The sequence below is a fragment of the Rhizobium sp. No.120 genome (genome assembly GCF_054558365.1).
This window is the reverse complement of sequence record NZ_BAAJNQ010000002.1, coordinates 1-56,350: the sequence shown is the minus strand read 5'-3', so window position 1 is coordinate 56,350 and position 56,350 is coordinate 1. Positions and strand designations below refer to the sequence as shown.

The 56,350-nt window shown below is 60.7% G+C and carries 54 protein-coding genes (1 of these 54 cut by a window edge); 38 read left to right on the top strand and 16 right to left on the bottom strand.

Annotated elements, in window-relative coordinates; translation table 11 throughout:
* From ACYJRZ_RS05940 to ACYJRZ_RS05920, 5 genes are all read left to right on the top strand, one after another.
* On the top strand, positions 1 to 239 hold the 3' portion of the coding sequence (locus ACYJRZ_RS05940; RefSeq protein WP_459457072.1) for a methylglyoxal synthase. The gene continues 142 nt to the left of window position 1, outside the view; the window shows 239 of its 381 coding nt (coding positions 143–381); its start codon lies off the left edge, out of view; its stop codon occupies positions 237 to 239.
* Between the two features lie 34 nt (positions 240 to 273).
* Positions 274 to 1,296 carry a glucokinase gene (locus ACYJRZ_RS05935; RefSeq protein WP_459457070.1) on the top strand — a complete coding sequence of 341 codons (1,023 nt, stop codon included), beginning with the start codon at positions 274 to 276 and terminating at the stop codon, positions 1,294 to 1,296.
* Between the two features lie 265 nt (positions 1,297 to 1,561).
* Positions 1,562 to 3,301: an ABC transporter ATP-binding protein gene (locus ACYJRZ_RS05930; protein WP_459458649.1), complete on the top strand. Its 1,740-nt coding sequence runs from the start codon at positions 1,562 to 1,564 to the stop codon at positions 3,299 to 3,301.
* 14 nt (positions 3,302 to 3,315) lie between these two features.
* Complete coding sequence (dapB, locus tag ACYJRZ_RS05925; RefSeq protein WP_459457068.1) at positions 3,316 to 4,140, top strand: 4-hydroxy-tetrahydrodipicolinate reductase; 825 nt, start codon at positions 3,316 to 3,318, stop codon at positions 4,138 to 4,140.
* A 25-nt stretch (positions 4,141 to 4,165) separates the two neighbouring features.
* Entirely contained in the window at positions 4,166 to 4,801 is a 636-nt protein-coding gene (locus ACYJRZ_RS05920; RefSeq protein ID WP_112341831.1) for a 2,3-bisphosphoglycerate-dependent phosphoglycerate mutase, read from the top strand.
* 114 nt (positions 4,802 to 4,915) lie between these two features.
* Here the strand turns inward: ACYJRZ_RS05920 and phnF are convergent, their stop codons facing one another.
* The gene (phnF, locus tag ACYJRZ_RS05915) at positions 4,916 to 5,650 is read right to left on the bottom strand and encodes a phosphonate metabolism transcriptional regulator PhnF (protein ID WP_459457066.1); all 735 of its coding nucleotides are present in this window, start codon (positions 5,648 to 5,650) and stop codon (positions 4,916 to 4,918) included.
* Positions 5,651 to 5,743: 93 nt separating this feature from the next.
* Here phnF and phnG point away from each other — a divergent pair, with 93 nt between their 5' ends.
* From phnG to phnN, 15 genes are all read left to right on the top strand, one after another.
* Positions 5,744 to 6,220: a phosphonate C-P lyase system protein PhnG gene (gene phnG / locus ACYJRZ_RS05910; protein WP_459457064.1), complete on the top strand. Its 477-nt coding sequence runs from the start codon at positions 5,744 to 5,746 to the stop codon at positions 6,218 to 6,220.
* Positions 6,220 to 6,846, top strand: a complete 627-nt coding sequence (gene phnH, locus ACYJRZ_RS05905; protein WP_459457061.1) for a phosphonate C-P lyase system protein PhnH — start codon at positions 6,220 to 6,222, stop codon at positions 6,844 to 6,846. The genes phnG and phnH overlap by 1 nt, the downstream gene beginning before the upstream one ends.
* A gap of 3 nt (positions 6,847 to 6,849) precedes the next feature.
* A complete protein-coding gene (locus ACYJRZ_RS05900; protein ID WP_459457059.1) occupies positions 6,850 to 7,959 on the top strand; it encodes a carbon-phosphorus lyase complex subunit in 1,110 nt (369 codons plus the stop codon).
* Positions 7,956 to 8,849, top strand: a complete 894-nt coding sequence (locus ACYJRZ_RS05895; protein ID WP_459457057.1) for an alpha-D-ribose 1-methylphosphonate 5-phosphate C-P-lyase PhnJ — start codon at positions 7,956 to 7,958, stop codon at positions 8,847 to 8,849. Before ACYJRZ_RS05900 ends, ACYJRZ_RS05895 begins: the two co-directional genes overlap by 4 nt.
* A complete protein-coding gene (phnK, locus tag ACYJRZ_RS05890; RefSeq protein WP_459457055.1) occupies positions 8,846 to 9,622 on the top strand; it encodes a phosphonate C-P lyase system protein PhnK in 777 nt (258 codons plus the stop codon). The genes ACYJRZ_RS05895 and phnK overlap by 4 nt, the downstream gene beginning before the upstream one ends.
* A 9-nt stretch (positions 9,623 to 9,631) precedes the next feature.
* Entirely contained in the window at positions 9,632 to 10,339 is a 708-nt protein-coding gene (gene phnL / locus ACYJRZ_RS05885) for a phosphonate C-P lyase system protein PhnL (RefSeq protein WP_459457053.1), read from the top strand.
* Positions 10,336 to 10,953: a DapH/DapD/GlmU-related protein gene (locus ACYJRZ_RS05880; RefSeq protein WP_459457051.1), complete on the top strand. Its 618-nt coding sequence runs from the start codon at positions 10,336 to 10,338 to the stop codon at positions 10,951 to 10,953. Before phnL ends, ACYJRZ_RS05880 begins: the two co-directional genes overlap by 4 nt.
* Positions 10,954 to 11,046: 93 nt before the next feature.
* Positions 11,047 to 11,601: a pyridoxamine 5'-phosphate oxidase family protein gene (locus ACYJRZ_RS05875; protein ID WP_459457050.1), complete on the top strand. Its 555-nt coding sequence runs from the start codon at positions 11,047 to 11,049 to the stop codon at positions 11,599 to 11,601.
* Between the two features lie 224 nt (positions 11,602 to 11,825).
* Positions 11,826 to 12,680, top strand: coding sequence for a phosphonate ABC transporter ATP-binding protein (gene phnC, locus ACYJRZ_RS05870; protein ID WP_459457049.1), 855 nt, complete (start codon positions 11,826 to 11,828; stop codon positions 12,678 to 12,680).
* 95 nt (positions 12,681 to 12,775) lie between these two features.
* On the top strand, positions 12,776 to 13,687 hold the full coding sequence (gene phnD, locus ACYJRZ_RS05865; RefSeq protein ID WP_459457048.1) for a phosphonate ABC transporter substrate-binding protein: 912 nt from the start codon (positions 12,776 to 12,778) through the stop codon (positions 13,685 to 13,687).
* 83 nt (positions 13,688 to 13,770) lie between these two features.
* Complete coding sequence (gene phnE / locus ACYJRZ_RS05860) at positions 13,771 to 14,751, top strand: phosphonate ABC transporter, permease protein PhnE (protein ID WP_459457047.1); 981 nt, start codon at positions 13,771 to 13,773, stop codon at positions 14,749 to 14,751.
* A gap of 8 nt (positions 14,752 to 14,759) precedes the next feature.
* The gene (gene phnE / locus ACYJRZ_RS05855) at positions 14,760 to 16,106 is read left to right on the top strand and encodes a phosphonate ABC transporter, permease protein PhnE (RefSeq protein WP_459457046.1); all 1,347 of its coding nucleotides are present in this window, start codon (positions 14,760 to 14,762) and stop codon (positions 16,104 to 16,106) included.
* A gap of 189 nt (positions 16,107 to 16,295) precedes the next feature.
* Positions 16,296 to 16,982 (top strand): DUF1045 domain-containing protein, encoded by a 687-nt coding sequence (locus ACYJRZ_RS05850; protein WP_459457045.1) that lies wholly within the window; start codon positions 16,296 to 16,298, stop codon positions 16,980 to 16,982.
* A 15-nt stretch (positions 16,983 to 16,997) separates the two neighbouring features.
* A complete protein-coding gene (locus ACYJRZ_RS05845) occupies positions 16,998 to 18,137 on the top strand; it encodes an alpha-D-ribose 1-methylphosphonate 5-triphosphate diphosphatase (RefSeq protein WP_459457044.1) in 1,140 nt (379 codons plus the stop codon).
* The gene (gene phnN / locus ACYJRZ_RS05840; RefSeq protein ID WP_459457043.1) at positions 18,134 to 18,739 is read left to right on the top strand and encodes a phosphonate metabolism protein/1,5-bisphosphokinase (PRPP-forming) PhnN; all 606 of its coding nucleotides are present in this window, start codon (positions 18,134 to 18,136) and stop codon (positions 18,737 to 18,739) included. Before ACYJRZ_RS05845 ends, phnN begins: the two co-directional genes overlap by 4 nt.
* 60 nt (positions 18,740 to 18,799) lie before the next feature.
* Here phnN and polA read toward each other — a convergent pair whose 3' ends face one another.
* Positions 18,800 to 21,802: a DNA polymerase I gene (gene polA, locus ACYJRZ_RS05835; protein ID WP_459457041.1), complete on the bottom strand. Its 3,003-nt coding sequence runs from the start codon at positions 21,800 to 21,802 to the stop codon at positions 18,800 to 18,802.
* 538 nt (positions 21,803 to 22,340) lie between these two features.
* Between polA and ACYJRZ_RS05830 the strand changes: the two genes are divergently transcribed.
* Complete coding sequence (locus ACYJRZ_RS05830; protein WP_459457039.1) at positions 22,341 to 22,757, top strand: MarR family winged helix-turn-helix transcriptional regulator; 417 nt, start codon at positions 22,341 to 22,343, stop codon at positions 22,755 to 22,757.
* Positions 22,758 to 22,787: 30 nt separating this feature from the next.
* Here ACYJRZ_RS05830 and ACYJRZ_RS05825 read toward each other — a convergent pair whose 3' ends face one another.
* A complete protein-coding gene (locus ACYJRZ_RS05825) occupies positions 22,788 to 25,130 on the bottom strand; it encodes a bifunctional diguanylate cyclase/phosphodiesterase (protein WP_459457037.1) in 2,343 nt (780 codons plus the stop codon).
* 199 nt (positions 25,131 to 25,329) lie between these two features.
* Between ACYJRZ_RS05825 and ACYJRZ_RS05820 the strand changes: the two genes are divergently transcribed.
* Together ACYJRZ_RS05820 and ACYJRZ_RS05815 are read left to right on the top strand one after the other, a co-directional pair.
* The gene (locus ACYJRZ_RS05820) at positions 25,330 to 26,718 is read left to right on the top strand and encodes a M20/M25/M40 family metallo-hydrolase (RefSeq protein WP_459457035.1); all 1,389 of its coding nucleotides are present in this window, start codon (positions 25,330 to 25,332) and stop codon (positions 26,716 to 26,718) included.
* A 130-nt stretch (positions 26,719 to 26,848) separates the two neighbouring features.
* Positions 26,849 to 27,772, top strand: a complete 924-nt coding sequence (locus tag ACYJRZ_RS05815) for a nucleoside hydrolase (protein ID WP_459457033.1) — start codon at positions 26,849 to 26,851, stop codon at positions 27,770 to 27,772.
* 54 nt (positions 27,773 to 27,826) lie between these two features.
* Here ACYJRZ_RS05815 and ACYJRZ_RS05810 read toward each other — a convergent pair whose 3' ends face one another.
* The 5 genes from ACYJRZ_RS05810 to ACYJRZ_RS05790 all read right to left on the bottom strand — a co-directional run bounded on the left by ACYJRZ_RS05810 (position 27,827) and on the right by ACYJRZ_RS05790 (position 34,030).
* Entirely contained in the window at positions 27,827 to 28,999 is a 1,173-nt protein-coding gene (locus ACYJRZ_RS05810; protein ID WP_459457031.1) for a M20 aminoacylase family protein, read from the bottom strand.
* Between the two features lie 185 nt (positions 29,000 to 29,184).
* Positions 29,185 to 30,240, bottom strand: coding sequence for an ABC transporter ATP-binding protein (locus ACYJRZ_RS05805; RefSeq protein ID WP_459457029.1), 1,056 nt, complete (start codon positions 30,238 to 30,240; stop codon positions 29,185 to 29,187).
* The gene (locus tag ACYJRZ_RS05800; protein ID WP_459458647.1) at positions 30,237 to 31,790 is read right to left on the bottom strand and encodes an ABC transporter permease; all 1,554 of its coding nucleotides are present in this window, start codon (positions 31,788 to 31,790) and stop codon (positions 30,237 to 30,239) included. The genes ACYJRZ_RS05805 and ACYJRZ_RS05800 overlap by 4 nt, the downstream gene beginning before the upstream one ends.
* A 217-nt stretch (positions 31,791 to 32,007) precedes the next feature.
* Positions 32,008 to 33,024, bottom strand: coding sequence for an iron ABC transporter substrate-binding protein (locus ACYJRZ_RS05795; RefSeq protein WP_459457027.1), 1,017 nt, complete (start codon positions 33,022 to 33,024; stop codon positions 32,008 to 32,010).
* 121 nt (positions 33,025 to 33,145) lie between these two features.
* A complete protein-coding gene (locus tag ACYJRZ_RS05790) occupies positions 33,146 to 34,030 on the bottom strand; it encodes a LysR family transcriptional regulator (protein ID WP_459457025.1) in 885 nt (294 codons plus the stop codon).
* 96 nt (positions 34,031 to 34,126) lie between these two features.
* Between ACYJRZ_RS05790 and ACYJRZ_RS05785 the strand changes: the two genes are divergently transcribed.
* Positions 34,127 to 34,534, top strand: a complete 408-nt coding sequence (locus ACYJRZ_RS05785) for a CidA/LrgA family protein (RefSeq protein WP_459457023.1) — start codon at positions 34,127 to 34,129, stop codon at positions 34,532 to 34,534.
* A complete protein-coding gene (locus ACYJRZ_RS05780) occupies positions 34,521 to 35,219 on the top strand; it encodes an LrgB family protein (RefSeq protein ID WP_459457021.1) in 699 nt (232 codons plus the stop codon). Before ACYJRZ_RS05785 ends, ACYJRZ_RS05780 begins: the two co-directional genes overlap by 14 nt.
* A gap of 59 nt (positions 35,220 to 35,278) precedes the next feature.
* Here ACYJRZ_RS05780 and ACYJRZ_RS05775 read toward each other — a convergent pair whose 3' ends face one another.
* Complete coding sequence (locus tag ACYJRZ_RS05775) at positions 35,279 to 36,616, bottom strand: MFS transporter (protein ID WP_459457019.1); 1,338 nt, start codon at positions 36,614 to 36,616, stop codon at positions 35,279 to 35,281.
* A 392-nt stretch (positions 36,617 to 37,008) separates the two neighbouring features.
* Between ACYJRZ_RS05775 and cyoA the strand changes: the two genes are divergently transcribed.
* From cyoA to ACYJRZ_RS05750, 5 genes are all read left to right on the top strand, one after another.
* Entirely contained in the window at positions 37,009 to 38,127 is a 1,119-nt protein-coding gene (gene cyoA, locus ACYJRZ_RS05770) for a ubiquinol oxidase subunit II (RefSeq protein ID WP_459457017.1), read from the top strand.
* Positions 38,128 to 38,174: 47 nt separating this feature from the next.
* Positions 38,175 to 40,178: a cytochrome o ubiquinol oxidase subunit I gene (gene cyoB, locus ACYJRZ_RS05765; RefSeq protein WP_459457015.1), complete on the top strand. Its 2,004-nt coding sequence runs from the start codon at positions 38,175 to 38,177 to the stop codon at positions 40,176 to 40,178.
* Between the two features lie 5 nt (positions 40,179 to 40,183).
* Positions 40,184 to 40,813 carry a cytochrome o ubiquinol oxidase subunit III gene (gene cyoC, locus ACYJRZ_RS05760; protein ID WP_459457013.1) on the top strand — a complete coding sequence of 210 codons (630 nt, stop codon included), beginning with the start codon at positions 40,184 to 40,186 and terminating at the stop codon, positions 40,811 to 40,813.
* Positions 40,810 to 41,214 (top strand): cytochrome o ubiquinol oxidase subunit IV, encoded by a 405-nt coding sequence (gene cyoD, locus ACYJRZ_RS05755; RefSeq protein ID WP_112338512.1) that lies wholly within the window; start codon positions 40,810 to 40,812, stop codon positions 41,212 to 41,214. Before cyoC ends, cyoD begins: the two co-directional genes overlap by 4 nt.
* Positions 41,215 to 41,399: 185 nt before the next feature.
* Entirely contained in the window at positions 41,400 to 42,164 is a 765-nt protein-coding gene (locus tag ACYJRZ_RS05750; RefSeq protein WP_459457011.1) for an SURF1 family protein, read from the top strand.
* Positions 42,165 to 42,254: 90 nt separating this feature from the next.
* Here ACYJRZ_RS05750 and ACYJRZ_RS05745 read toward each other — a convergent pair whose 3' ends face one another.
* On the bottom strand, positions 42,255 to 42,821 hold the full coding sequence (locus ACYJRZ_RS05745; protein ID WP_459457009.1) for a histidine phosphatase family protein: 567 nt from the start codon (positions 42,819 to 42,821) through the stop codon (positions 42,255 to 42,257).
* A gap of 243 nt (positions 42,822 to 43,064) precedes the next feature.
* On the opposite strand from ACYJRZ_RS05745, the gene ACYJRZ_RS05740 reads away from it, so the two are divergent.
* Genes ACYJRZ_RS05740 through ACYJRZ_RS05730 form a run of 3 tightly spaced genes read left to right on the top strand, consistent with a single transcriptional unit; the run spans position 43,065 to position 44,682 of the window.
* A complete protein-coding gene (locus tag ACYJRZ_RS05740; protein WP_459457007.1) occupies positions 43,065 to 43,274 on the top strand; it encodes a CbtB domain-containing protein in 210 nt (69 codons plus the stop codon).
* 12 nt (positions 43,275 to 43,286) lie between these two features.
* Positions 43,287 to 44,027, top strand: coding sequence for a CbtA family protein (locus ACYJRZ_RS05735; protein WP_459457005.1), 741 nt, complete (start codon positions 43,287 to 43,289; stop codon positions 44,025 to 44,027).
* A gap of 34 nt (positions 44,028 to 44,061) precedes the next feature.
* Positions 44,062 to 44,682 carry a hypothetical protein gene (locus ACYJRZ_RS05730; RefSeq protein ID WP_459457003.1) on the top strand — a complete coding sequence of 207 codons (621 nt, stop codon included), beginning with the start codon at positions 44,062 to 44,064 and terminating at the stop codon, positions 44,680 to 44,682.
* A gap of 71 nt (positions 44,683 to 44,753) precedes the next feature.
* On the opposite strand, the gene ACYJRZ_RS05725 is transcribed toward ACYJRZ_RS05730, so the two are convergent.
* Positions 44,754 to 45,062, bottom strand: a complete 309-nt coding sequence (locus tag ACYJRZ_RS05725; protein ID WP_459457001.1) for a GCG_CRPN prefix-to-repeats domain-containing protein — start codon at positions 45,060 to 45,062, stop codon at positions 44,754 to 44,756.
* 240 nt (positions 45,063 to 45,302) lie between these two features.
* Here ACYJRZ_RS05725 and ACYJRZ_RS05720 point away from each other — a divergent pair, with 240 nt between their 5' ends.
* Complete coding sequence (locus ACYJRZ_RS05720) at positions 45,303 to 46,910, top strand: inorganic phosphate transporter (RefSeq protein WP_459456999.1); 1,608 nt, start codon at positions 45,303 to 45,305, stop codon at positions 46,908 to 46,910.
* Positions 46,911 to 47,050: 140 nt separating this feature from the next.
* Here the strand turns inward: ACYJRZ_RS05720 and ACYJRZ_RS05715 are convergent, their stop codons facing one another.
* From ACYJRZ_RS05715 to ACYJRZ_RS05695, 5 genes are all read right to left on the bottom strand, one after another.
* On the bottom strand, positions 47,051 to 47,494 hold the full coding sequence (locus ACYJRZ_RS05715; protein WP_132721021.1) for a Ros/MucR family transcriptional regulator: 444 nt from the start codon (positions 47,492 to 47,494) through the stop codon (positions 47,051 to 47,053).
* Between the two features lie 178 nt (positions 47,495 to 47,672).
* Positions 47,673 to 48,239 carry a helix-turn-helix domain-containing protein gene (locus ACYJRZ_RS05710; protein WP_459456997.1) on the bottom strand — a complete coding sequence of 189 codons (567 nt, stop codon included), beginning with the start codon at positions 48,237 to 48,239 and terminating at the stop codon, positions 47,673 to 47,675.
* Between the two features lie 46 nt (positions 48,240 to 48,285).
* Positions 48,286 to 49,074 carry an EAL domain-containing protein gene (locus ACYJRZ_RS05705; RefSeq protein ID WP_459456995.1) on the bottom strand — a complete coding sequence of 263 codons (789 nt, stop codon included), beginning with the start codon at positions 49,072 to 49,074 and terminating at the stop codon, positions 48,286 to 48,288.
* Positions 49,075 to 49,397: 323 nt separating this feature from the next.
* On the bottom strand, positions 49,398 to 50,234 hold the full coding sequence (locus tag ACYJRZ_RS05700) for a sugar phosphate isomerase/epimerase family protein (RefSeq protein WP_459456993.1): 837 nt from the start codon (positions 50,232 to 50,234) through the stop codon (positions 49,398 to 49,400).
* A gap of 209 nt (positions 50,235 to 50,443) precedes the next feature.
* On the bottom strand, positions 50,444 to 52,330 hold the full coding sequence (locus ACYJRZ_RS05695; RefSeq protein WP_459456991.1) for an adenine deaminase: 1,887 nt from the start codon (positions 52,328 to 52,330) through the stop codon (positions 50,444 to 50,446).
* A gap of 259 nt (positions 52,331 to 52,589) precedes the next feature.
* On the opposite strand from ACYJRZ_RS05695, the gene ACYJRZ_RS05690 reads away from it, so the two are divergent.
* The 4 genes from ACYJRZ_RS05690 to ACYJRZ_RS05675 all read left to right on the top strand — a co-directional run.
* Positions 52,590 to 53,627 (top strand): ABC transporter substrate-binding protein, encoded by a 1,038-nt coding sequence (locus ACYJRZ_RS05690; protein ID WP_459456988.1) that lies wholly within the window; start codon positions 52,590 to 52,592, stop codon positions 53,625 to 53,627.
* 45 nt (positions 53,628 to 53,672) lie between these two features.
* The gene (locus tag ACYJRZ_RS05685) at positions 53,673 to 54,497 is read left to right on the top strand and encodes an ABC transporter permease (protein ID WP_459456986.1); all 825 of its coding nucleotides are present in this window, start codon (positions 53,673 to 53,675) and stop codon (positions 54,495 to 54,497) included.
* On the top strand, positions 54,497 to 55,288 hold the full coding sequence (locus ACYJRZ_RS05680; RefSeq protein WP_459458645.1) for an ABC transporter permease: 792 nt from the start codon (positions 54,497 to 54,499) through the stop codon (positions 55,286 to 55,288). The genes ACYJRZ_RS05685 and ACYJRZ_RS05680 overlap by 1 nt, the downstream gene beginning before the upstream one ends.
* A gap of 6 nt (positions 55,289 to 55,294) precedes the next feature.
* Positions 55,295 to 56,350, top strand: a 1,056-nt coding sequence (locus tag ACYJRZ_RS05675; protein WP_459456984.1) for an ABC transporter ATP-binding protein, incomplete at its 3' end; no start/stop codon positions are given.

The following is a 56,350-nucleotide window of genomic DNA, read 5'->3' as shown; positions in this document are numbered from 1 at the left end:
CCGCACCCGGTCTCAAGGTCACGCGCCTGAAAAGCGGCCCGCTCGGCGGCGATCAACAGATCGGTGCGCTCATCGCCACCGGCGAGATCGACATGCTCGTCTTCTTCATCGATCCCCTCACTCCCATGCCGCACGATGTCGACGTGAAGGCATTGACGCGGCTTGCCGTTCTCTACGACATTCCGATGGCGCTCAACGAATCCACTGCCGAGCGGCTGATCAAAACCCTGAACCATTAATCCGCCTTGCCGGCGGCAGACCACGGACCTGGCCATGCCCGAGCTCAATCACAGCGACGCCCCCCTGCCTTTCCCAATCCTGATCGGCGATATCGGCGGCACCAATGCGCGTTTCTCTATCCTCGTCGATGCGGACTCCGAACAAGAGCACTTCCCGGTCGTGCAGACGGCGAATTTCGCGACGATCGACGATGCGATCAAACTTGCCCTTGAAGACAGCAAGGTCCGGCCGCGCTCGGCAATTCTTGCCATGGCAGGCCCGGTGCAGGGCGACGAGATTCCGCTGACCAATTGCGACTGGGTGATCCGCCCGAAGACAATGATCACCAATCTCGGCCTCGAGGACGTGCTCGTCATCAACGACTTCGAGGCACAAGCGCTCGCGATCGCCGAGATTTCAGACGAACATCGCCAAACCATCGGCCAAGCATCTGGAAACATGACCGCATCTCGCGTCGTGCTTGGGCCAGGCACTGGACTTGGCGTCGGCGCCCTGGTCCATACCCAGCATCAATGGGTGCCTGTGCCGGGCGAAGGCGGGCATATCGATCTCGGGCCGCGCACGGAACGCGACCTGCAGATCTGGCCGCATCTGGAGCCGATCGAAGGCCGCATCTCGGCCGAGCAGGTGATCTGCGGCCGCGGCCTGCAGAACCTCTATCATGCGATCTGCGCGGCTGACGGCATCGAGCCGAGCTTGAAGGAGCCGGCCGACATCACCAACCACGCCCTTGCCGGCACCAACAAGCAGGCCGAGGAGACGCTGACGCTGTTCGTCACCTATCTCGGTCGCGTCGCCGGCGATTTCGCCATGGTCTTCATGGCGCGCGGCGGCGTCTATCTCTCGGGCGGTATCCCGCAGAAGATCCTGCCGGCGCTGCAGAAACCTGAATTTCGCGCCGCCTTCGAAGACAAGGCACCGCACACGGAATTGATGAAGACGATCCCGACGCACGTGGTCGTCAATCCGCTGGCAGCGCTTTCCGGCCTTGCGATCTACGCCCGTAAGCCGACAAACTTCGGCCTTGCCACGGACGGTCGTCGTTGGCGGCGTTAACCGCTCGCCAAACAGCCCATGGCGCGCCGAAACATTCGATGCGCCATGCCTTTTTGAAGGAGCCGCCTTCCTCTATAATGGATGCGGCTCCGTGATCGGCCTTAACCAGCCCGGCAGGCCATGTCTAGCCAAAGCCGTGCTAAGTCTTTAATAGAGCCGCGGAAGCACGTGCCAGATGCGGCTCGCTTGGTTCAAGACAGGAAGCCGATTATTGAAATTGCCTGACCCGAAAAGCAAAAACGTCGACAGCGAAGCCATTACCGGCATGCTGAAGCGTATTATCTCCGAGAACGGCCGCGAGCATATCTGGGGCTATTCGGTCGCAATATTTTGCCTGATCGTCGTCGCTGCATCCACGGCGACAATGGCTGCGGTCATGCGGCCGATCGTCAACGGCGCCTTCTATGAGCGCCGCGCCGAGGTCATGTGGCTGATCTGCCTTGCAATTCTCGCAGCCTTCATAGCGCGCGGTTTTGCCGGTTACTTTCAGTCGGTCATTCTGTCGAAGATTGGCAACGACATCATCGCCCGCTATCAACGGCGCCTCTATACGCATCTGATGACGCTTTCGGTCGGCTTTTTCAACGAGGCGCGGTCTTCGCAGATCGCAGCCCGGGTCAGCCAGAACGTGTCCGGTATTCGCGACGTGATGAATCTCGTTATCACTTCCACGGCGCGAGATCTTCTGTCGTTCATCTTCCTGCTCGGCAACATGGTCTATCAGGACCCGATGCTGAGCCTTATTTTCTTCGTCATCGCTCCGCCGGTCTTTCTGACCCTGCGCCACATTTCCAGACGCCTGCGCGCCGTCACGCGCGAAGCCGTCGTTCTCAACAGCCGCGTGCTTGGGGCGATGCAGGAAACCATTCAGGGAGTTTCCATCGTCAAGGCCTTCACGATGGAACGCGAACTCGAGCGCAAGGTCGACAAGCTGATTACCGCGGCGGAAAACCGCCAAAACCGTATTGCCCGTATTTCCGAGCGCAATGGCCCGCTGATCGAAACGGTCGCCGGCTTTGCCGTGGCTGGCGTCTTCGCCTATGCCGCCTATCGCTCGATCTACCAGAATGTGCCGCCGGGCGCCGTCTTCTCTTTCATCGTTTCTCTGTTGCTCGCCTACGATCCGGCGCGCCGCCTTGCAAAGCTGCAGGTGCAGCTGGAGCGCGCGGTCGTGAATGCACGGATGATCTACGAGCTGCTCGACATGGAGCCGCGCCAGCGCGACTTGCCGGATGCAAAGCCGCTCAAAGTCACCGACGCCCACATCGAGTTCCGCGACGTGCATTTCGCCTATGGCGACGAAGCCGTCCTCTCGGGTGTCAATTTCACGGCCGAAGGCGGACAGACGACGGCGCTCGTCGGCCCTTCCGGCGCCGGCAAGTCCACCGTCATCAATCTCATCCCGCGCTTCTATGATCCGAAAGCCGGCAATATCTTCATCGACGGGCAGGACATCGCGCATGTGACGAAACAGTCGCTGCGGGAACAGCTCGCCTATGTCTCGCAGCAGCCCTATCTCTTCGAGGGCACGATCCGCGACAATATCCGCTACGGCCGCCCGGAAGCGACCGATGCCGAGATCGAGGAAGCAGCGCGCCTGGCCTACGCCCACGATTTCATCGAGGCGCAACCGATGGGCTACGACACGCCCGTCGGCGAAAACGGCGTGACGCTTTCCGGCGGCCAGCGCCAGCGCCTGTCGATCGCCCGTGCGCTGGTGCGCAATGCGCCGATCCTGCTTCTCGACGAGGCGACATCGGCGCTCGACACGGAATCCGAAGCAGCTGTCCAAAAGGCGCTGGAAGAAGCGATGAGCGGCCGCACGGTCGTCGTCATCGCACACCGCCTGTCGACGGTTGTCCGCGCCGAAAAGATCGTCGTCATGCAGAACGGCCGTGTTGTCGAAGAAGGCAATCATGAGACGCTTGCGACATCAGACAATGGCCTCTACGCTCGGCTCAACAACCTGCAGCTACCGGCGATTTCAAGCAATTCCCGCAAATAGACGATAGAGACGACATGAGCGATGATGCGATGAAGCTGGTGGTGGTGGGCGCAGCGGGCCGCATGGGACAGGCTCTCATCCGCATCATTCATGCAACCGAGGGCGTAACTCTGCATGCCGCTGTTGCCCGTCCCGGCTCCGCCTTCATCGGCAAGGATGCCGGCGAGATCGCCGGGCTCGGGCCGATCGGCGTTCCCGTCACGGACGATCCGCTTGCCGCTTTTCTGCATGCCGAAGGCGTCATCGATTTCACGACCCCGGCAACCAGCGTCACCTTCGCCGGTCTCGCCGCACAGGCACGCATCGTCCACATCATCGGCACGACCGGCTGCTCGGACGAGGATGAGGCCAAATTCAAGGCCGCCGCGCGCCATGCCCGCATCGTCAAGTCGGGCAATATGGGCCTCGGCATCAATCTCCTGAGCGTGCTTGTCGAGCAGGCAGCGCGAGCGCTGCCTTCGAACGACTGGGACATCGAGGTGCTGGAGATGCATCATCGCCACAAGGTCGATGCGCCCTCGGGCACCGCACTGCTGCTCGGCCAGGCGGCGGCGAAGGGTCGCGGCATCGATCTCAACGACAATTCCGTTCGCGTGCGCGACGGCCATACGGGGGCGCGCCCTGAGGGCACGATCGGCTTTGCGACCCTGCGCGGCGGCGGCGTGGTTGGCGATCATTCAGTGATCTTCGCCAGTGAAAGCGAGCGGCTGACGCTCTCACACAATGCCGGCGACCGTTCGCTGTTCGCCCGCGGGGCGTTGCAGGCCGCACTTTGGGCGCGCGACAAGAAGCCCGGCTTCTATTCCATGCTCGATGTTCTCGGGCTCTCCACACGTTGATCCGAACCTATCAGGGAGAAATATTATGAGCGGCACTCTCGTCCTCGTTCGCCACGGGCAGAGCGACTGGAATTTGAAGAATCTCTTTACCGGCTGGAAGGACCCCGATTTGACGGCGCTCGGCATCGAAGAAGCCAAGACCGGCGGCAAGGCTCTTGCCGATTACGGCATCAAGTACGACATCGCCTTCACCTCGGCACTCACACGCGCCCAGCACACGTTGAAGATCATCCTGGATGAAATCGGCCAACCCGGCCTCGAAACGATCAAGGATCAGGCGCTGAACGAGCGCGATTATGGCGATCTATCCGGCCTCAACAAGGATGACGCCCGCGCCAAGTGGGGCGAGGAGCAGGTTCACATCTGGCGCCGCTCCTACGACGTTCCGCCGCCCGGCGGCGAAAGCCTGCGCGACACCGGCGCCCGCGTCTGGCCCTACTACCTCACCGAAATCCTGCCGCGCGTGCTCGCCGGTCAGAATGTGCTGGTCGCGGCGCACGGCAATTCGCTGCGCTCGCTCGTCATGGTTCTCGATCGCCTGAGCAAGGCGCAGATCCTCGAGCTCAACCTCGCGACCGGCGTGCCGATGGTCTACAAGCTCAAGGCCGATTCCACCGTCGCCTCGAAGGAAGTCCTCGGCGACATGTCCGGCGCGCATTGAGCGCAATCTATCGGGGTTAGAAAGCCCCTCACCCTAGCCTTCTCCCCGCCAGCGGGGGGAAAGTGGCCGCCCTTCGGCAAGCTCAGGAGGCCGGATGAGGGGCTATCCCCAACCTCAGTTCTCGACGGTGAAGCGCACCCTGTCGGCGGCGAAGCGCGAAATCGAATACTGCACCGGGACATTGTCGAGATCCGCATTGAGCGCCTGGGCGACGAGAACGATAGCGCCGGGGGATAGTTGCAGATCGGTGAGATCGCCTTCGTCGGCGTGCGTCGCGGTGATCTCGGTGATGACGCGGACGTAATCCGGAACGCCAAGCTCCTTGAATGCCTTGGTGATCGATCCGGTCGTCCGGTAGACCTCCGCGATATCGCCGAAACGATCTGCCGGAAACCAGCTGGTAGCGCGCGAGACAGGCCGATGATCCGCCTGGCCGAGCGTTTCCAGCCGGATTAGCGGCGTGCCCGTCTTGACCTTGAGCTGTTTGGCTAATTCGGCGCTGGCAGCCTCTTCGCCCGATGCAAGCAGCACGCTACGGGTCTCGCGCACCTGATCGCCGATCCCTTGCGAAAATCGCGTACGTCTTGAAATCGGAAAACTCAGCCGCTCCTTGCGCTCGATCAGCGTTCCGCGTCCCTGCACGGCCCGAACGATGCCTTCCTGGGCAAGTGCTGCCAGCGCGCTTCTGATCGTATGCCTGTTGACGCCGAACTGCAGCGCCAGCACCGTTTCCGGCGGCACCATACCCGTCTCGTCGAAGTCGCCGTGATTGATCGAGGTCCGAATCCGGTCGGCAATCTGCCGCCAGAGCGCTACCCCCGTCTGCCTCTGTATCTTCTGCCCTGCCATCTCGCCCTGTCACACGCTTGTCACGACTCACTAATAGATATAAACATATCTTGTATGGTTGTCTATATCAATAGACATTTAGAGGAAGGCGCGATGAATTCAGCACAAAGGCAGGAAGCGGCGGCACAGGAGCGTCGGGAACGCAAGCGCGTCGCCGACCTCTTGGCGCAGGCAGAACGCGACGAGCTAGAGGCAGCGTGGGAAGCATTGCCGAGCAAGCCGACGGTGCAGCCGGTACGCGGCCCCGAGACGGGACTCGTCATGGTGCGCGGCCGCATCGGTGGTGGAGGTTCCCCGTTCAATCTCGGCGAAGTCACAGTGACACGCGCTACCGTCAGGCTGGCATCCAATACAATCGGCCATGCGCACGCGCTTGGCACGGATCGGGAAAAGGTCCGGCTTTCGGCCATCTTCGATGCTCTTTGGCAGCAATCGGCCACCAAGGAGTTCGTCGAAAAGGCGATCCTGCAGCCGGTGACCGAACGTATCGAAAACTATGATCGCAAGCGCGCGGAAGAGACGGCGGCGACCCGCGTCGATTTCTTCACCATGGTTCGCGGAGAAGATTGATGAGCCTTTCCAGCACCCCAACCTTCGGCAATGAGGCCCTGACCGGCGGCTTCACCGATCCGGTTTTCGACGCCCAGAGTATCTTCAAGATGACGATGGACGCCATGGCACGCCCGGGCACCCTGCAGACCATTGCGGCCGACATTGCGCCGCCGGCTCTACTCGGCATCGCTGCCGGCGCCATTGGGCTCACCCTTTGCGATCACGATACACCGGTTTGGCTCTCCACTGGCTTCGCGCGATCGAGCCTGCCGGAATGGTTCGCCTTCCACACTGGAGCGCCCGTCATCTCGGAAAGGCTGGAAGCACATTTTGCTTTTATCGAAACCGGCATGGCGCTTTCCTCCTTCAGCCAGTTCGGCATCGGCACCCAGGAATATCCGGACCGTTCGACGACGATCGTGCTTGAGATCGAAAGCCTGGACGGCGGCAAGGACCTCGCGCTTTCCGGCCCCGGCATCAAGGACATCACGATGATTGCGCCGATCGGTTTGCCGGATGCATTGCTGCGCATCTGGAACGACAATCGCGCCCTTTTCCCACGCGGCGTCGATCTCATCCTGACCGCGGGCCGGCAATTCCTCTGCCTGCCACGCACCACCAAGATCACCGCGACGGAGTTGTGACATATGTATGTTGCCGTTAAGGGCGGCGAAGCCGCCATCGCCAATGCTCACCGGCTGCTGGCCGACCGTCGCCGCGGCGACCGTTCGCTGCCGGCTATTGGCATCGACCAGATCGTGGCGCAGCTCGCACTTGCCGTCGATCGCGTCATGGCCGAGGCCTCGCTTTATGACCGCACGCTCGCCGCACTTGCCGTTCGCCAGGCGCGCGGCGACATGATCGAGGCGATCTTCCTGCTCAGAGCCTACCGCACCACGCTGCCGCGCTTCGGCTATTCCCAGCCGCTCGACACCGCTGTCATGAAGATCGAGCGCCGCATTTCCGCGACCTACAAGGATTTGCCGGGTGGCCAGCTTCTCGGCCCGACCTTCGATTATACGCACCGTCTGCTCGACCCCAGCCTTTTGACCGACGAGCCTGTCGATGAGCCGATGCAGCGGCCAGCTGAAGATGGCCGCGTGATGCGTGTCTCGGAAATTCTCGGCCAGGAAGGACTGATCGAAGGCGACGGCACTATGCCTGTCGATCACGAGATCGGCGACCTGACGCGCGAGCCGCTGGAGTTCCCGATGACCCGCGACCTTCGCCTGCAGGCGCTCGCCCGCGGCGACGAAGGCTTCCTGCTGGCGCTCGGCTATTCGACCCAGCGCGGCTATGGCCGCACCCACCCCTTCACCGGCGAAATCCGTATCGGCGAGGTGGAAGTGGAATTCGAGGTGCAGGAACTCGGCTTTGCCGTCTCGCTCGGCCGCATCCAGGTGACCGAATGCCAGATGGTCAACCAGTTCAAGGGCTCGGCTAAGGCACCGCCACAGTTCACCCGTGGCTATGGCCTGGTCTTCGGCCAGAGCGAGCGCAAGGCCATGGCAATGTCACTGGTCGACCGCGCGCTGCGCGCCGAAGAGCTCGGCGAAGACATCGTTGCGCCGGCACAGGACGAGGAATTCGTCATTTCCCACTCCGACAACGTGCAGGCGACGGGCTTCGTCGAACATCTGAAGCTGCCGCATTATGTCGACTTCCAGGCCGAACTCGACCTGGTGCGGCGCATGCGCCGCGACTTCGAGGCCGCTCGCGATCGCGGCATGGAACCCATGACGGAGGCAGCCGAATGACCGAACTCGCCACCTACAATTTCGCCTATCTCGACGAACAGACCAAGCGGATGATCCGCCGCGCCATTCTGAAGGCGATCGCCATTCCCGGCTATCAGGTGCCTTTCGCCTCCCGCGAAATGCCGATGCCTTACGGCTGGGGCACCGGCGGCGTGCAGCTGACGGCGGCGATCATCGGCCCGCAGGACGTGCTGAAGGTCATCGACCAGGGTGCCGACGACACGACGAACGCCGTTTCCATCCGCGCCTTCTTCCAGAAGGTCGCCAATGTCGCTGTCACCACCCGCACGGAAGAGGCGACCATCATCCAGACGCGCCACCGCATTCCGGAAGCCAAGCTCGGGCCGAACCAGGTGCTGGTTTACCAGGTGCCGATCCCAGAACCCTTACGCTTCCTGGAGCCGCGTGAGACCGAGACGCGCAAGATGCATGCGCTGGAGGAATACGGCCTCATGCATGTGAAGCTCTATGAGGATATCGCCCGCAACGGCCGCATTGCCACGACCTACGCCTATCCGGTCAAGGTCGCCGGCCGCTACGTCATGGACCCATCGCCGACGCCGAAGTTCGACAATCCGAAAATGCATCTGTCGGACGCGCTGCAGCTGTTTGGCGCCGGCCGCGAGAAGCGTATTTATGCCGTGCCGCCCTATACGGAAGTGGTCAGCCTGGATTTCGAGGATCATCCATTCGAAGTGCAACGCTTCGACAAGCCCTGCGCTCTTTGCGGCGCCGAGCAGGTCTATCTCGACGAAGTGATCCTCGACGACAAGGGCGGACGCATGTTCGTCTGCTCCGATACCGATTTCTGCGAGGATCGCCGCGCCCACGGCCATGCCGGGCCTATGCTGGCGTCAAATGGGCTCGCATCCAAGGAGGCTGCCGAATGAGTGACTCACCCCTTCTCAAGGTCAAGGACGTCTCGAAATTCTACGGCAGCCGCATCGGTTGCCGCGATGTGTCCTTCGAACTCTGGCCCGGCGAAGTGTTGGCTATCGTCGGCGAATCCGGCTCCGGCAAGACGACGCTGCTCAACTGCATCTCGACACGGCTACTGCCGACGACAGGCAGCGTCGAATACCATATGCGCGACGAGACCTATCGCGATCTCTTCCGCATGAACGAGGCCGAGCGCCGCTTCCTGATGCGCACCGACTGGGGCTTCGTGCACCAGAACCCGGCCGATGGTCTGCGCATGACGGTCTCGGCCGGCGCCAATGTCGGCGAGCGGCTGATGGCGATCGGCAACCGCCACTATGGCAACATCCGCCACACAGCCATCGACTGGCTGGAGCGGGTCGAGATCGATGCCGACCGCATCGACGATCAGCCACGCGCCTTCTCCGGCGGCATGCGCCAACGCCTGCAGATTGCCCGCAATCTGGTGACTGGCCCCCGGCTGGTCTTCATGGATGAGCCAACCGGCGGTCTTGATGTATCCGTGCAGGCCCGTCTGCTCGACCTGGTCCGCGGTCTCGTCAACGATCTCGGCCTGTCGGCCATCATCGTAACCCACGATCTCGCGGTCGCCCGCCTCCTGTCGCATCGCATGATGGTGATGAAGGACGGCCAGGTGATCGAGCATGGTTTGACCGACCGCGTGCTCGACGATCCGCGCGAACCCTATACGCAACTGCTGGTCTCTTCGATCCTGCAGGTCTGAGGAAGAAACATGGCAACCCCACTCGTCGTTTCCGAAGTATTCAAGAGCTTCACCATGCATCTGCGCGACGGCATTCGCCTGCCGGTCGTTGCCGATGTCTCCTTCTCCGTCGCCGCCGGCGAATGCGTCGTGCTCGGCGGTCCGTCCGGCATCGGCAAGAGCTCGTTGCTGAAGATGATCTATGGCAACTATGCCGTCGACAGCGGCCAGATCCTGGTCACTCACCGGGACAGGATCGTCGATCTCGCCACTGCCGATCCGCGCACCGTGCTTGACGTCCGCCGCCAGACAATGGGCTATGTCAGCCAGTTCCTGCGCACCGTGCCGCGCGTCGCCGCCATCGATGTCGTTGCCGAGCCGTTGCTGGCACGCGGTGTGACCGTGAGCGAAGCCCGCGAAAGGGCAGCCGAACTGCTGGCGCAGCTGAATCTCCCGAAGGAACTCTGGCAACTGCCACCTGCCACCTTCTCGGGCGGCGAGCAGCAGCGCGTCAACATCGCCCGTGGTTTCATCACCGATCACGCCATCCTGCTGCTCGACGAACCAACGGCATCGCTCGACGCCCGCAATCGTGCCGTCGTCGTCGACATGATCGAGCAGAAGAAGGAAGCCGGCGTAGCACTGCTGGGCATTTTCCATGATGAGGAAGTGCGCGAGGCCGTCAGCAGCCGCATTCTCGACGTCTCGCAGTTCTCGCCGCGGAAGGCCGCCGCATGAGCCGCAAATTGGGCGAGACGCCCTTCATCAGCGCCTCGGCCAGCGTCAGCAATTCGACGCTCGGCCGCTATACCGAGGTCTCCGACCGCTGCCGCATCGACGAAGTCGAGATGGGCGATTATTCCTACATCATGCAGGATGGCGCGGTCTGGTGCGCGACGATCGGCAAATTCGTCAACATCGCCGCCGCCGTGCGCATCAACGCCACCAACCATCCGACATGGCGTGCGACGCTGCACCATTTCACCTATCGCGCGGCCGACTACTGGCCTGACGCCGATATGGAGACGGATTTTTTCACCTGGCGGCGCGACAACCGGGTCGTTATCGGTCACGACGTCTGGATCGGTCACGGCGCCACGATCCTGCCGGGTGTGACAGTCGGCAACGGTGCCGTCATAGGGGCCGGCGCGGTCGTCTCCAAGGATGTCGCCCCCTATACGATCGTCGGCGGCGTGCCGGCCAAGCTGATCCGCGAACGCTTCACCGCCGAAATCGGTGCGCGCATGGATAGGCTTGCCTGGTGGGATTGGGATCACGACCGGCTGCGCACGGCGCTTGCCGATTTCCGTGCCTTATCTGCGGAAGATTTCCTGGATCGCTACGCCGCCTGAGGACGCTTTTCACCCTCAGCGGGCTTGCGAGGCGGTGACAAGCGATCCAGCTTTCAGATGATCCTTGCAAGGACGGGATCGAGAGGAGTTTCTATGGCAAAACAGTTTTCCAGCGTCGACGATCGCCTGCGCGATTTCATCGCGCGGCAGCATATCTTCTTCACGGCATCTGCGACATCGGCGTCCCGGGTCAATGTTTCGCCACGCGAAACGTTGTGCCTGCGGATCATCTCCCCGAACACCGCCATCTATCTCGACCGCACTGGCAGCGGCAACGAGACCGCGGCGCATATGAAGGCCGACGGACGGCTGACGATCATGTTCTGCGCCGTCGAGGGGCCGCCGATGATCCTGCGCCTCTATGGCCGCGGCCGGATCATCCATCGCTCGACGCCCGAATATCGTGAATTGCTGCAAAATCACTATGCGGATGAAGAGCCGCTCGGTGCACGGCAGATCGTGTGGCTGGACTTCGATCTCGTGCAGACCTCCTGCGGCTTCGGTGTGCCGCTCTTTTCCTATGAAGGCGAGAGGCCGAGCCTCGACCAATGGGCCAAAGCCAAGGGTCCTGATGGCATTGAAGAATATCGGCGCGAGAAAAATAGCTTCAGCATGGACGGCCTGCCGACCGGCATGTTTGATGGCTAAATTTAACGGAAAGCCCTCAGCCGGCTAATCTTGCGAAAACGACGGGAATTGTAACAGCAGTTACATAAAACTGACATCGGAGCTTCATGAAGCGGGACTAATCGGTTGCCTTGTGATTGGCGCCGACCCCGTCGAAACTCCCTTCGAGGCAGGGGCATGCGCCCATTCTTAGCACCGGTACCGCTGAAATTTCTGCAGCCCGGCAGCCGCGAAAGGGAAGCACTATGTTCGAACTCAGGAATGTCTCGCGCCGGTTTGGAAACAAGCTCGCTGTCGATTCCGTCACTTTGGACATACCGCAGGGACAGATGGTCGGTGTCATTGGCCGCTCCGGCGCTGGCAAGTCGACGCTGCTGCGCATGATCAATCGCCTCGCCGATCCGAGCTCCGGTTCCATCCATTTCGCCGGCACCGAGGTTTCGAAGCTCAGCGGCCGTGCGCTGCGGAGCTGGCAGCGCGATTGCGCCATGATCTTCCAGCAGTTCAACCTCGTGCCGCGCCTTGACGTGCTCACCAACGTCATGCTCGGCCGCCTCAACCATCGCTCGACGGTTCTGAGCCTGCTCTCCGTCTTCACCCGCGAAGAGCGCATCGAAGCCATCGCGGCGCTTGAGCGCCTCGGCATCGAGCAGACGGCCCTGCAGATGGCCGGCACACTTTCCGGCGGTCAGCAGCAGCGCGTCGCCATCGCCCGCGCCCTGATGCAGCAGCCGAAGATGATGCTGGCCGACGAGCCAATCGCCTCGCTCGATCCCCTGAATGCCAAGATCGTCATGGATGCGCTGCGGGATATCAACGAGCGCGAAGGCATCACCGTCATCACTAACCTGCATACGCTGGACACGGCGCGCAACTACTGCGAACGCATCGTCGGCATGGCAGCCGGCAAGGTCGTCTTCGACGGCAAGCCGACCGATCTGACGGCAGCAGCCGTCAAGGAAATCTATGGCACCGACAAGGACGGCGCCGGCATCAACGAGACTATGACGTCGACATCCATCAACATAGCCGATCCGGCCGCGCAAGCCGCGGCGACTGAATCTGCCGGCCCGCAACCGCTGGCACTGGCCGGTCTCTGAGAGGGACGGCCGGGATCGAAGGCCCGCGTCAAGGGCGCATTTCTTCTATCAGACCGAAGACATCCGGGGACACCGGTTAATCAGGAGACGAACCCATGTTGAAGAAAGCACTTTTTGCCGCTACGGCGCTCGTTGCGCTCGCAGCCGGCGCTGCTGCTAATGCTGCAGACCTCAAGGAATTCCGAGTCGGCATTCTCGGCGGCGAAAACGAAGCCGACCGCCTGCGCAACTATGCCTGCCTTTCCGATCACCTGAAGAAGGAATTCGGTTTCGAGAAGGTTTCGCTCTTCCCAGCCGCAGACTATAACGGCGTTATCCAGGGCCTGCTCGGCGGCACGCTCGACTTCGCGGAACTCGGCGCTTCCGGCTACGCAGCCGTCGCCATCAAGGACCCGAAAGCCGTTACCCCGATCCTGACCACGCAGCAGACCGACGGCTCCACCGGCTATTACTCGATCGGCCTTGCCCTCAAGTCTTCCGGCATCAAGACGATCATGGACGCCAAGGGCAAGAAGCTCGGCTACGCCGATCCGGACTCCACCTCGGGCTACCTCGTTCCGCTGACGCAGATTCCGAAGACCACCGGCGTGCCGAACGACAAGTTCTTCGGCTCGACCCAGTTCAACGGCGGCCATGAGAACAATCTGCTCGCCGCTTACGACGGCAAGGTCGACGTTGCTGTCGACGATTCCTCGGGCGTTGGCGATTTCAAGGACGGCTTCACCTCCGGCACCTTCCGCAAGGAAGTCGACAAGGGCGCCGTCGACCCGAACAAGCTCGTCGAAGTCTGGCGTTCGCCGCTGATCCCGAACGGTCCACTCGTGGTTCGCAACGCTCTCGGCACCGAATGGCAGACCAAGCTGGCTGACTTCTTCATGAAGCTGCCGACGACCGACGCCAAGTGCTTCAACGCCATCGAAGGCGGCGACTTCAAGGGCTACGTCAAGGTTACTCCGGACTTCTACAACGCCGTCATCGACGTTCGTAAGGCTGCCATCGGCGGCTGATCCGCATCCCGATAATGGGGCGGCCGGCAACGGCCGCCCTTTTGCTATTCACACCCCTTTGCGATTCACAAGGGCAGGACTTTATGACGATCGCCGATACGCACCCGAACATGCAAAGCGCGCCGCAGAGCGCCAAGGAGATCGGCGATGCCTGGAGCAAGATGGTGGCCAAGCGCCGCCTCTACACTGGCATCGGTCTCGCGATCCTGCTCGTCGCCTTCATCAGCTCCGTACGCTTCGCCGACGAAAACAATGCCGGGCATTTCTTCGACCGCCTGCCGCATCTCTTCGATTTCCTGAGCTGGCTCATTCCAAAGGACTGGGCCGACGTCTACCGCGCGCTTTTCGACCTGCCGAGCCCGAACGGGGCCAACGGCGCGGGCGGCGAGGAATTCAATTTCCCGCTCGGCCGCGTCTATGTCTGGGGCGATTTCTATATCCCCGAATATTTCGAACTGATGATCATCACGATCAACGTGGCGCTGGTATCGACCATCATCGGCTTCGTCTTTGCCGTGCCTATGAGCTTCTTCGCCGCCCGCAACATGTCACCCTCCAATCCAATCCGGCTGGTGACCAAGCGCATCATGGAATTCCTGCGCGCTTTTCCCGAGATCGTCATCGCCGGGCTATTTTCGGCGATCCTGTCGATCGGCCCGATTGCCGCCATCATCGCCGTCGGCCTGCACACGATCGGTGCGCTTGGCAAACTCTTCTACGAAGTCGTCGAGAATATCGACATGAAGCCCGACGAGGGCATGCGCGCCGTCGGCGCGAGCTGGAGCGAGCGCGTGCGCTTCGCCGCGCTGCCGCAGGTGCTGCCGAACTTCATGTCCTACGCGCTGCTGCGTCTGGAGATCAACGTTCGCGCCTCCACCATCATCGGCGCCGTCGGTGGCGGCGGCATTGGCGAGGAGCTGAAGCTTGCAATTTCGCGCGGCTTTGGCGCCAAGACGTTAGCGCTGGTGTTGCTTCTCTTCCTGACGATCATCGCTGTCGATCAGTTTTCCGCATGGCTCCGCCGCCGTCTCGTTGGCGAACACGCCTTTCTTTTGCAGCATTGAGGTTGACCATGTCCGTCATCGACGCCGGCCGTATGCAGGAAATCGAAGCGCGTTATCCGGAGATCCTTCACCGGTCCTTCCACCAGCGTTTCGGCGCGCTGATGATATTCATTGGTGTCGTCCTCTATGGCATTTATGCAGTCTGGTTCTTCGATCTGCCAAAAGTCATTTCGGAAGCACATTGGGAGCGCGTCGGGATCTATCTTAGCGAATGGGTGAGCTATGACGTGCAGCCGGAGTTCCGCATCTCCGGCGACAAGATCACCATCAAGTATCCGCGCTTTTCGCCTTTAGGCGACAATCCGCATCCCGACTGGGTGAAGACCAATCCTGATGGCAGCATGATCGTTTCCGTCAGCGGAACGAGCCGTACGGTAACCGTCACCAAGACGCAGGCCATCGTGACCGCGCACGGCATTACGATTCCAATCGATATTGCCGGCAATGTGCCGAAAATCGTCGGCTCAGAGCCCGTTCCTAGCTGGATGACCGTCTATGACGACAATATCCTCGTCAATCTCGGCTTTGCCGGCGATGCCAGCATTTCCGCCGATCGCGTGAAGATCCGCAAGCGTTTCCTCGGCTGGGCCAACTTCGTCTTCGATACGCATTCGCCCTTCTTCGACAAGCCGGCGAGCGAAGTCATAAGCCTGATCGTTTCCGGGCCGCGGCTCGATCCCACACAGTCCAATCTTTCGCTTGCCTTCGACAATATCTGGAACAATGGCGCATGGCAGCATGGCGACGTCTGGACCAAGCTGTTCCAGACGATCGTCATGGCCTTTCTCGGGACGTTACTCGGTTCGCTCGCGGCCTTTCCGCTCGCCTTCCTGGCAGCGCGCAATATCACGCCGAACCGGTTGCTCAATCAGATCCTCAAACGCCTCTTCGACTTCCTGCGCTCGGTGGACATGCTGATCTGGGCGCTGTTCCTGACGCGCGCCTTCGGCCCCGGTCCGCTTGCGGGCAGCGGCGCGATCTTCCTCACGGAGACAGGCACGCTCGGCAAGCTCTACTCCGAGGGCCTGGAGAATATCGACAACAAGCCGCGCGAGGGCGTGAAGTCCACCGGTTCGCCCACCATCCTCGTGCATCGCTACGGCATTATGCCGCAGATCGTGCCCGTCTTTGTCAGCCAGACGCTCTACCAGTGGGAATCCAACGTGCGCGGCGCGACCATCATCGGTGCCGTCGGTGCGGGCGGCATAGGCCTCAAGCTCTGGGAGGCGATGCGCACCAATGCCAACTGGGAAAATGTCGCCTACATGGTGCTTTTGATCCTGATCGTCGTCTTCCTGTTCGACGCCGCATCCAACGCCTTGCGCTCGCGGCTAATGGGTACGCGAGCGAAATAAAAAAGACCGAGAAAAAATCATTTCTCATCATCATTCTGTCACGGGAATCCGGTAGCGCAGGCCGGCAAGAACTCAGCGGTCAAACCAGCTTTAGCCGGATTCGAACCGTTGCTGCCTTGCTGCTCTTGCGGTTTGAAGCAAATCACCCAACAGTGTCCCGCGCAGCCCGTTTTTCCAAGGAATGCAGCCTTGCGCTATGCTCTCTATTTCACGCCACCCAAAGACGATCCGTTGACATCGCTTGCCGCCCGCTGGCTCGGTCGCGACGCTTTTTCCGGCGAGATTTTTTCCGATAAGGCCATGGGGCCGCTGCCGGAAGGTCACGCCGAGCTGACCGCCGATCCGCGCCGCTATGGCTTTCACGCCACGCTGAAGGCACCGTTCGAGCTCGCAGCTTCGGTGACCGAACGCGACCTCCTCGAGGTCACAGCCGAATTCGCCTCGCAGACCAAGGCTTTCACCATTCCCGAACTCGTGCTCGGCCAGCTCGGTCATTTCTTTGCGCTCGTCCCCGCCTCGCTTTACCAGCCGCTACAGGATTTCGCCTCCAGTGTGGTGAAAACCTTCGAGCCGTTCCGCGCACCGCTTTCGGATCATGATATCGCCCGGCGAAAGCCGGAGGGTCTCACAGAACCAGAGCGTGCGAATCTGCTGCGCTGGGGCTATCCTTACGTCAATGACGAGTTCCGTTTCCATATGACGCTGACGGGGCGCGTCCCGGCCGAGCGGCAGGCCGAGATGCACAACATCCTGCGCGAACGTTTCGCCGAACATACCGGCAAGCCGCTCGATATTTCCGGCCTCGCCATCTTCGTCGAAGAACAGCGCGGCGCTCCCTTTACCGTCCGTTCCTGGCTGCCGCTTGCCGGCGCCTAACATGAAAGATCCGACATGACCAAAGAAACCGTCCTTTCCAACGCCCGCATCGTCCTTGAAGATAAGATCGTCGAGGGCTCCGTGCTGATCCGTGACGGGCACATTGCCGCCATTTCCGAGGGCACGTCAGATATCGGGGAGGATTTCGAGGGCGATTTTCTGATTCCCGGTCTGGTCGAGCTGCATACCGACCATCTCGAAGCGCACTATTCCCCGCGTCCGGGCGTCCGCTGGAACAAGACGGCGGCGATCCAGGCGCATGATGCGCAGATCGTCACCTCGGGCATTACGACCGTGTTCGACTGCCTGCGCATGGGCTCGGACGAGGACGGCGGTTTCGAAAAGGGCGAGATGCGCGATATGGCCGATGCTATCCAGGCCGCGCAACGCGAAGACCGCTTGCGCGCCGATCACCTGATTCACCTGCGCTGCGAAGTCTCCTCCGACAACGTGCTCGACCACTTCGAGGATTTCGAGAAGGACCCTTATGTGCGTCTGGTCTCGCTGATGGACCACGCGCCGGGCCAGCGCCAGTTCCAGACCATGGACCAGTACATCTTCTATTATCAAAAGAAGCGCGGGCTCAGCGACGAGGCCTTTGCCAAGTTCGTCGCCAAGCGCCAGGAAGAATCGGCGAAATATGCCACGCCGCATCGCGACGTGATCTCCAAGGTCTGCGCCGAACGCGGCATAACGGTCGCCAGCCATGACGATGCGACGCTCGCCCATGTCGACGAAGCCATCCATTACGGCGTTCGCCTTGCCGAATTCCCGACCAGCGTCGAAGCCGCCAAGGCTTCTCACGGTGCCGGCATGAGCGTGCTGATGGGCGCGCCGAACATCGTGCGCGGCAAGTCGCATTCCGGCAATATCGCAGCTCGCGATCTGGCCGAACTCGGCGTGCTCGACGTGCTTTCCTCCGATTACGTGCCGCTCAGCCTGTTGCATGCTCCCTTCATTCTCGCAGACGAAGTCGAGGGTATTTCGCTGCCGCAGGCGATCGCCATGGTGACGGCAACACCGGCAAGGACGGTCAGCCTGAACGATCGCGGCCGCATCGCAGAGGGCCTGCGCGCCGATCTCGTGCGTGTCCGCCGCGATCACGGCGTTCCGGTCACGCGCTCTGTCTGGCGGGAAGGACGCCGGGTGGCATGAGCCTGGACGCCAATATCAAGCCGACTAATGTCGGTCTGGCGAATGAGGCGGCGGGCACGCTCGCCGTCGTCGTCGGCCCAAGCGGCGCCGGCAAGGATACGCTGATCAATCTGGCCGCCCGGCATTTTGCCGGCCGGCCCGACGTGCACTTCGTCCGCCGCTTTATCACGCGCGACGGCGATGCCGGCAATGAGGATCACATAAGCGTCTCGGAAGCGGATTTCGATGCGATGGAGCAGACCGGCGCCTTTGCCGTCTCCTGGGAAGCGCACGGCCTGAAATACGGCATCCCGGCGGAAGTCGCCGATGAACTTGCGTGCGGCAAGCTGGTGATCGCCAACGGCTCACGCTCGGCGCTGCATCATTTCCAGGCTGCATTCCCGCGTCTGAAGATCATCAACATCACGGCTACACGTGAAGTGCTTGCCGAACGCCTCATGGCGCGTGGACGCGAGAGCCGCGACGATGTCCTGAAGCGTCTGGAAAGAAGCGTGCTGACTGTCGAGGGCAGCTACGAGGTCGTCGATATCGACAATAGCGGGACGCTCGAAGAAGCCGAACGCGCCATTATTTCTGTGCTGGAAGCGCTGGTTGGGAAATGAGCGGCTGACGCTGAAGAAGGCGCAGCATACGCGAAAGCCTATCTCCAACGCGCCCTTTGCTCAGTGTGCTTCATCCCAATTATGGGCGGCGCGCGCGTCGACCTTCAGCGGCACGACCATATCGACCGCCGGCATGGCGGCATTTTCCATGACCGAGACGATGATGGGCGTCGTGCGCTCGACATCCGCATCCTCGACTTCGAAGATCAGTTCGTCATGCACCTGCAACAGCATGCGGACGCGATCGCCGAGCCCGGCTGCCGCCAGTGCCGGCTCCATCTTGATCATGGCGCGACGGATGACGTCAGCGGCCGAACCCTGGATGGGCGCGTTGATCGAGGCACGTTCGTTGAAGGCGCGGACGGAGGGATTGGACGAGCGGATTTCGGGGAAATGGATGCGGCGCCCGAAGATCGTCTCGACATAACCCTTGTCGCGCGCTGCCTGCTTGGTGCCTTCCATATAGTCGCGGATGCCCGGAAAGCGCTCGAAATATTTCTTGATGTAGTCGCCTGCTTCCGAGCGCTCGATGGAAAGCTGGTTCGCCAGACCGAAGGCGGAAATGCCGTAGATGATGCCGAAATTGATCGCCTTGGCGCGGCGGCGCACTTCACTCGGCATGCCATCCACCGGCACGCCGAACATTTCGGACGCCGTCATCGCGTGAATGTCGACACCGTCTTCGAAAGCCTGTTTCAACTGCGGGATATCGGCGACATGCGCCAGTACGCGCAGCTCGATCTGGCTGTAGTCGGCGGAGACGAGCTTGTGGCCCGGTGTCGAAATGAAAGCCGTCCGGATCTTGCGGCCTTCCGCCGTGCGCACCGGAATATTCTGCAGGTTCGGCTCGGAGGAGGACAGGCGCCCCGTCGTGGTCGAGGCTAGCGAATAGGAGGTGTGAACGCGCTTCGTCTCGGGATGGACATAGCTCGGCAGCGCATCCGTATACGTGGATTTCAGCTTGGTGAGCTGGCGCCAGTCGACGATCTTGCGCGGCAGCTCGAAGCCGGCCGCCGCCAGATCCTCCAGCACCTGCGCCGAGGTCGACCATTGCCCGGTCTTGGTCTTGCTGCCGCCGGCCAATCCCATCTTGCCGAAAAGGATATCGCCAAGCTGCTTCGGCGAGCCGATGTTAAAGCGCTCGCCGGCGAGCGTGTAGATCTCGTCCTCCAAGGCGGCAGCTCCCTGCGCCAGCTCGCCGGAAAGGCGAGAGAGGATCTGCCGGTCAATGGTGATGCCGCGCTCCTCCATGTGGGCAAGCACTGGCACGAGGGGCCTTTCCAACCGTTCGTAGACGACCGAAAGTTTTTCTGCCGCAAGTCGTGGTTTCAGCACCTGCCAGAGGCGCAGCGTCACGTCGGCATCTTCGGCGGCATAGGCGGTGGCGCGGTCGATATCGACGAGATCGAATGTGACGTTGGACTTGCCGCTGCCGGCGACGTCCTTGTAGGCGATCGGCTTGTGGCCGAGCCAACGCTCGGAGAGGCTATCCATGCCATGCGTGGCATTGGCGCCGCCATCGAGCACGTAGGAGAGCAGCATCGTGTCGTCGAAGGACCGCGTCTCGATGCCGTAACGCTTCATCAGTAGGTAGTCGTATTTGAGGTTCTGCGCGATCTTCAGGATGGAGGCATCCTCCAGCAGATCCTTCAATCTCGGCAGCGCGTCGCGAAGCGGGATCTGATTGTCGGCCAGGCCGCCCCCCAGCAGATCGCCGACGCCGGTCTTGTGGCCGAGCGGCACATAGGCGGCGCGGATGGATGCGCCAGTCGGATCATCACGATTATCGGCAATCGCCATCGAGAAGCCGACGATTTCGGCCTGCATGGCATCGAGAGAGGTCGTTTCGGTATCGAAGGCAACGATACCGGTTTCGCGCGCATCCGCGATCCATCGGTCGAGCGTTGCGATATCGCGGATGGTCACGTATTTCGAATGATCGATCGGCGCGCTCGCGAAATTTGCGGCGCGCGCCTTGGCGAGATCCTCGGGCGCAGTGGTGCCATCCAAAGCGAGGCGCGCCTTGGCCGACGGAGCCGGGACGGATGCGCCTTCGGCTTCGACAACGCTGCCGGCGACGAGATCGACATTCTCGCCGACATCGAGATCCGGGCCGTGGGCGCCCTCGCCCCATTCGATCTTGACGACGGCGGGCTCGATTGCCGCCGCATCACAGTCGCAGGCTTCCGCCACGCGCCGCGTCAGAGTGGTGAACTCCATGGCCTTCAGGAAACCGATTAGTTTCGGGCCGTTCTGCGGCTCCAGCACCAGCGCGTCGAGCGCAAGTTCCAGCGGCACATCTGTCCTCAGCGTCACCAGCTGCCGCGAAATGCGAGCGAGTTCGGCATTGGCGATGATATTTTCGCGGCGCTTCTGCTGCTTGATCTCGCCGGCGCGGGCGAGCAGCGTGTCAAGATCGCCGAACTCCTCAAGAAGCTGTGCCGCAGTCTTCGGGCCGATGCCGGGGATGCCAGGAACGTTGTCGATGGAGTCACCGGTCATGGCCTGCAGGTCGATCATCTTGTCCGGCGGCACGCCCCATTTCTCGATGACATCGGGAATGCTGATCTGCTTGTCCTTCATGCTGTCATACATGTGGACCATGGGGGTGACGAGCTGCATCAGATCCTTGTCGGATGAGATGATCGTCACGTCGGCGCCGGCTGCCTCTGCTTGACGGGCATAGGTGGCGATGATGTCGTCGGCCTCGAAGCCGTCGGTCTCGATGCAGGGCAGATCGAAGGCACGGGTCGCCTCACGGATGAGGCCGAATTGCGGGATCAGCTCTTCCGGCGGCGCCGAGCGGTTCGCCTTGTATTCGGGGAAGATGTCCTTGCGGAAAGTCTTCGACGAATAGTCGAAGATGACGGCGAAATGCGTCGGCGTCACACCGACCGAGGTGTCGCGCGCCGAAGTCAAAAGCTTCCACAGCATGTTGCAGAAACCCGAGACGGCGCCGACGGGCAATCCGTCCGACTTGCGCGTCAGCGGCGGCAGGGCGTGAAAGGCCCGGAAAATGAAACCGGAGCCGTCGACGAGGAAGAGATGATCACCTTTTTTCATGGAAGCATGGATAGCGTGACGCACCTCCAACGTCCATATAAACTTCAGTTTTGCAGGCTGGACCTGCTTCCGCTTTTCTTCAAATCGCGCAAACGCTTTATCTTTTGTTTTTACGCAATTCCGGACGGAAAACCGCGATACACTTTTCCTGGAATTACCTTGGTGGGAAGGCCAAATCTCTCACCGAAACGTTACTAACTTTTAATCAATCTAATCTGCGCATTCCCTTGAAAAACCACATTCCAAACCTCAAATCTTACTCACCGGCGATTGATACGCCGAGGGTCTGGCAACCGGCCTGTCCCCCGCCATGTCAGACTTGGACAAAGGCCTATCCCCTCTCCGGGCCTTTGTCCCCTTTTCACGAGCCGCCATGGCGACCCCTCCAGGCCATGGCGGCTTTTCTATGTCAAAAATTCAATCTTTGGATGTGAAAAAATCCGCGTGAGTTGCTTATTTCTGAGGAGGTCTACCCAAGAATTGCTGATTGTCTTGCTCTTGAATTATGGGCATATTTGCAATCATGGGATTTAATCGGATGGACTCCGCCGCCTACCTTGCCAGCCAGATGGCGAAGGGATTCGCCCGCGCGCTACAACAACGCGCGGCGAGGCTCGGCTTTTCCCCCGGTCAGTTTCCGATCCTGCTGGAATTGTGGTCCGAGGACGGGCTGACTCAGAAGCAGCTGCTCGAGAGGATCGACATCGAACAGGCGACTATGGCCAATACGCTGTCGCGCATGGAACGAGATGGCCTGGTTGCGCGCCGCCCGCATCCTTCGGACAAGCGGGCGCAGCTGGTCTTCCTGACGAACAAGGCCGCAGCCATGCAAGTTGAAGCGATCGAGGCCGCTATGGCAGCCGATACGGATCTTCTCAAGGATTTTCGGCAATTCGAACGCGAGCTGCTGCTGGAATATATCCGGCGGGTGCTGGAGAATGCCAGGCAGCTTTAGAGCATGTCGCGCAAAAGCACGCAACGCGCCTCAGCCCTGCCCCACCGCCTTATTCAAAGCCGACTGGAACTGGCTCGGTCCGACATCGGGCTTGCCGAAGAATATCCCCTGAAGCTGGGCGCAGCCTTCCTCGATGACGATGCGGCGCTGGGTTTCCGTTTCGACACCTTCCGTGACCACAGGCATGTTCAAGCTGTGGCCGAGGCCGATGATGGCACGAACGATCGAGCGGGCTGCGGGATCATGCTCAAGCGCGCCGGTGAAGCTGCGGTCGACCTTGATCTTGTCGAAGGGGAAGGCGCGCAGATTGCTGAGCGAGGAAAAGCCGGTGCCGAAATCATCCATCACCACGCGCACGCCGAGGCGATGCAGCCGCTGCAATGTCGCTATCACAGTCGTGCGTTCGCGCATCAGCGCCGCCTCCGTGATTTCCAGCTCGAGGCGCTGCGGATCGAGACCGGTCTTGCGCAGAATCCGTTCGATCTGATCGAAGAGGGTCGGAATCATGAATTGCAGCGGCGAGAGGTTGACAGCGACGTTTGCAGGTTCACTCCAGCGCGCCGCCTCCTGGCAGGCCTGCTGCAGCACCCACTCGCCGATCGCAACGATCGATCCGCTTTCCTCGGCAATGGGAATAAACGTCTCTGGATCGATCACACCCCGATCCGGATGCGCCCAGCGTAACAGCGCCTCGTAACCGCTGACACCGTCGCTGCCGACATCATAGATCGGCTGATATTCCAGAAAGAGCTGGCGGCGCAGAATGGCCTGGCGCAGATCGTTCTCAAGCTGGCGGCGGGTGCGCACGGCCTTGTCCATTTCGGCATCGAAGAAGCAGGCGTGGCCCCGGCCCGCATGCTTGGCGCGATAAAGCGCCATATCCGCATTGGCGTAAAGCTGCTCGGTGCTCGTGCCATCGCGCGGGTAGATGGCGATGCCGATGCTGACGCCGACGGCCGTCGGATCCCGGGCAGTATCCATCTCCATGCTGAATTCCGAAAGGATGCGCTCGGCAAGACGCGTGGCCCCTTCGGGCTGCCGGCGCCTGGGCTGGATAATGGCGAATTCGTCGCCACCGAGCCTTGCCACCGTATCGCCCTCCTCGATCGCGCGCTGCAGAATGCCGGCGACCTTGCAGAGGATGCGATCGCCTTCAGCATGGCCGAAGACATCGTTGATGGCCTTGAAGCGATCGAGATCCAGGCAGAAGATAGCGACTTCCCCGCCCCTACGATTGGCCATCTGCAGCGCCTGACGCATGCGCTGGTCGAACAGCGACCGGTTGGGCAGATCCGTCAAAATGTCATGGTGCGCCAGATGCTCTATCATCTGCTGCGCCTGGCGCCGTTCCGTCAGGTCACGCACCACCAATACGCTGCATTCGTGGCCGCGATAGGTGATGGAGCGACGCACGGTTTCGACTGGGATCGCCTTGCCATCATGGCCGGACAGCGTCGTCTCCAACGGAATGGCGGCATCGCTTTGGGCATCTATGTCGATCGCCAGGAAGGTTTCTGGCGGGGCACCGACCACCTGCTGCTGCGACCATCCGGAAATGGCGAAAAATCGCTCGTTGGCATCGATCACCCGGCTGTCACGGATGATGAGCAGCCCTTCCAGCGAAGCGTTGGCAAAGCCGCGGAGGTCGGTCAGATGACGGTCGATGAAGATGGCTCCGAGCGCGATGAGGATCAAACCCGTCGCGGCAGCCATGACAATGCCTGCAAGGATGCTTCGATCCATGGCGAGGGCGACACCGGGCATCCCCACTTCAGGCGTCAGCGTCACGCCGCTCATTGCTGTGAAATGCAGGGAGCAAATCGCCAGCAATAGCAGAAGAGCACCAATGATGATGCGGCGGAAACCGCGAAGACTGCGAAATGCCAGGAAGGACAGCGATGAGAAGACGGCGCCGGCAATGATGGAAATGGCGACTCGCGGTATGTCGAAGGAGAGCTGCGCCGACGCCTCGATGGCTTGCATGCCGCTAAAATGCATGGCGGCTATTCCAAACGCCATCAGCATGCCGCCGACCGCAAAGGAGACGCGGTTGTCCCACTCGAAGGCGACGGCGATGGCAAGCCATGAACCGATAATGCCGAGAACCACCGAAAGCGCGGTCAGCGAAACGCCGTAGGAGATGGGAAGGCTGCTCTCATAAGCGAGCATGGCAATGAAATGCGTCGCCCAGATGCCGACACCGCTGGCGAAGGCCGCAGCCGCAATCCAATAACGACGCTGATGCGACTGGCATTCCTGCGCACGCGAAAAAAGAAGCATGGTGGCAAGGCTGCCTATAAGGCAGATGGCTGCCGCCACGAGAATAAGCCTGAAGTCATGAGCGTCGCGAATACATGCAATTACTGAAAACATTACGCGTCTCCAGAATACTCTTCTGGATTGACGTTATTTCTAATAATCTAAAAAACTTGTAAACTACATGCGCAACTAATCACATAAGAGCGAACCTCCATCGAAAGAGGCAAGCTACGGTAAATTTTCAGTTTTAACGCCTCGAAACCGGCTGGCCTTTGGTCTATCGTCGCTCCAAATTTCATGTAAGGAGTCGGATATGACCGATCTATCGCCCGTTCTCGACCGCGCCGATCAGAACCTTCCCTCCAGCCTCGACAACCTCTTCGAGCTGCTGCGCATCAAGTCCATTTCGACAGACCCGGACTACAAGTCCGAATGCCGCAAGGCAGCTGAATGGCTGGTCACCTATCTGAACTCGCTCGGCTTCAGGGCCTCCGTACGCGACACGCCCGGCCATCCCATGGTGGTCGCCCATCACGATGCCGGCACCGCCGATGCGCCACATGTTCTGTTCTACGGCCACTACGACGTGCAGCCCGTCGACCCGCTCGAGCTTTGGGAAAGCGATCCCTTTGCTCCCGCCATCAAGGACCTGGGCAATGGCCGCAAGGTCCTGACCGGCCGCGGCGCGTCGGACGACAAAGGGCAGCTGATGACCTTCGTGGAGGCGGTGCGCGCCTATATGGAAACGAAGGGCGCGCTGCCGGTGCGCATCACCATCCTCTTCGAAGGCGAAGAGGAATCCGGCTCGCCCTCGCTCAAGCCCTTCCTCGAAGCCAATGCCGCCGAGCTGAAGGCGGATTTCGCTCTCGTCTGTGATACCGGCATGTGGGACGGCGATACGCCGGCGATCTCTGCGGGTCTGCGCGGCCTGGTGGGCGAGGAAATCGTCATCACCGCGGCTGACCGCGACTTGCATTCGGGCCTTTTCGGCGGCGCTGCCGCCAATCCGATCCACATTCTGACCGATATTCTTGCAGGCCTGCATGACGAGACGGGGCGCATCACGCTTCCAGGCTTCTATGACGGCGTCGAGGAAACACCTGCCAACATCAAGGCCTCCTGGGAGACGCTCGGCATGACGGCTGAAAAATTCCTCGGTGAAGTCGGCCTGTCGATCCCCTCGGGCGAGAAGGGCCGGTCGGTGATGGAACTCACCTGGGCGCGGCCAACGGCGGAAGTGAACGGAATTACGGGTGGCTATACCGGCGCCGGCTTCAAGACGGTGATTGCCGCCAAGGCATCGGCGAAGGTTTCTTTCCGTCTCGTCGGCCAGCAGAATCCGGCGGCGATCCGCGAGAGTTTCCGTGCCTATGTGCTATCCAAAATCCCTGCGGATTGCTCGGTGGAGTTTCATGAGCATGGCGGCTCGCCAGCCATCCAGCTTTCCTATGATTCGCCAGTACTGACCAAGGCGAAGACGGCGCTTTCCAACGAATGGCCGAAGCCCGCCCTCATCATTGGCATGGGCGGCTCCATCCCGATCGTCGGTGATTTCCAGAAGATGCTCGGCATGGAATCGCTGCTCGTCGGTTTCGGCCTCTCCGACGACCGTATCCATTCGCCGAACGAGAAATACGAGCTGCGCTCCTATCACAAGGGCATTCGTTCCTGGATCCGCATCCTTGATGCGCTAGCCAGCTAAGCGATCCGCGGGTGCGCGCGTCCTTGTGTGCGCCCGCGGCCATTGCCACCGACGGCTAGGAATGCTGATTTCCTGATAGGGCAGCCAGACTGCCATCAAGCATTTCACACAGAGATCATTGGGACAGACTATGGGGATCTGGATCGATACCGACATGGGGTTCGATGACATCGCCGCCATCCTGGTGGTGGCGCATTCGGACCTTGTCATCGATGGCGTTTCGCTCGTCAGCGGCAATGCTCCGCTCTCGCAGGTCCAGGCCAATGCGGCGAGTGCTGCCGCCGTCTTCAACTGGAGCTTTCCGATCCATACCGGCCGCGAGCTGCCAGTGCTTTGCAGGCTGGAAACGGCGCAAGGCATTCTCGGCCAGAGCGGTATTCCCACGACAGGTAGAAGCCTGCCGCCGGCCGATCCGCTTCCCTTCAGCGACGCATTTACTGCGCTATGCGACTGGCTTTCCGACAGCGACGGGCCGAAACGCATCCTGGCGCTCGGGCCACTCACGAATATTGCCGCTTTGGCATTGGCACGACCGGATCTCGCTGTGTGCATCGACGAGCTGACCTGGATGGGCGGCGGCGTCACGGCGGGCAATCACACGGCATCGGCTGAGTTCAACGCCTTTGCCGATCCGGAGGCACTTGCGATCGTGCTCGCGCATGCCCTGCCGCTGTGCATGATCGATCTCGACATTTGCCGGCAAGTCCTGGCCTGGCCGGCGGATGTCGCCCGCATCCGTGAGAACGGCAGCGAAAAGGCGCAGCTGCTCGCTGACCTGCTTGAGGGCTATGTCAACATCGCCATCAGCCGCGGCAGGCCGGCAATGGCGATCTACGACCCGACGGCTGCCGCCATTTTCATCGAGCCTGACATCGCCACCCTTCGGCATGCCCGGATCGATGCGGAATTGCAGGGGCAGCATACGCGTGGGCGCACCGTCGTCGAAACGCGGGCCTCGCATGGGCAATTCAATGCCCATTTTGCCGCGGAGATCGATGCGGAGAAAGCGCGCCAGATCATATTCGACGCGTTGCTGCGAGAGGCTGAACGCTGAGAAGCGGCGGCGATAGAGGATGTACCGCCGCAGTGAAGCACGTTGAGACCTGCCTCAGCCCTCTCTCAATTCCTGCTCGACCAGTGTCGTCCAGAAAGCCACGCCCGAGGCGATCGCCTCGTCGTTGAAGTCATAGGCCGTATTGTGATGCAGGGCGCCGTCAACGGCGGGTCCGTTGCCCAGCCAGACATAGCAGCCGGGCGCGCTCTGGCCGAAAAAAGCAAAATCGTCGCCGGCTGTCGATGGCGGAAAGCGGGTTAGCACATTCTCACCAAAGACCGTCATCGCCGCTTTCAGTGCTCGTGCCGTAGCATCGGCATCGTTGACGACGGGTGGGATGCGGCGCTCGAACTGATAATCGACGGCAATGTTGAACATGGCTGCAGTCCCATGCGCCAGGCGACCGATCTCCTCTTCCAGCTGATCGCGGACCTCAGGCGTATAAGCGCGCGCCGTGCCGCCGATCTCGACCGTATCGGGAATGACGTTCAGCGCCTTGGGATCGCCCGCCTGCAACGAACACGCGCTGACGACGGCCGGCTGCAGCGGATCGACGACGCGCCCCACGATGGTCTGCAGCGACGATAGGAAGGTTGCCGCTGCTGTGATCGGGTCCTTGCCGAGATGCGGCTTGGCGCCGTGGGTGCCGGTACCGCGGAAGGTGATGCGCCAGCTATCCGATGAAGCAAGCTGCGGCCCCTCCACAACGGCCATCTCATCGACCGCGAGACCGGGCATATTGTGCAGCCCGTAGACGGAATCGCAGGGAAACAGATCGAAAAGCCCGTCTTCCACCATGCGCTTGGCGCCGCCGCGACCTTCTTCCGCCGGCTGAAAGATGAAATGCACCGTACCGGAAAATCCGCGCTTGGCGGCAAGGTGACGGGCTGCACCGATCAGCATGGTCGTATGGCCATCATGCCCGCAGGCATGCATCTTGCCCGGAATCGTGGATTTATAGGGTCGATTGCCCTTTTCCGGCATGGCAAGTGCATCCATATCGGCGCGAAGGCCGATACGGCGCGTGCCGTTGCCGATCTGCAGCGTACCGACGACACCGGTCTTGCCGAGGCCGCGATGCACGGTCAGTCCCGCTTCCTCCAGCAATGTGGCCACGATACCGCTGGTGCGTTCCTCCTCGAAGCCGAGTTCCGGATGGGCATGGAGATTGCGGCGAAGCGAGGTGAGGAAAGGAAGATCCGGCTCGATCTCATCGGGAAAAGACATGGAGAGATTCCTTCGGCGTGGGGCACGATGATGGGTGCCTAAAGCACACCGCAATCTTTCAGATTCGCTTCTTGCGCTTTGGGACCTTGAATTGACGCATGTCGTTGTCGCAAAACCGCTGCACACTTTTGCGCGACATGCTTTATCTTCCCCAAAGCATCGCCTGCTTCAACCCGAATTAACGCTCAGGTGTCGAGCCCGTCGAACACATGTGCCTTGCCGACCACGCCCACCGAAACCATGCTGCCGACTTCGGGCAGGCCGACGCCGGAGCTCTTGATATTCAGCGTCTCGGAGCCGTTGGAGAGTACGACCGTAACAGCGCAGACAGCTCCGCCAAACTCGATTTCGGTTACCTTGCCGATACAGGCAGCATCCGTTCCGGCCTCATCGATCGCCCGAAGACGCAATTGCTCGGGCCGTAACATGATGTCGGTGCGCCCCTGCCGGCTATTGGCACCGACCGGAATCTGCCCGAGAACACATTTGGCGAATCCTTGATCGAGATCGGCGGGCAGCACGATGGCATCGCCAAGGAAGAGCGCGGTCTCCCGATCCCTGGGGCTGAGATAGAGCGCCTGCGGCGTGCCTGCCTGTATAAGCTTGCCTTCGCGCAGGACAGCGACTTGGTCGGCAAAGGACAGCGCCTCCGCCTGATCATGCGTCACCAGGACTGCGGTGATGCCGGCGATCTGCAGCACGCGGGCGACGGCCTTGCGCATGTTTTCGCGCAAGCCGGTATCGAGAGCGGAAAAAGGCTCATCGAGCAGCATCAATCGCGGCTTGCGGCCGAGCGCGCGAGCAAGCGCGACGCGCTGCTGCTGGCCGCCGGAGAGCTGATGCGGACGGCGATCGAGCATGCCGCGATCGAGCTCGACCATATCGATGAGGGCATTGATGCGCTGATCGCGATCACGCGCACCGCGTTCCATGCCGAAACCGATATTCTCCGATACGCTCAGATGCGGAAACAGTGCGCCGTCCTGCGAGACGATGCCGATGCCGCGCCGATGCGCTGGCACGATGGCTTCGCCATCCGCCAGGGTTTCGCCCTGAAGCACCACCTGGCCCGCATCGGGCGTTTCGAAGCCGGCGATGATGCGCAGCAGCGTCGTCTTGCCAGAGCCGGACGGGCCGACGATGGCCGTGCGGCTGCCGGCAGCCACCGTGAGGTCGATATTGTCGAGCGCCTGCACGGGGCCATAACGCTTGCTGATGTTCTTGATCGCCAGAAAGGTCATTGTCCGGCCGTTCGCTTGGATTGCACGTAGAGAAGAAGGGTGAGCGGCAGCGACAGGACGACCATCATGAAGGCGTAGGGTGCCGCGGAAACATAATCGATCTCGCTGGTCAACGACCAGAATTTCGTCGCCAGCGTTTCGGTACCGTTGGGAGAGAGCATCAGCGTCGCCGTCAGCTCGTTGGTGATGCCGAGCGCGACGAGCGCGACGCTGGCTGCAAAGCCGGGAGCCGCGAGCCGCATGGTAATCTGCCGTACCGCCTGCGCCGGCGTGCGGCCGAGCGCCATGGCGGCGCGCTCAAGCTCGACGGGCGCCTGGGCGATGCTGGCGCGCAAGCCGACCATGGCGCGCGGTAGGAACAGCAGCACATAGGCGAGCAGCAGCGTCGCAAAGGTCTGATAGAGCGGCAGGATCAGCCGGACGGTGATCGACACCAGGGCCAGGGCGACGACGACGCCCGGCAGCGAACCGACATAATAATGGCAGGCTTCGAGAATGCGCTGCAGCCGGCCGGGCGCACGCACCGACAGCCAGGCCATCGGAGCTGCTGCAATTGTGGCGAGGAGGCCGCCGGCGATCGCGAGAAGAATGGTCTGCAGCAAGGCCGAGCCGACCGTATCGATCCGCCAGACGTCGGCACCGCCGAGATAAAGCCAGCGGGCCAGGGTGACGAAGGGAACACCAAGCGTCAAGGCAGCGGTGACGATGGGCAGCGCGACCGCGGGAACGACGAACCAACCGAGACGACGGCGATCGGCGGGGCGGGCGGCACCCGACCCGATGCGGGCATAGCGTTCGTTGCCGCGCACCAATACCTCGATGCCAAGCAGCAGCAGGCAGCAGAAGACGAGCACGCCGCCGAGCATGTTTGCAGCCGGGCTGTTATAGGCCGATTGGAACTGGTCGACGATGGCCGTCGAAAACGTGTCGAAGCGGATCATCACGTAGAGACCGTATTCCGCGAGGAGATGCAGGCCGATCAGCAGCGAGCCGCCGCAGATGGCGAGGCGAAGCTGCGGCAGGATTGTCCGGAAGAAGACACGCCATGGGCCGAGGCCGAGCGAGGCGGCAGCATCCTCGATCGCCGGATCGAGCCGACGCAGGGCGGCCGCGACCGGCAGGTAGAGGAAGGGAAAATAGGCGAGCACCGATACCAGCACGCCGCTCCAGAGCCCGCGCATGCTCGGCACGAGGCTGACCCAGGCGTAGCTATGCACGAAAGCGGGGACGGCAAGCGGTGCGGCCGCCAGCCAGGACCAGAGGCGCGCGCCGGGAATATCGGTGCGTTCGGTCAGCCAGGCGAGCGTCACTGCCAGCAGGATGGAAAGCGGAATGGTGCAGACTTCGAGCAGAACGGTATTGACGAGCAGATCGCCGACGCGGCTACGGAAAATCAGGGCGACGACTTCTGCCCAGCCGGTGTCGATCGTGATCCAGACGATAAAGCCGAGCGGGACCAAGCTCAGAAGCGCCACGATCGAAGCGAGGGCGACGACGGATGCATGCCGAACACGGCTACGGGGAGCAGCCGTCAACGGGGGCATTCGCATGGCGGCGGCCTCGCCGGCATATGTGTTCTTCTGCAGCAAATCGAGCTGCCTTTCACGCCCTGAAATAGGAAGGCAACCGCCGCTGACGGCGGTTGCCCGATCTATCGGCCCTGGAGACCATTCGTATGTCCTATGCCCCTAGCAGGGCATAGGACAGTGTTGCAAGAGCAAAGCCCGGCCGAACGCGCGCGAAAGGCGCTGGACGCGGGCTTTCGCCTTAGATGAGACCAGCCTCCGTCATCAGGTCGGTAACCTTCTTGCTGTTCAGCTTCGAAGGCTCGACTTTCGGGGCCTGGAGCTCGGAGAGCGGCACGAGCTTCGGATTGGAAGCCTCGCCATTGCCGACGGCATATTCATAGGAATTGCCATCGCGTAGAACGGCCTGGCCGCCCTTGCCGGTGATCCACTTCAGGAAAGCCTGTGCTTCCTTCTGGTGCTGGCTGGACGCCAGAACGCCGCCGCCGGAAATGCTGACGAATGCACCCGGATCCTGGTTCTTGAAATAGTGCAGCGAGACATTCTTGCTGTTTTCGCCGGTCTTGGCCTGATCGCCGAACCAGTAATAGTGATAGATCACAGCGCCTTCGACCTCGCCAGCATTGACGGCCTTCATCGCGACACTGTTGCCCTTGTAGAAGCTCGCATTTTCCTTCATCGCCTTCAGCCAGGAGCGGGTTGCGTCCTCGCCCTTCAGCTCAAGCAGCGCGCTGACGATCGCCTGGAAATCGGCGCCAGCCGGCGAAGCGCCCCAACGACCCTTCCACTTGGGATCGGCGAGATCGAGCAGCGATTTCGGCAGATCGGCTTCCTTCAGCTTGGTCTTGTCATAGGCGAAAACAGTGGAACGGGCGGCGACACCGACCCAGTTGCCATCGGCGGCCTTGAAGGTTTCCGGCACCTGGGCGAGTGTGGCGGCATCGACAGGGGCAAAGAGCTTGTTGGCATCGACGAGCGCCATGCCCGGCGAATTTTCCGTCAGATAAACGTCTGCCGGAGAGGCAGCGCCTTCCTGGACGATCTGGTTGGCAAACTGCATGTCACTGCCGTTGCGGATCGTGACCTTGATGCCGGTTTCCTTGGTGAAGCCATCCGCCCATGCCTGCGTCAGCGTCTCATGCTGGGCATTGTAGACGACGATGCCTTCGGATTCAGCGGCTGTCGCCATCATCGGAGCGACGGCGAGGCCTGCGGCAAGCGCCAGCGCGCTGGTGAGATGAGTAAAGGAAAAAGTCATTAAGTCCTCTCGCTTGGAAACTACCGTCATCGGGCGGCGATGCGGTAGCCTATATTTTTCCTGACCGTTTTTTTCAAGTTTACGGTGATGCCTGCTTATCACAAAAGTTTGATAATGGGAGTCAAGATTTAGCCGCGATCTCCGCAGCGAGGTCGAGCCAGGCGCGACCGGCATGTGACAGATAGCCGCCGCGCCGCCAGATCCAAGCCATGTTCCACTCCATGCCGGGTTCGACGACTAGCGCATGGGCGATGCCCGAACGCTGGCGCTGTTCGGCGATCAGCCGTGGCAGGAAGCCTACACCAAGGCCCGCAGCAACCAGTTCGACAATGAAATTGATCTGGCTTGAGCGCGCGGCAATATCAGGCGCGAAGCCGGCCGCGCGGCAGGCGTCGAGAATGATGCCGTTCAGCGCGAAGCCGGTTTCAAAGAGGAGAAAGGGGATATCCTTGAGCGCGGCCAGCGGCACCGTTTGCTGTCCCGCGAGCGGATGCGCCGATGGTAGGAGGACATGCATCGGCTCGCAGCGCACGGTCTGCCACTCGAAGACATCGGGCATCGGCAACAGCGAGGCGCCGAGATCGACCTCATCGGCCAGCACCATTTCCTCGAGCCGCTTGGCGCCCTGCTCCACCAGCCTGATCTCTATGCCGGGATAACGATTGCGGAAGACGGCGAAGACCGGCGCAAACAGCGCATCATTGCCGATAGGCGGCAGGCCAAGCCGCAAGGCGCCGCGCGACAGGCCGCGCAACTCCGACAACTCCGCCAGCAGATCGTCGCGCCCGGCAAGGATCGCTACCGCGCGGCGATAAACCACCTCCCCGGCATCCGTCATTGTCGTACGATGGCCGATGCGGTTCAGCAGCTGCAGACCGAGCTCGTCCTCCAGCTGGCGCACGGCCTTGCTGACGGCCGATTGCGTGGTGAATACCACCTTCGCGGCCTCCGAAAAGCCGCCTTGGCGCACCACTTCGACGAAGGCTTTCAGTGTTCGAAGCTCCATAAGTATTCCTTATAGGACTAGATTTTATGAAATCAATTCATTTTCCTCATAAGCGGACCCCGCCTATTGTCAGGCCGACAAATTTTTCCGAGCCCCATGCGTATCGACCCAAAGAACCATCCGAAATTGAGCCGTCTCGCTCAGATCCTGTTGCTGATTGTCTTCTGGCAAGCGGGCGAAGCCATTGTGCGCTTTGCACATCTGCGGATACCGGGCGCCATCGCCGGCATGCTGCTGGTGCTGGCACTGTTTGCGAGCGGCAAGGTGAAGCTGGCGAGCATGAAGCGTGGCGCGGAATGGTTTCTCGCCGAAATGCTATTGTTTTTCGTACCGGCGGTGCTGGCTTTGCTCGATCATGGCGAGTTCATCGGCATCATCGGGCTGAAGGTGCTTGCGGTAATCTTCGCAGGCACCATCATCGTGATGGGCGTCACCGCAATCGCGATCGACTTTGGCTACCGCCTGATGATGCGCGAGGGAGCGGCAAACCATGCCCACGATTGAAACCGCGGCATCAGGTCTGTTCTGGCCGCTAGCAACGGTCGGTCTCTATTACATATCAAAGGCCCTCTATCGGCGCCGGCCGTCGCTCTGGCTGTCGCCGCTGGTAGCGGTGCCGGCGGTGCTGATCGCCATCGCTCTCATGCTGCAAGCAAACTATCAGGACTATATGCATGACAGCCGTTGGCTGCTGGCCCTGCTCGGGCCTGCGACCGTCGCCTTCGCCGTACCGATCTACGAACAGCGCGGCCTCATCAAGCGCTATTGGCCAGTTCTGCTGTTCGGCGTGATCGTCGGCAGCTCCACGGCTATGGTTTCGGCCTGGGGGCTTGCCAGCCTCTTCGGCCTCGACGAAAGCCTGCGGCTCAGCCTGATGCCGCGCTCGGTCAGCACGCCGTTTGCCATGGTGGTTTCAGGCGATATCGGCGGCGTCCCCAACCTGACAGCCATCTTCGTCGTCATCACCGGTCTGTTCGGCGCTGTTGTCGGTCAGGCACTGCTACGACTGCTGCCACTGAAATCGGGCATGGCCCGCGGTGCGCTTTACGGCATGGGGGCGCATGGCATCGGTGTCGCCAAGGCGCATGAGATCGGCCGTGAGGAAGGATCGATCGCCGGTCTCGTCATGGTGCTTGTAGGAGTGACGAACGTCCTGGCAGCGCCGCTAATCGCGTGGCTCATACATTAATTTAAACAAAAGGCCGCGGCACTTTCATGCCGCGGCCTTTTGACTTTAAAATCTGGCTCTCAGTTGTCTCGCGTCTCCAGCGTCTTGCTGAAGAAGATTGCGACCAACGTGCAGACGACGCCCGACAGCAGATAGAGGCTGGTATAGACGAGGCCGAACTGGCTGGAGAGGGCAAGCGCTACGAAGGGCGCGAAGCCGGCACCGATCAGCCAGGAAAGATCCGACACCAGAGCCGAGCCGCTATAGCGATAGTTCTGGCTGAAGCGGGAAGCGCTGGCACCGGCCGCCTGGCCGAAGGAAAGGCCGAGCAGCGTGAAGCCGAGAACCACATAGATGTGACGGCCAGTCGCGCCGCCATCGAGCAGCCAAGGTGCCACGAAGGCGAAGCAAGCGATCAGCACCGCGCCGATGGCGAGCTGATTGCGGCGGCCGATCCGGTCGGCGAGCATACCGGAACAGATGATGGCGAGAATGCCGCAGATCGCGCCGAGGAATTCCACCAGCAGGAACGAACCCGAGCTCTGTTCGCTGTAGAGCGTGACCCAGCCCAACGGGAAAACCGTGACCAGATGGAAGGTCGCGAAGCTTGCCAGCGGCACGAAGGCGCCAATAAGGACGTCGCGGCCATGCACGCGCAGCAGCTCCGTCATCTTCACGGGCTCGAGTTCATGGCGCTCCAAGAGCGTGCCGAATTCCTCTGTCGCTACCAGACGCAAGCGGGCGAAGAGCGCGACGACGTTGACGGCGAAGGCGCAGAAGAAGGGATAACGCCAGCCCCAATCGAGGAAATCCGCCGTCGTGAGGCTCGTGACGAAATAGGCAAACAGGGCGCTTGCCAGCATGAAGCCGATCGGCGCACCAAGCTGCGGGATCATCGCATACCAGCCGCGATGGTTGGTCGGGGCATTGAGCGCGAGGAGCGAAGCAAGACCATCCCAGGCACCGCCCAGTGCGAGCCCCTGCCCGATGCGGAAGATGGCGAGCAGGATGATCGCGTAGACGCCGACCTCGGAATAGCCGGGCAGGAAGCTCATGGATGCCGTGGACCCGCCGAGCAAAAACAGAGCGATCGTCAGCTTGACGCCCCGGCCATAGGTACGATCGATCGCCATGAAGATGAATGAACCGATCGGGCGGGCGATGAAGGCCAGCGCGAAGACCAGGAAGGAAAGCATCGTGCCATGCAGCGGGTCGGCGAAGGGGAAGATGAGCTTCGGGAAGACCAGTACGGATGCAATGGCATAGACGAAGAAATCGAAGAACTCGGACGTGCGACCAATGATCACGCCGATGGCGATGTTGCCGGGGGCGACCGAGCCGCCCGCATGCATGCTGCGGGCATCGCTCTCCAGAGTTGAAGATGTGGGGTTCAGTGATTCATGCGTTACGCTGACCATGCGCGGGAGCCTCCCTCTCCGGGCACGAATTCCTCCACGAATTCGCGCGTAATGAAAATGTCGATCAAACGTGCGAACATATCAAGTATCCAGAATGAAATAATTCGCAAATTAGCAATCAGTCGAGCCATTATCTGCCTTTGGCGCCGCGTTCCGGACGAAGAACAACCGCCGGTGATAGCCATTTGTTCCGATCCGGGTATATTAGCGCCGGCAAAAGCGAACTGCCTAATAGAAAACCTTCTGGATTTCCGAGGGTTTTCCCGATACGTGGGACAGCATTCCATACCGCAATGCACTCTATCTTGCTGCGGTGCGACGAAACACCTCATATCGTTCATGACCGCCGTCCTTTAGTCGCGGTAGGGTCGAAACAAAAAGAGCTTTAAGACGTGCTAAGACTATCGAAGATTTTCAGCCGTTTGTCTGTCATCCCATTGTTTTTGCTGCTGTCGGGCTGCAATCTGGTGGTGATGGGCCCTTCCGGCGATATCGCCATGCAGCAGCGAGACCTCATCATCATTTCGGTCGTGCTGATGCTGATCATCATCATCCCGGTGATCTTCCTGACCCTGTATTTCGCTTGGAAATACCGCCAGTCGAACAAGGAAGCGACCTACGAACCGGAGTGGCATCATTCGACGCGTCTGGAGCTGGTCATCTGGTCCGCCCCGCTTGCGATCATCATCGCGCTCGGCGCGGTGACCTGGATCAGCACGCATCAGCTCGACCCCTATCGTCCGCTCGACCGCATCGCCGCCGACAAGCCGCTCAACGCCGACGTGAAGCCGCTGACGGTCGAAGTGGTTGCGCTCGACTGGAAATGGCTCTTCTTCTATCCGGAATACGGCATCGCCACCGTCAACGAGATGGCAGCTCCCGTCGACCGCCCGATCAACTTCAAGATCACCGCCTCGGCCGTCATGAACTCCTTCTTCATTCCGGCGCTGGCTGGCCAGATCTATGCGATGCCGGGCATGGAGACGAAGCTCCACGCCGTCATCAACCATCCAGGCGAATTCCAGGGCCTGTCCGCCAACTATAGCGGCGCCGGCTTCTCCCACATGCGCTTCAAGTTCCATGGTTTGGATCAGGCCGGTTTCGACCAGTGGGTCCAGAAAGCAAAGAGCCAGGGCACGGCGCTCGGCCGCCAGGAGTACCTGGCGCTTGCCAAGCCCAGCGAACGCGAGCCGGTGCGCTACTTCAATGCTGTCGACGACGGGCTCTACAACGCCATCCTCAACATGTGCGCCGATCCGAGCAAGATGTGCATGAGCGAGATGATGCATATCGACGCTAAGGGTGGCGGCGGCAAGGAAAGCCACGAAAACCGCGAGCGCCTGATCTATGACAATCGCGATGGCGCCTCGGCCGAGGTCACGCCGGTCAAGGCCGACGGCGGCGGCGGCCACACCATGCAGCACGGAGACAACTCCATGCCGGGCATGGATATGGGCAACGGCTCCTCTTCCGATTCGTCGACCGGTTCGGCGCAGCATCAGGGTCATTGATCCGGTGCGCTCAATAACAAGACATTCATAAGGGACAGAGGCAATCCATGTTTTCCAACCCGGACCTCTACAAATTCATCTTCGGTCGGCTGACGCTCGACTCGATTCCGTATCACGAACCGATCCTCGTCGTGACCTTCATCGGCGTCGCCATCGGCGGTATCGCCCTGCTCGGCCTGCTGACCTATTTCCGCCTCTGGGGCTATCTCTGGAAGGAATGGTTCACCAGCATCGATCACAAGAAGATCGGCATCATGTATGTCGTGCTGGCGCTGATCATGCTGCTGCGCGGTTTCTCTGACGCGTTGCTGATGCGCCTGCAGCAGGCGATCGCCTTCAACGGATCCGAAGGCTACCTGCCCCCGCATCACTACGACCAGATCTTCACCGCCCACGGCGTGATCATGATCTTCTTCGTGGCGATGCCCTTCGTCACCGGCCTGATGAACCTCGTCGTGCCGTTGCAGATTGGTGCCCGCGACGTCTCCTTCCCGTTCCTGAACAACTTCTCGTTCTGGATGACGACGGCGGGCGCGATCGTGATCATGATCTCGCTCTTCATCGGCGAATTCGCCAAGACCGGCTGGCTGGCCTATCCGCCGCTTTCCGGCATCGCCTATAGTCCCGATGTCGGTGTCGACTATTACATCTGGGGCCTGCAGGTCGCGGGTATCGGAACGACGCTTTCGGGCATCAACCTGATCGCCACCATCGTCAAGATGCGTGCGCCGGGCATGACCTTCATGAAGATGCCTGTCTTCACCTGGACCTCGCTCTGCACCAACATCCTGATCGTTGCGTCCTTCCCGATCCTGACCGCCACGCTCGCTCTGCTGACCCTCGACCGCTACGCCGGCACGAACTTCTTCACGAACGATCTCGGCGGCAATCCGATGATGTATGTCAACCTCATCTGGATCTGGGGCCACCCGGAAGTCTACATCCTGATCCTGCCGGCCTTCGGCGTCTTCTCAGAAGTCGTCGCCACCTTCTGCGGCAAGCGCCTCTTCGGCTATGCCTCGATGGTTTACGCCACCTGCGTGATCATGATCCTCTCCTACCTCGTCTGGCTGCACCACTTCTTCACGATGGGCTCGGGCGCCAGCGTCAACTCCTTCTTCGGCATCACGACGATGATCATTTCGATCCCGACGGGTGCGAAGCTCTTCAACTGGCTGTTCACGATGTACCACGGCCGCATCCGCTACGAGCCGCCGATGCTGTGGACGGTCGGTTTCATGGTAACCTTCACTATCGGCGGCATGACCGGCGTCATGCTCGCCGTTCCGCCGGCCGACTTCGTACTGCACAACTCGCTGTTCCTGATCGCCCACTTCCATAATGTGATCATCGGCGGCGTGCTCTTCGGAATGTTCGCGGGCGTCAACTACTGGTTCCCGAAGGCCTTCGGCTTCAAGCTCGATCCTTTCTGGGGCAAGATGAGCTTCTGGTTCTGGCAGATCGGCTTCTGGTTCGCTTTCATGCCGCTCTACATTCTCGGCCTGATGGGCGTTACCCGCCGCGTCAGCCAGTTCGACGATCCGTCGCTGCAGATCTGGTTCATCATCGCCGCCTTCGGCGCCGGCCTCATCGCCATCGGCATCGCTTGCTTCCTGATCCAGCTCGCCGTCAGCTTCATGAAGCGCGAAGAGCTTCGCGACCATACCGGCGACCCTTGGGGCGGACGCACACTGGAATGGTCCACCTCCTCGCCGCCGCCGGCCTACAACTTCGCCTTCACACCGATCGTCTACGATCACGACGCGTGGTGGGACATGAAGAACCGCGGCTACGTCAGGCCGACTGAAGGCTTCATTCCGATCCACATGCCGAAGAATACCGGCACCGGCATCATCCTCGGCGTTCTCTCCATCGGCTTCGCATTCGGGATGATTTGGTACATGTGGTGGCTTGCCGCCATCACCTTTGTCGCGATGATCGCCGTCACAATCGGCCATACCTTCAACTACAAGCGCGATTACCACATCCCCGCCGACGAGGTCGTCAAGACCGAGAACGAGCGTACGAAGCAGCTCGCAGGACAGGTGTAAGACTTATGACCACCCAAACCGCACACGCTCCCAAGGACGGCGAAACGCCCGCTTTCTACCTGACGGAAGAGCATCATCCCGAAGGCAGCACTATGCTGGGCTTCTGGATCTACATCATGAGCGACTGCCTGATCTTCGCAGTCCTCTTCGCCACCTTCGCCGTGCTCGGCCACAGCTATGCGGCCGGCCCGTCGCCGGCCGATCTCTTCGAGCTGCCGCTCGTCGCGCTCAACACGGCGATGCTGCTCTTCTCGTCCATCACCTATGGCTTCGCCATGCTGGCGATGGAGAAGGACAACAAGTCGGGCACGCTGATCTGGCTGACGATCACCGGCATCTTCGGTGCTCTCTTCATCTTCTTCGAACTCTACGAGTTCTATCACCTGATCCTCGACGGCGCCGGCCCGCAGCGCAGCGCCTTCCTGTCGGCCTTCTTCACGCTGGTCGGCACGCACGGTCTGCACGTCACCACCGGTATCGTCTGGTTGATCACGCTGATGGTGCAGGTCGGCCGCTATGGACTGATCCCGGAAAACAAGCGTCGCCTGATGTGCCTTTCGATGTTCTGGCACTTCCTCGACGTCGTCTGGATCGGCGTGTTTTCCCTCGTCTACCTCATGGGAGTTCTCGGATGAGCTCGAACGCAAACCATTCGCATCATTCCGGCGACGCTCACGGCCACGATCATCATGGCGGCCACGAGGCATCACACGGCACCTTCAAAAGTTACATGACGGGGTTCATCCTCTCCGTCATCTTGACCGCCATTCCCTTCTGGCTGGTCATGGGCAAGGTCATCTCCGATCCGGCCGTCACCGGGGCGATCGTCATGATTCTCGGCGCGATCCAGATCGTCGTGCACATGATCTACTTCCTGCACATGAACACCCGCTCGGAAGGCGGCTGGAACATGATGGCGCTGATCTTCACCATCGTGATCGTCATCATCGCGCTCTCCGGCTCGCTCTGGGTCATGCATCACCTCAACGCGAACATGATGCCCATGTCGCCCGAGATGATGCGCAACATGCCGTAAATTCGAACGGCGGGCCTTCAGGCGAAGGCCCGCCCTCTTCCGGCGTGAAATCCGCCGAGTGCTGCGCGTTGCATGCTTGAAATGCCGAAAGCCGCAGCCAAATCTTCCCGACCGCGCATGATCTTCAGCGAAGAGAATTGAACCTCCCGAAATCATGCGGCAGCGCCTCCCCGGAGACCAGCGCCATGACCGATATTTCCTCGAACACGTCTCAGGGCAAGCCGCGCTCGACGCTGACCCTGGTCATCTGGGTATCGCTGCTTCTGCTTCTGACTGCCCTCCTCATCGGTCTTGGCACCTGGCAGGTGAAGCGACTGCACTGGAAGCTGGATTTGATCGCCAGGGTCGATGCGCGCGTACATGCGCCGCCGGTTCAGGCACCCGGCTCGGCGCAATGGGCCGATATCACAGCTGAAAACTCCGAATACAAGCATGTCCAGGCAAGCGGCACTTTCGTCAATGACAGGCAAGCGCAGGTCTATGCCTCGACTGCGCTCGGCGCAGGCTATTGGGTGCTGACGCCGCTGAAGCTTGCCGACGGCACGATCATCATCATCAACCGCGGCTTCGTTCCCACAGAGAAGCGAAATCCGGCGACGCGCGCCGAGGGCGAGCTTTCCGGGGAGACCACGGTGACCGGCCTGTTGCGGATCAGCGAGCCAAAAGGCACGCTGCTGCGTTCGAACGTGCCTGCGGAGGAGCGCTGGTACTCACGCGATGTGACCGCGATCGCCGAGGCCCGGGGATTGCAGAAGGTGGCGCCCTATTTCATCGATGCAGACGATGCGAAAAATCCCGGCGGATTGCCCGTAGGCGGACTGACGCAGATCACCTTCCACAACAGCCATCTTGTCTATGCCATTACCTGGTATGGACTGGCAGCAATGACATTGGGGCTGGCCATCTATCTCGTCCATTTCGAGCGGCAGCGCGCAAAAGCAGCCCGCTAAGAGCATTTCCGCTTCAGCAGAGCGAACCCGCTGCCCGGCGTTTTCGCGCGGTTCCGGGCACCACTTCTCCATACCGTTTACGGTATTGCCCTATGTTGTCATTTTCGGGAAACGAAGCTGCCAGCGCCGGCCGTCACTCGTCATCTCGACGATGCCGAACGGCTCGACATCAACAGCCCAGAATGCCGCGGGCGGCGCCTGCAAGGCCTGCAGAATGGCAGAGCGAATGACGCTCGCATGGGTGATGACAACGATATGGCCGGTATCGTCGATGTGATTTCCCATCCATTCGCAGACACGCTTCATGACCGAGGACAGGGCTTCGCCGCCATGCGGAGCGACCGAGGTATCCGTCATCCACAGCGCCAGGGACTCCGAATCCTTTTCATGCAACTCTGTAAGAGATTGCCCGCGCCAGTCGCCATAATCGCATTCGCGCAAGGCGACGTCCGGGATGGCATCGAGGCCAAGTACCGCGGCGGTCTGGCGGGCACGCAAGGCCGGGCTCGCCCAGACCCGATCGATTGCCCCGAGCCCGAAGGATAAGGATTGAGCCTGCTGAGCCGCCTTCGCCTCCAAGGGTTCGTCATCGGGAAAGCAGCCATTTCGATGGGCTTGGGTCGCCCCATGACAAATCCAGCTCAAACGCGTTTTCATGAAACTCCTCTATTTCCATCCCCTGGCACGCTCTTGTCGCGATTTCACATCGCTGTGGCGCTTGATTGACAATCATATTTGCAGATAGCTATAAACTTGCACTTGCGGGTGTGGAAGCCGGTGGAATCCCGGCGCGGTCGCGCCACTGTAATCGATGACGGAAACTTCGCCCTCGAGAGCCAGACCCTTCCCGCAAGAACCCTTCCGCAAATGGAACGCGCTTTTCTTAACGAGGGAAATACAATGTCCGACATCACTTTCGCCCCATCCGCAGTTCCGCAGCCGATCCCGCTCGGCCAAATCCTGCCCTGGGCCATTTTCGCCGGCCTTCTGATGCTGCTCGCGATCTATTTCATCGGCGCAGAAGAAGGCGCGACCTCGCTCATCTCGGGCATGTATGTGCATGAATTCGTGCATGACGCCCGTCACCTGCTCGGCTTCCCCTGCCACTAAGGGGTCAAGCACATGGTTGGACGTCTTTTGCTCCGCGGCATGATCGTCGGGGCCCTGGCCGGTATTTTCGTTTTTGCTTTTGCCCACATCTTCGGCGAACCGCTGGTCGACTGGGCCATCGGCTTTGAGGAGAAGGCCGCGCAGGCGGCCGGCGAAGCTCCTGAACCCGAGATTGTCAGCCGCGCTACGCAGGCGGGCATCGGCCTCTTCACCGGCAGCGTGATCTTTTCGACCGCAATAGGCGGATTGTTCGCACTGGTTTTCTCCTTCGTCTACGGCCGTATCAGCCCCTTTGGTGCGCGCGGCACGGCGGCGCTGCTCGCGCTCGCCGCTTTCGTGACGATCTCGCTGGTGCCCGACATCAAATATCCGGCGAATCCGCCGGCCGTCGGCAATTCCGATACGATCGGCGCGAGAACGGAACTGTTCTTCATCATGATCGTGGCCTCCATCGTCGGCATGATCGTCGCCGTGGGATTCGGTCGCAGGCTGGCAGCGCGATATGGTTCCTGGAACGGGGCGATCATTGCCGGCATCGGCTACATCGCCTTCATCGCGCTGATTCAATATCTGCTTCCCTCGATCAACGAAGTGCCCGAGCAATTCTCGGCCGTCGTGCTTTGGCGCTTCCGCATCACTTCGCTCGGCATGCACGCCATTCTCTGGGCGACACTCGGCCTTGCCTTCGGAGCCTGGGCAGAACGCCAGCTGCCGCAGACACGCTACGGCAATACCAGTCTGCGCCGGGCTTAGCGTGATAAGTAGATCGCATCCCGCGCATGGCAACATGCGCGGGAGACACCAACATTCAGGCGCCATCCTGCTTGCAATCTTCCTCATGCTATTGGGCTGGCCGGCTTCGGTCGCGGCACATGGCGGTTCCTCCGGCAGCCAGGCCGGCATCCCGATCCCCAGCCTCACCCATGGCGAGATGGCAGTGATCGCTCCCTATTACGGGCGGATGATCTCGCTTGCCGAGAGTGTATCGGATACTGACGAAACCTTCCGCCGTGTCTTGAACTTCGCGCAGATCCAGCGCGCTTATTGCCTATGGGGCCTGATGCCCGGCAGCGTCAGCGACGAGGAAAGCCCTTTCAACGAATGTTCGCACGCCTATCTTGCGGCTGCAAAAGCGGTGCTGCTGCAGATGCGAGCAATGAAAGTGGAGAAGGTACCGGTCGACGACCTCGTCTCCGATATCGACACGGCACTCGTGCGCAACAACCTCTCGCTCATCCTCTGCAAATTCAGCGGCGAGAGCTTCAATACGGCCGATCTCATCCGGCCTAAGCTTGCCGATATCGCGTATCACGCGAAAAGCCTTGCTGCGATCTCATCGGCTAGCCTGCTTGTTCTTGCAGGACTATGGTTAGGCGCGCGCGCATTGCGGCCGCAAGCTCGTTCTTAGGAACCCTGCGCACTTTTCCTCGAACTGCCGTCAGCAAAACACCGCCGCAAGATGCGGCGGTGCTTCTGTTCTTACCAGTAACGCGGGCGATCGCGCCAACGGTCATCACGCCAGCCATCGCGATAATGGCGATGGCCGTGCCAGCCCCAAGGCGGCGGCGGTGGCGGCCTGTAGTAACCCCAGCGCCGGGGCGGCGGACCCCAGCGATTGGGACGGCATTCGCCCCAGCGCGTCAGATGCCAACCGCGGCCGCAGGCATAATCAACTTTCACGATCGGCACGGAGGCCGTAGTCCCAACGGCCGGGATAGGCATTGCCTCTGCCGAAGATACAACCAGGCTGCCGAACAAGGCAGCAATGGCAATCACGGACGATCTCATCTTAATGGCCCTCTATCCAAGTCCCTTACATGGGGGATTTAAACGCCGGAGGTATGAACGCCGGCTGAACCGAAAATGGCCTTTTAGCGGCCAAATCAAGATCAGTCGAAGAACCTGCCAGCAGCCGAACGGGCTTGCCACTGCCTGCGTTTGCAGTTCGCCACCGCCTGTTCCCGCGTCACGAGAGTTTCATGAAGGAGGCTTACACCGGCAATATCAATTGCAATAAGGGAGTTCGGGATGGTCGACCTCGTTTCAAACAATGCGGAAGGCGGGAATGCCGATCATCCGATTCATGGCGCAGGCAGCTCGGCAAAATGGTTTCTGCCGATCTTCGGCGTCGTCGTCCTGGCCGGCCTCGTCTATGTCGGCTATGCCCTCGGCAGCGATCTTGCCGAGGCTGCTGCTGTTCCGTGGATATTGCTCGGCCTTGCCCTGCTGATCGCGCTCGGCTTCGAATTCGTCAACGGCTTCCACGATACTGCAAACGCCGTCGCCACCGTCATCTACACGCGCTCGCTACCGGCGGAATTCGCCGTCATCTGGTCGGGCTTCTTCAACTTCCTCGGTGTTCTCACTTCGTCGGGCGCCGTCGCCTTCGGCATCCTGGCGCTGCTGCCGGTCGAGCTCATCCTGCAGGTCGGCTCCGGCTCCGGTCTTGCAATGGTCTTCGCGCTGCTGACCGCCGCCATCATCTGGAACCTCGGCACCTGGTATCTCGGCCTACCGGCCTCGAGCTCGCACACGCTCGTCGGCTCGATCATCGGCGTCGGCCTCGCCAATCAGTTCCTGGCGCCCGCCGGCTCCGCCACCAGCGGCGTTGACTGGTCGCAGGCGAGCAGCGTCGGTATGTCACTGTTGCTCTCGCCGATCATCGGCTTTGCCATGGCTGCCATATTGCTGCTGGTCGCCAAGGTACTGATCCGCAACAAGGAGCTTTATGAAGCGCCGAAGGGTAACGCGCCGCCGCCGGCCTGGATCCGCGGCCTGCTGATCTTCACCTGCACCGGCGTCAGCTTTGCCCACGGCTCGAATGACGGCCAGAAGGGCATGGGTCTGATCATGCTCATCCTCATCGGCCTCGTGCCGACCGCCTTCGCGCTGAATAAGACGCCCGACGTGAACTACCTCGAAGCCTATAAAGCTGCCTCGGCGCAAGTCGAGACGGTACTCGGCAAATATGTGAAGCCGGGCATTGCCGCACCGGCCGATCCGAAGGCCACTGTCAGCAGCGCCGTCAAGACCAAGACCTGGACGGATGCGACGACACCGGCTCTCCAAGCATATATTCATGCCACGAGCGCCGAGATTGCCGCCTATCCAAGCGTCGAGAAGCTGCCGAACGGGCTCGTCGGCAACGTTCGTAATGATATCTATCTGATCGGTGAATCGCTGAAGCTTATCGACAAGCAGAAGCTGCTGCCGATGAGCGCCGACGATTTGAAAGCCGTCACGAACTATCATGCCGCCGTCGATCACGCGACCAAGTTCATCCCGCTCTGGGTGAAGGTTGCCGTCGCCTTGGCACTTGGCCTCGGCACCATGGTCGGCTGGAAGCGCATCGTCGTCACTGTCGGCGAAAAGATCGGCAAGACGCACCTGACCTATGGCCAGGGCGCTGCCGCCGAAGTCGTCGCGATGCTGACGATCGGTGCCGCCGACCACCTCGGCCTGCCGGTGTCGACCACGCACGTCCTGTCCTCCGGCGTCGCCGGCACCATGGCGGCAAACGGTTCCGGCCTGCAGTGGTCAACCGTACGCAACATGCTGATGGCCTGGATCCTGACGCTGCCTGCCTCGATCGCACTGGCCTTCGTGCTGTTCATCGTGCTGCGGCAGGTCTTCTGATCGACAGCGGAGACTAGTCCCAAAGACGATGGCGCCCTGATGAGGGCGCCATTTTGTTTGCAGCGTCCCGCGAACGAATTCTCACGAAGCGCACGAGCAACGCCGGTCAAGCGCGTGCGAAACGCCTGTTCCGAAATTGCTCAGTCGACGGTTTCCCTCTTGTTGCCGTTCGCACCGAGGCCGGAAATCTTGGCAAGCTCCGAACGACGATTGGCATAATTTTGCGCCACCATCGGGTAGTTGGGAGCAAGACCCCATTTCTGCCTGTACTCCTCGGGCGTCATGCCATAATGCACGCGCAGATGGCGCTTGAGCGTCTTGAAGCGTTTGCCGTCTTCGAGGCAGACGATATAGTCGTTGGTCACCGATTTCTTCAAATCCACAGCCGGCACCAAATTGGCGCGATCGACGGTGGTAGCCGAGCCGTCCAATGTCAGCAGTACCTCATGGATATCCTTGATCAGCCTGGGAAGGCTGTGGATGGGAACGGCATTGTGACTAACATAAGCCGAAACGATCTTCACACAGCCATCGAACAAGGAAGGCTTTGGCGGAGCGGGGGTTTTTGTCTCGAAAGAATCCATGATCTTTTCCCGGATCTCATTTGGTTCCTCGTGCGCCGCCCCGCTCGAATTGCATCATGTACGATATCCGCAGACGGACATCGCACCGTTTCGATTTGCGCCCTGTTTAAGGACGCTGTCCCGGTTTGATAACCGGGGTTCAATGCGTCCGCATCAAATGCGTGCGCAATTTCGCCTCCTATCTCGTATCCGCAGTTGCCTCCGGCGGTTCGCCGGCAGGGTCCGCAAAGTAGAGCGCCAGCTTGTTACAAAGGGTGACGAGCGGCATACCCAGCATGAACGCCGTGTGAGTGGGATCTCCGCCACAATGCCGCAGCGTCTGGAGAATGAGCTTGCGCTCGACATCCTCCATCGTCTGGCCGACCAGTGTTTTGACGGCGGCATCCACGGGTTCGTATAGTGATTGGCCATCGCCAAGATGGAGAGCAATCTCTTCGAGCAATCGATTTTCCCTCGCGGTCACGATGACGACATCATCGGCGTGACCGCCGAGTTCGCACAAGACATAGAGACCAGTCTCGGAATCGATGGTGACCCGGGCCACCGCCTCGGCGGCCTGATCGCAAATAAGGACATGCGGGCTCGCTCCGCCGACGAAAGTGGCGGACAGTTCACCACCGCGTCCAGAGAAGACAATGCGAAGCCGGCTGACCAGGGCGCGCAGCAATGTCTTCGTCTTGAGCTCGCGCGCCGCGCGCGCCGCCGATATCTGATAGGCCGATGTGAAAGCCAGTCGCTGCATCATAACATCACCTGCAGAGCGGGAACGGCAGGCTCCTGTGCGCAATTGTTCATGCCACCCCCCGCAAGACAGCTTTGCGCTTATGACGTCGAAGCCGCGCCAGGGAAACCGGCCTCGACAGCAGGAAACCCTGGACATGCGTTGCACCCGCCTCCTGCGCGACATTGAGTTGAGAGCCGGTTTCAATCCCCTCGACGACGACGAAAGGAGCGAAACAGGACGCAAAGCCGACAATGTGGGAGAGGCTATTGCCTCCGTCGCGACCAGGCCTATTATCCCAGACAAAGGCTGCATCGATCTTGACGATATCTGCAGGCACCTGCAGCAGTGATGCCGGCGTGGCAAACCCAGACCCGAAATCATCGATGGCGATGCGGCAGCCGAGGGCACGGATCATCTTCATGCGCTCGATGGATGCGCCGACGACGGGATAGCTTTCCGTGACTTCGATAACAAGCCGCGAGGCCAGATCCGGACGGCGGCTGATTCGGCCGAACACATCGGCGAACCGATCCGAGCGCGACAGGCTGGTGGCGGAAAGATTGAAACCGAGGACCAGCGTCTCATCCGCAGCCAGGTCGGACAGCACCATATCCAAAATACGCAGATCGAGGTCGAACCAGCGATCCTGGCGTTCAAGGAGCGAGACGAAGGTGCCGGCCGTATGCACGGTGCCATCCGAATCCGTTACGCGCGCCAGGCTCTCGCCATAGAACACCTTGCCGGGATTTGCGGCATCATGAATCCACTGCGCTGCAAAACCCAGCCCGCCTTCGGCAATCGCCTTCAAGATCAAGGCTCCGTGCCCCTCTTCCTCCCGGCTTGCATTACCGTTCATCGGGCCTCCCTTTCGGGGCGAAGCGGCAAAGCATCGGGAACAGTCGAGTGCGGCGCATATCGCGTCCAAACATAGGACTTCAGATAGCTATAATCTGCCTCTTCCATCTTCCAGACACCTTCGACCTCAATCATTGAGGCTTCCCTTCATCGAGCTGGAAATATTGCGCCGGAGACCGTAGTCAACCGGCGACGATATGCGTACGAGATAGTTATTTAATAATTGCTAATAGACTAATTAACGATCGCCGCAAAAGTCAATCTCCGCGCAGCTCTCTTCCTTTCAACTAAATCAAAATATTAATGCTCTTCAACAATTATTCATCATTTACGGCCGGACCACCAGCCGCTTTTCTGGGCAGCCTGTAAAGCCAAACCTAAAGGCGACAAATCCTTGTGCCACAATCTTTCCCATTCGAGGCTCACGATACCGCTATAGCCATCAGCGTCGAGCACCGAACGTAGCGCCACCATCGGGAACTCGCCGGTGCCGGGCTGTACATAGCTGTAGGGTAGCCAGAGCCCCGGGCGGGAAACGCTGTCCTTGACATGGAGATGTTGCGTATTGCGACGAACCTGCTTCCAGGTCTCGACAGGATCCTGTCCGCCCTTGCGCCAGGTATGATGTGTATCCCATATGAGCGCGCAATCGGGAGCTATTTCGAGGAAGCGCGGGATGGCGTCCGGCAATGCAAGGAAATCATGGGTTTCGATGACCATATCGGCGTGAAAGCCTTCGCGCGCTGCGGTCTCACGCCACCACTGCAGCGTTGCCAACGCCTCGGCCATCTCGCCCCGGTCGGCAGTTTCGCCACCGTCGAAAACCCTGAGCGAACGAACGCCGGCAGCCTCTGCCCAAGGAAGATAACGCAGGAACTCTTCCTTTGCCTGCACCGTCGCACCGACGAGACGCAGCGAAGTATTGAAGGCGCAGACACCTACGGCAGAGCCTTCCAACACTCTAGCCAGCTCCGCCGGAGAGTTGAATCTTTCGGTGAAATAGGTGACGAGATCGGTGGTGTTGCCAAGGGCTCGGATTTCTATTGCATCGATGCCGTGGTTCGCCGCCAGTTCGAGGGCTTCGACCAGTTCCAATTCCGCACATCCCAAAGTGGAAAATGCCGATAATATTCGCGGCTTGTCGCTATCAGGTGTTATCACCAGAGCCTCCTCCGCTCTGTTGCCGGCTACCGCCGCTCAACGTGCTAATGGGCACGCCCAGCCTCCACCGCTTGCTGGCAGGCATAAGTAACCAGATGGATAATCAAGAAGCTGGCTTCCGTCGTCAAGCACAGATTGCAGCGCCGCCCAAGAGGCAAACTCGTCAGCCTTCGATATCAGGATATTCCGAATAGGAAACGGGGATATTCCTACCAGACAATCGGATGAGTTTCGCCGGTCGCGACATTGACGAAACCTTCCGGCGCCCTCTCGGAGGGCGCGACCAACACCCAGCGCCAAGGTGCGCAAGTAAGCGTCGCGAAGGAAAGCCGCTCGGGAAAGCCCGGCCACCAGCGCGGGGAGAAGGTCGGCTCATACATCCAATCGATCTCGGCCCCAGCCTTATAGAGCGCCTGCATCTCTACATCCAGTTCCTCAGCCGAGCGCGCCGTCATCAGCCCGCCGACTTCGTAACGGACGCGGGCGAGGACCTTGCCGCCCGACACCAGCACCCAGCCGCCCTGCTGCTCCTTTAGCGCATTGGCGACCATAGCCATGGCTTCATCGGAGGAACCGACCACCCAGATATTGTGCTTATCATGGCCGAGCGTGGCGCCGAGCGCGGTATCCGGCGTGCGCGGCCCTGTCCCAAGCCAGAACATGCGCGCGACCTTGGCCTCGCCGGAAAAGCGATCGACGATCGCGAATTTCGTGACGTTGCGATCATGATCGCGCTGCACGGCGCCATCGCGGACCGGCAGATCCATGGTAATGAAATCATCGGCCCAGTGGAACGGCCGCAGCAGCGCCGCCTTGGCCATGTCTGACGTCGACGGGGCGGTGATGCGAAAATCGTCTGCCGTGACGCTCCGATCGATGCGGACCGTCTGCGTCGCCCATTCCGGCCAGTCGATCTCTGGCCGGACGCCGACAAAGGTCTTGCCTTCGGATGTCGGCCCGCCATCGGCCCAGACCTTGGCGATCGACAGCGTCTTCACATCGTCCAGCAACACGATATCGGCAAAGCGGCCTGGCGCAATCGAGCCGACCCAGGGCGTCAATCGCATATGCCGGGCGGGATTGATCGTCACGCATTGGATGGCGATTTCCGGCGACAACCCGTTTTCGATCGCGAGGCGGACATTATAATCCGTAGCACCCATCTTCAGCGTATCGCTGGCGCTGCGATCATCGGTGACGAAGGCGATCTGCGACCAGTCGGACAGGCCTTTCTCGATCAACCCCATGATGACCTCGGGCAGGGAATGCGGCCGGAGCTCGATGAACAGGCCATGCGTCAGCTTCTCCCAGATCTCGTCGAGGAACCAACCCTCGTGATCGGAAGCGAGGCCTGCGCCGGCAAAAGCATTGATCGACGACAGGTCGCGCAAGCCGGCCCCATGCCCCTCGACGACGCCGCGCTGCTCGAAGGTAGCCCGGATCATGCCCCAGAGCCGATCGTAAGCCGGATTCTCGGGGTTACTGACCGAGGGCCAGTCCATGACCTCATCGAGACCGGCCACCATCAGGCTTTCACTCAGAAACGATTTCTGCTCGTCATAACCGAAGTGACCGCCGCCCCATTCGTAAGCCGTCGGCGGCACCGCCGATCCAGGCAGAGGAAATATCTTCATCGGCGAACCGCGGCGACGCGCTTCCAGCCAGAATTCCAGATTCCGGGCGCCATTCACGTTGGAAAACTCGTGACTTGCCTCGCAGGTCCAAGTGACGCCATGCGGCATGACCAAGGCGGCCTCCCATTCCGGCGTCAGATGCGAGCTTTCGATATGCTTATGCGCCTCGCCGAAACCCGGAACCGCTGCGAGATGCGGCTCGTGTACGCGTTCGCTCACTTTACCCTGATAACTGCCGGCCGGGCCGACATAGGCGATGCGCCGACCCTTGATGACGATTTCCTGATCGTCCAGCCAGGTGCGGCTATGCACATCCAAAAGCCTGCCGACGCGCAGCAGGCGATCTGCGGACCGGCGGCCGAGCGCGGTCAGCGTCAGATCCTGACGGATCAGCACTTCGTCCGCCGCATTGATGAGCAGATCGTCGGGAAGGGTAGTTTTCGGGGGTATCATGAAGAGCATGCCTGCCAGTGAAATTGATCGGTCGAGGGTAAAGATGTCGCACGAGGCTGTAAAGCCGACCGCTCGGGTGAAGGAAGCCTAACAATGTCAGGCACTTCAACAACCCAGCATTGTGCACGACGATACAGCATATTCATCCCATCAAAGGCAAAAACCACTACCCTGCCCATTTGTTGGGCTTGTAAAGCCAATGCTCGAAAAATAGTATCCTGCAAGCTTGAAACAGTGCCCGATTTCATTGACCAAAAGGATTTCGAGAATGAAAGGCCTCACCCTTGCCCGCGCTGCGGGATTTGCTCTCCTTGCCGCGGCAATAGCCATGCCGGCCTTTGCCCAGGCAAAGACGCTGACCATTTCCTGGTGGGGCTACAATGGCGAGAAGATGAAGGCCAACATCATCGAGCCCTTCAAGAAGATCTGCGGCTGCGATGTCGTCTTCGAAACCGGCAACAATGCCGATCGTCTCAACAAGCTGAAGCTGCGCGGCGGCAAGGGCGTTGACGTCATCTATCTCACGGACAGTTATTCGCAGCTCGGCATCCAACAAGGTCTCTTTCAGGAGGTCGACCGCAGCAAGATCCCCAACCTCGCCGATCTCTACGACATCGCCAAAGCGCCGCAGGGCAATTACGGTCCCGCCTACACGATCGGCCGCATTGGTGTCGTCTACGATACGGCCAAGGTGAACCCGCCGATCACCTCGTGGAACGATCTTTGGCGCGATGACCTGAAGGGCGCCGTTTCGCTTCCCGGAATCACCACGACAGGTGGGCCGCTGACGGTTCTCCAAGCCGGCAAGCATGCCGGGGCTGATCCCTATGCCGATGCCGATAAGGCGTTTGAGGCCATCGAGGCGCTGAAGCCGAATGTCGTCAAAAATTACAATACCGGCTCCGAGCTGGTGAACCTGATCTCGACAGGCGAGGCCAAAGTGGCGATAACGCAGGACTTCGTTCTGTCATCTTTGCGCGCCGCCGTTCCGACGATGGCCTGGGCCGATCTCAAGGATGGCGATATCGCCGTCCTCAACACGGTCAATATTCCAAAGGGCTCCGAAAACGTCGAGCTTGCGCATCAGTTCATCAACTTCGTCCTGTCGAAGGACGTGCAGCAGGCCGAAGCCGAACAGGGCGTCGATGCGCCCGTCTCGACCAAGGTCGTGCTGACGCCTGAGAAAGCCAAGCTCTGGACCTATGGCGCCGAGATGATCGCCAAGCTCAGCCGCATCGACTATCAGAAGCTGATCGAGGCGCAGTCGGACTGGGTCGATCGCTGGAACGAGATTTTCGGTATGTAACAGGGCATGCCGCATAGTCTGCGGCGTTCTCACGGAATGTAGTTGATGAAGCATTTGATGAAATGGGGTTTGGCGACGCCGGCCATTCTGGTCGTAACGCTTTTTCTGCTCGTTCCCGTGATCATCACGATCGCGGCAACCTTCGGTGAACCCAAGGGTGTGTTCTCCCCCTATGTCGCCTTCTTTTCCAGCGGCTTTCGCCGCACTGTGCTTTTCAGAACGATCGAAGTGGCGCTGCTCACGACAGCGATCTCGCTGTTTATCGGCTTCATCGCCGCCTATGTGATCGCGCAGATGCCGGGTCGCGCCAAGAGCGTGATGATCATCGCTGCCGTCTTCCCGCTTCTGACGGGCGTGGTCGTGCGCTCCTTCGCGTGGCTGATCATTCTCGGCAAGAACGGCATTCTCAACACCATCCTCATGTCGATCGGCGTCATCAGCGAGCCGCTTTCAATGCTCTATACCGAAGGCTCCGTCATCGTCGCGATGGTCTATCTCTTCGTACCCTTGATGATCCTGACGCTCGTCGGCGTACTTGAGGGCATACCGCAGGATCTCATCCAGGCGGCGACATCGCTCGGTGCCACGCCGACCGCGACCTTTCGACAAGTCATCCTGCCGCTGGCAACGCCCGGCCTCATCGTCGGCGCCGTGCTTGTGTTCACCGGCAGCTTCACCTCCTACGCCACGCCGCAGCTGCTCGGCGGCGAAAAGCAGATGATGATGGGCACCTTCCTCTATCAGCGCGCCATGGTTACCTTCGACTGGGTCGGCGCCTCGACGATCGCCACCATCATGGTGATCGTCACGATCGGTATTGTCGCGATCATGAGCCGTCTCGCGCGACGGCTGAACCCGATGGCGGTGTGATCATGACAAGAACGGTCCATCCCGCGCTTATCGCCTTCACCGCCTTCGTCTTCCTCTTCCTGCTGGCGCCGCTCGTCATCATTATCGGCGCCGCCTTCAGCGATACGACCTATCTTACCTTCCCGCCGCGGGGCCTGACGCTGCACTGGTTCTCGAACATCTTTCAGATCGAGGCCTTCCGCACAACGACGATCACCAGCCTGGAGCTCGCCTTTCTCGGAACCGCGCTGTCGCTGCTGATCGGCATTCCAGCAGCCTATGCCATCAGCCGCTACAGGATCGAACTGCCGCGCTGGCTTTCGACGCTCTTCATCCTGCCGATCCTAGTTCCGGAAATCGTCTTCGGCTTTTCGCTGATGAAATCGATCACGATCGGGCTCGGGCTGCCGATCTTCCCAAGTCTCCTGATTGGTCATGCGCTGCTTGTGCTGCCCTATTCGGTGCGCGTCGTCAGCGCGAGCCTCGCAAGTTTCGATTTCTCGATCGAGGAAGCGGCAATCAGCCTCGGCTGCCCACCTCTGAAGACCTTCATGACCGTGGTGCTGCCGAATATCCGCGCCGGCGTCATTGCCGCCTTCATTCTCGCTTTCATCACCTCGATCAACGATGTCTCGGTCTCGGTCTTCCTGACAGGCCCAGGTATCTCCACCCTTCCGATCCAGATCCTCGCCCATATGGAGCAGTTCTTCGACCCGACCATCGCCTCGGTTTCTGTGCTGCTGATGCTCGTCACCGTCGCCGTCATGGCGATCGTCGAAGCCACCCTGGGCCTCACCTTCCTGACAAAGTAGCCGCTCGTGACCGTATCGCTCTCCATCAATTCCATCAGCGCCCACTACGGCAAGACGGCCGTTCTGCAAGATCTTTCACTGTCCGTCGCGGCCGGCGAACTGGTCTCGCTGCTTGGCTCCAGCGGCTGCGGCAAGACGACGACATTGCGGCTGGTCGCCGGCTTCCTGCAACCGACCAGCGGCACGATCAAGCTCGGCGACCGCGATCTAACGACGCTGCCGGCGCATGCCAGGGATATCGGCCTGGTGTTCCAGAACTACGCGCTGTTTCCACATCTGACGGTACTCGAGAACGTCGCCTTCGGCCTCAAGCAGCGCCGCATGCCGAAGAAGGAGCGCCTCATAAAAGCCGGCGCCATGCTGGACCGCGTCGGCCTTTCCGGCCTCGGTGACCGCCTGCCCGGTGCCCTTTCCGGCGGCCAGAAGCAGCGCGTCGCGCTCGCTCGCGCCCTCGTCATCGAGCCGCCGCTCCTGATGTTCGACGAGCCGCTTTCCAATCTTGATGCCAAGCTCAGGGTCGATATGCGCGTGGAAATCCGCCAGCTGCAGCGCGCCAACGGCACGACCTCGCTTTATGTCACCCATGACCAAGAAGAGGCCTTCTCGATCTCCGATCGAGTCGCCATCATGAATGCCGGCCGTATCATGCAGCTCGACACACCCGAGACCCTCTATCGCAAGCCCGCCAATAGTTTTGTGGCCCGCTTTGTCGGCTTCGAAAACCTGCTTCCGTTGAGGGTCGTCGAGCGGACAGGTACACTTGTGACGGCGGAGGCTGCAGGCGGCGCAAGGATCACTCTGTCGCAGGATGATTTCGGGCCGATACCGAACAATTTTGTCCTCGGCTGCCGCGCGGACGGGCTTTCGGTTCTGCGCGAGGGCAACGGCCTGCCGGCGGTTCTGGGAACACGCACCTATCTCGGCCGTGCCTATCAGTATCAGTGCGAGACGGTGGCCGGTGCTATTGTTGCCAATGGCGCTCTATCGGAGCCGATGGGTGCAGGAAGCAGCGCGGTGCTCATGCCGGTGCCCGAGCAATGCTGTATTCTGAAGCCGGAGCAA

Excerpts from the sequence above, each read along its gene's own strand:
- ACYJRZ_RS05935 (WP_459457070.1), top strand. The coding sequence starts at position 274 with ATGCCCGAGCTCAATCACAGCGACGCCCCCCTGCCTTTCCCAATCCTG.
- ACYJRZ_RS05930 (WP_459458649.1), top strand. The coding sequence starts at position 1,562 with ATGCTGAAGCGTATTATCTCCGAGAACGGCCGCGAGCATATCTGGGGC.
- dapB (WP_459457068.1), top strand. The coding sequence starts at position 3,316 with ATGAGCGATGATGCGATGAAGCTGGTGGTGGTGGGCGCAGCGGGCCGC.
- ACYJRZ_RS05920 (WP_112341831.1), top strand. The coding sequence starts at position 4,166 with ATGAGCGGCACTCTCGTCCTCGTTCGCCACGGGCAGAGCGACTGGAAT.
- phnF (WP_459457066.1), bottom strand. The coding sequence starts at position 5,650 with ATGGCAGGGCAGAAGATACAGAGGCAGACGGGGGTAGCGCTCTGGCGG.
- phnG (WP_459457064.1), top strand. The coding sequence starts at position 5,744 with ATGAATTCAGCACAAAGGCAGGAAGCGGCGGCACAGGAGCGTCGGGAA.
- phnH (WP_459457061.1), top strand. The coding sequence starts at position 6,220 with ATGAGCCTTTCCAGCACCCCAACCTTCGGCAATGAGGCCCTGACCGGC.
- ACYJRZ_RS05900 (WP_459457059.1), top strand. The coding sequence starts at position 6,850 with ATGTATGTTGCCGTTAAGGGCGGCGAAGCCGCCATCGCCAATGCTCAC.
- ACYJRZ_RS05895 (WP_459457057.1), top strand. The coding sequence starts at position 7,956 with ATGACCGAACTCGCCACCTACAATTTCGCCTATCTCGACGAACAGACC.
- phnK (WP_459457055.1), top strand. The coding sequence starts at position 8,846 with ATGAGTGACTCACCCCTTCTCAAGGTCAAGGACGTCTCGAAATTCTAC.
- phnL (WP_459457053.1), top strand. The coding sequence starts at position 9,632 with ATGGCAACCCCACTCGTCGTTTCCGAAGTATTCAAGAGCTTCACCATG.
- ACYJRZ_RS05880 (WP_459457051.1), top strand. The coding sequence starts at position 10,336 with ATGAGCCGCAAATTGGGCGAGACGCCCTTCATCAGCGCCTCGGCCAGC.
- ACYJRZ_RS05875 (WP_459457050.1), top strand. The coding sequence starts at position 11,047 with ATGGCAAAACAGTTTTCCAGCGTCGACGATCGCCTGCGCGATTTCATC.
- phnC (WP_459457049.1), top strand. The coding sequence starts at position 11,826 with ATGTTCGAACTCAGGAATGTCTCGCGCCGGTTTGGAAACAAGCTCGCT.
- phnD (WP_459457048.1), top strand. The coding sequence starts at position 12,776 with ATGTTGAAGAAAGCACTTTTTGCCGCTACGGCGCTCGTTGCGCTCGCA.
- phnE (WP_459457047.1), top strand. The coding sequence starts at position 13,771 with ATGACGATCGCCGATACGCACCCGAACATGCAAAGCGCGCCGCAGAGC.
- phnE (WP_459457046.1), top strand. The coding sequence starts at position 14,760 with ATGTCCGTCATCGACGCCGGCCGTATGCAGGAAATCGAAGCGCGTTAT.
- ACYJRZ_RS05845 (WP_459457044.1), top strand. The coding sequence starts at position 16,998 with ATGACCAAAGAAACCGTCCTTTCCAACGCCCGCATCGTCCTTGAAGAT.
- phnN (WP_459457043.1), top strand. The coding sequence starts at position 18,134 with ATGAGCCTGGACGCCAATATCAAGCCGACTAATGTCGGTCTGGCGAAT.
- polA (WP_459457041.1), bottom strand. The coding sequence starts at position 21,802 with ATGAAAAAAGGTGATCATCTCTTCCTCGTCGACGGCTCCGGTTTCATT.
- ACYJRZ_RS05830 (WP_459457039.1), top strand. The coding sequence starts at position 22,341 with ATGGACTCCGCCGCCTACCTTGCCAGCCAGATGGCGAAGGGATTCGCC.
- ACYJRZ_RS05825 (WP_459457037.1), bottom strand. The coding sequence starts at position 25,130 with ATGTTTTCAGTAATTGCATGTATTCGCGACGCTCATGACTTCAGGCTT.
- ACYJRZ_RS05820 (WP_459457035.1), top strand. The coding sequence starts at position 25,330 with ATGACCGATCTATCGCCCGTTCTCGACCGCGCCGATCAGAACCTTCCC.
- ACYJRZ_RS05815 (WP_459457033.1), top strand. The coding sequence starts at position 26,849 with ATGGGGATCTGGATCGATACCGACATGGGGTTCGATGACATCGCCGCC.
- ACYJRZ_RS05810 (WP_459457031.1), bottom strand. The coding sequence starts at position 28,999 with ATGTCTTTTCCCGATGAGATCGAGCCGGATCTTCCTTTCCTCACCTCG.
- ACYJRZ_RS05805 (WP_459457029.1), bottom strand. The coding sequence starts at position 30,240 with ATGACCTTTCTGGCGATCAAGAACATCAGCAAGCGTTATGGCCCCGTG.
- ACYJRZ_RS05800 (WP_459458647.1), bottom strand. The coding sequence starts at position 31,790 with ATGCGAATGCCCCCGTTGACGGCTGCTCCCCGTAGCCGTGTTCGGCAT.
- ACYJRZ_RS05795 (WP_459457027.1), bottom strand. The coding sequence starts at position 33,024 with ATGACTTTTTCCTTTACTCATCTCACCAGCGCGCTGGCGCTTGCCGCA.
- ACYJRZ_RS05790 (WP_459457025.1), bottom strand. The coding sequence starts at position 34,030 with ATGGAGCTTCGAACACTGAAAGCCTTCGTCGAAGTGGTGCGCCAAGGC.
- ACYJRZ_RS05785 (WP_459457023.1), top strand. The coding sequence starts at position 34,127 with ATGCGTATCGACCCAAAGAACCATCCGAAATTGAGCCGTCTCGCTCAG.
- ACYJRZ_RS05780 (WP_459457021.1), top strand. The coding sequence starts at position 34,521 with ATGCCCACGATTGAAACCGCGGCATCAGGTCTGTTCTGGCCGCTAGCA.
- ACYJRZ_RS05775 (WP_459457019.1), bottom strand. The coding sequence starts at position 36,616 with ATGGTCAGCGTAACGCATGAATCACTGAACCCCACATCTTCAACTCTG.
- cyoB (WP_459457015.1), top strand. The coding sequence starts at position 38,175 with ATGTTTTCCAACCCGGACCTCTACAAATTCATCTTCGGTCGGCTGACG.
- cyoC (WP_459457013.1), top strand. The coding sequence starts at position 40,184 with ATGACCACCCAAACCGCACACGCTCCCAAGGACGGCGAAACGCCCGCT.
- cyoD (WP_112338512.1), top strand. The coding sequence starts at position 40,810 with ATGAGCTCGAACGCAAACCATTCGCATCATTCCGGCGACGCTCACGGC.
- ACYJRZ_RS05750 (WP_459457011.1), top strand. The coding sequence starts at position 41,400 with ATGACCGATATTTCCTCGAACACGTCTCAGGGCAAGCCGCGCTCGACG.
- ACYJRZ_RS05745 (WP_459457009.1), bottom strand. The coding sequence starts at position 42,821 with ATGAAAACGCGTTTGAGCTGGATTTGTCATGGGGCGACCCAAGCCCAT.
- ACYJRZ_RS05740 (WP_459457007.1), top strand. The coding sequence starts at position 43,065 with ATGTCCGACATCACTTTCGCCCCATCCGCAGTTCCGCAGCCGATCCCG.
- ACYJRZ_RS05735 (WP_459457005.1), top strand. The coding sequence starts at position 43,287 with ATGGTTGGACGTCTTTTGCTCCGCGGCATGATCGTCGGGGCCCTGGCC.
- ACYJRZ_RS05730 (WP_459457003.1), top strand. The coding sequence starts at position 44,062 with ATGCGCGGGAGACACCAACATTCAGGCGCCATCCTGCTTGCAATCTTC.
- ACYJRZ_RS05725 (WP_459457001.1), bottom strand. The coding sequence starts at position 45,062 with ATGAGATCGTCCGTGATTGCCATTGCTGCCTTGTTCGGCAGCCTGGTT.
- ACYJRZ_RS05720 (WP_459456999.1), top strand. The coding sequence starts at position 45,303 with ATGGTCGACCTCGTTTCAAACAATGCGGAAGGCGGGAATGCCGATCAT.
- ACYJRZ_RS05715 (WP_132721021.1), bottom strand. The coding sequence starts at position 47,494 with ATGGATTCTTTCGAGACAAAAACCCCCGCTCCGCCAAAGCCTTCCTTG.
- ACYJRZ_RS05710 (WP_459456997.1), bottom strand. The coding sequence starts at position 48,239 with ATGATGCAGCGACTGGCTTTCACATCGGCCTATCAGATATCGGCGGCG.
- ACYJRZ_RS05705 (WP_459456995.1), bottom strand. The coding sequence starts at position 49,074 with ATGAACGGTAATGCAAGCCGGGAGGAAGAGGGGCACGGAGCCTTGATC.
- ACYJRZ_RS05695 (WP_459456991.1), bottom strand. The coding sequence starts at position 52,330 with ATGCTCTTCATGATACCCCCGAAAACTACCCTTCCCGACGATCTGCTC.
- ACYJRZ_RS05690 (WP_459456988.1), top strand. The coding sequence starts at position 52,590 with ATGAAAGGCCTCACCCTTGCCCGCGCTGCGGGATTTGCTCTCCTTGCC.
- ACYJRZ_RS05685 (WP_459456986.1), top strand. The coding sequence starts at position 53,673 with ATGAAGCATTTGATGAAATGGGGTTTGGCGACGCCGGCCATTCTGGTC.